Annotated in this window: 43 protein-coding genes and 1 other RNA gene; 19 read left to right on the forward strand and 25 right to left on the reverse strand. The window is 47.2% G+C overall.

The window, feature by feature from the left end; genetic code table 11:
- Window positions 1-238: 238 nt before the first annotated feature.
- The 5 genes from CLV42_RS32365 to CLV42_RS32385 all read left to right on the forward strand — a co-directional run bounded on the left by CLV42_RS32365 (window position 239) and on the right by CLV42_RS32385 (window position 5,650).
- Window positions 239-1,273 (forward strand): LLM class flavin-dependent oxidoreductase, encoded by a 1,035-nt coding sequence (locus CLV42_RS32365; protein WP_245901795.1) that lies wholly within the window; start codon window positions 239-241, stop codon window positions 1,271-1,273.
- Window positions 1,274-1,332: 59 nt separating this feature from the next.
- Complete coding sequence (locus CLV42_RS32370; protein WP_106606096.1) at window positions 1,333-1,731, forward strand: hypothetical protein; 399 nt, start codon at window positions 1,333-1,335, stop codon at window positions 1,729-1,731.
- Between the two features lie 222 nt (window positions 1,732-1,953).
- Entirely contained in the window at window positions 1,954-3,474 is a 1,521-nt protein-coding gene (locus CLV42_RS32375; RefSeq protein WP_106606097.1) for a DUF3732 domain-containing protein, read from the forward strand.
- Entirely contained in the window at window positions 3,458-4,447 is a 990-nt protein-coding gene (gene rplQ / locus CLV42_RS32380; protein ID WP_106606098.1) for a 50S ribosomal protein L17, read from the forward strand. The genes CLV42_RS32375 and rplQ overlap by 17 nt, the downstream gene beginning before the upstream one ends.
- A 3-nt stretch (window positions 4,448-4,450) precedes the next feature.
- Window positions 4,451-5,650: a hypothetical protein gene (locus tag CLV42_RS32385; RefSeq protein ID WP_106606099.1), complete on the forward strand. Its 1,200-nt coding sequence runs from the start codon at window positions 4,451-4,453 to the stop codon at window positions 5,648-5,650.
- A gap of 1 nt (window position 5,651) precedes the next feature.
- Here the strand turns inward: CLV42_RS32385 and CLV42_RS32390 are convergent, their stop codons facing one another.
- Entirely contained in the window at window positions 5,652-8,063 is a 2,412-nt protein-coding gene (locus CLV42_RS32390; protein WP_106606100.1) for an ABC transporter permease, read from the reverse strand.
- Between the two features lie 183 nt (window positions 8,064-8,246).
- Between CLV42_RS32390 and CLV42_RS32395 the strand changes: the two genes are divergently transcribed.
- Complete coding sequence (locus tag CLV42_RS32395) at window positions 8,247-8,888, forward strand: START domain-containing protein (protein ID WP_106606101.1); 642 nt, start codon at window positions 8,247-8,249, stop codon at window positions 8,886-8,888.
- A gap of 11 nt (window positions 8,889-8,899) precedes the next feature.
- On the opposite strand, the gene CLV42_RS32400 is transcribed toward CLV42_RS32395, so the two are convergent.
- The 7 genes from CLV42_RS32400 to CLV42_RS32430 form a co-directional block, all read right to left on the reverse strand.
- Window positions 8,900-9,394, reverse strand: a complete 495-nt coding sequence (locus CLV42_RS32400; RefSeq protein ID WP_106606102.1) for a hypothetical protein — start codon at window positions 9,392-9,394, stop codon at window positions 8,900-8,902.
- A 364-nt stretch (window positions 9,395-9,758) separates the two neighbouring features.
- Complete coding sequence (locus CLV42_RS32405; RefSeq protein ID WP_106606103.1) at window positions 9,759-10,895, reverse strand: tetratricopeptide repeat protein; 1,137 nt, start codon at window positions 10,893-10,895, stop codon at window positions 9,759-9,761.
- A 21-nt stretch (window positions 10,896-10,916) separates the two neighbouring features.
- The gene (gene smpB / locus CLV42_RS32410) at window positions 10,917-11,354 is read right to left on the reverse strand and encodes an SsrA-binding protein SmpB (protein WP_106606104.1); all 438 of its coding nucleotides are present in this window, start codon (window positions 11,352-11,354) and stop codon (window positions 10,917-10,919) included.
- Between the two features lie 110 nt (window positions 11,355-11,464).
- Window positions 11,465-12,313 carry an acetyl-CoA carboxylase, carboxyltransferase subunit beta gene (gene accD / locus CLV42_RS32415; RefSeq protein WP_106606105.1) on the reverse strand — a complete coding sequence of 283 codons (849 nt, stop codon included), beginning with the start codon at window positions 12,311-12,313 and terminating at the stop codon, window positions 11,465-11,467.
- Window positions 12,314-12,523: 210 nt separating this feature from the next.
- Window positions 12,524-13,591, reverse strand: coding sequence for a class II fructose-bisphosphate aldolase (gene fbaA / locus CLV42_RS32420; RefSeq protein ID WP_106606106.1), 1,068 nt, complete (start codon window positions 13,589-13,591; stop codon window positions 12,524-12,526).
- Between the two features lie 259 nt (window positions 13,592-13,850).
- Window positions 13,851-14,657 (reverse strand): ABC transporter substrate-binding protein, encoded by an 807-nt coding sequence (locus tag CLV42_RS32425; RefSeq protein WP_106606107.1) that lies wholly within the window; start codon window positions 14,655-14,657, stop codon window positions 13,851-13,853.
- A 35-nt stretch (window positions 14,658-14,692) separates the two neighbouring features.
- Window positions 14,693-16,051, reverse strand: coding sequence for a pyridoxal-phosphate dependent enzyme (locus CLV42_RS32430; RefSeq protein ID WP_106606108.1), 1,359 nt, complete (start codon window positions 16,049-16,051; stop codon window positions 14,693-14,695).
- A gap of 556 nt (window positions 16,052-16,607) precedes the next feature.
- Between CLV42_RS32430 and bioD the strand changes: the two genes are divergently transcribed.
- The 10 genes from bioD (at window position 16,608) to CLV42_RS32480 (ending at window position 26,369) form a co-directional block, all read left to right on the forward strand.
- Entirely contained in the window at window positions 16,608-17,234 is a 627-nt protein-coding gene (bioD, locus tag CLV42_RS32435; RefSeq protein ID WP_106606109.1) for a dethiobiotin synthase, read from the forward strand.
- A gap of 11 nt (window positions 17,235-17,245) precedes the next feature.
- Window positions 17,246-17,836, forward strand: a complete 591-nt coding sequence (locus CLV42_RS32440; RefSeq protein ID WP_170117734.1) for a 5-formyltetrahydrofolate cyclo-ligase — start codon at window positions 17,246-17,248, stop codon at window positions 17,834-17,836.
- Complete coding sequence (gene lpxK / locus CLV42_RS32445) at window positions 17,830-18,897, forward strand: tetraacyldisaccharide 4'-kinase (protein WP_106606111.1); 1,068 nt, start codon at window positions 17,830-17,832, stop codon at window positions 18,895-18,897. Before CLV42_RS32440 ends, lpxK begins: the two co-directional genes overlap by 7 nt.
- An 11-nt stretch (window positions 18,898-18,908) precedes the next feature.
- Window positions 18,909-21,044 carry a ribonuclease R gene (gene rnr / locus CLV42_RS32450; RefSeq protein ID WP_106606112.1) on the forward strand — a complete coding sequence of 712 codons (2,136 nt, stop codon included), beginning with the start codon at window positions 18,909-18,911 and terminating at the stop codon, window positions 21,042-21,044.
- Between the two features lie 38 nt (window positions 21,045-21,082).
- Window positions 21,083-22,054: a polyprenyl synthetase family protein gene (locus tag CLV42_RS32455; protein WP_106606113.1), complete on the forward strand. Its 972-nt coding sequence runs from the start codon at window positions 21,083-21,085 to the stop codon at window positions 22,052-22,054.
- Between the two features lie 141 nt (window positions 22,055-22,195).
- The gene (locus tag CLV42_RS32460; protein ID WP_245901796.1) at window positions 22,196-23,782 is read left to right on the forward strand and encodes an amino acid permease; all 1,587 of its coding nucleotides are present in this window, start codon (window positions 22,196-22,198) and stop codon (window positions 23,780-23,782) included.
- Window positions 23,783-23,891: 109 nt separating this feature from the next.
- Window positions 23,892-24,344, forward strand: coding sequence for a DoxX family protein (locus CLV42_RS32465; protein WP_106606115.1), 453 nt, complete (start codon window positions 23,892-23,894; stop codon window positions 24,342-24,344).
- Between the two features lie 94 nt (window positions 24,345-24,438).
- Window positions 24,439-25,467 carry a Smr/MutS family protein gene (locus CLV42_RS32470; RefSeq protein ID WP_106606116.1) on the forward strand — a complete coding sequence of 343 codons (1,029 nt, stop codon included), beginning with the start codon at window positions 24,439-24,441 and terminating at the stop codon, window positions 25,465-25,467.
- Between the two features lie 34 nt (window positions 25,468-25,501).
- An RNA gene (gene rnpB / locus CLV42_RS32475) (RNase P RNA component class A) lies at window positions 25,502-25,894 on the forward strand.
- 67 nt (window positions 25,895-25,961) lie between these two features.
- Window positions 25,962-26,369, forward strand: a complete 408-nt coding sequence (locus CLV42_RS32480) for a DUF4870 domain-containing protein (RefSeq protein ID WP_106606117.1) — start codon at window positions 25,962-25,964, stop codon at window positions 26,367-26,369.
- Between the two features lie 241 nt (window positions 26,370-26,610).
- Here CLV42_RS32480 and CLV42_RS32485 read toward each other — a convergent pair whose 3' ends face one another.
- From CLV42_RS32485 to panC, 9 genes are all read right to left on the reverse strand, one after another.
- On the reverse strand, window positions 26,611-28,311 hold the full coding sequence (locus tag CLV42_RS32485) for a S8 family peptidase (protein ID WP_211303572.1): 1,701 nt from the start codon (window positions 28,309-28,311) through the stop codon (window positions 26,611-26,613).
- A 637-nt stretch (window positions 28,312-28,948) separates the two neighbouring features.
- Entirely contained in the window at window positions 28,949-30,478 is a 1,530-nt protein-coding gene (gene amaB / locus CLV42_RS32490) for an L-piperidine-6-carboxylate dehydrogenase (protein WP_106606118.1), read from the reverse strand.
- Window positions 30,479-30,609: 131 nt separating this feature from the next.
- Window positions 30,610-31,497, reverse strand: coding sequence for a DUF1338 domain-containing protein (locus tag CLV42_RS32495; protein WP_106606119.1), 888 nt, complete (start codon window positions 31,495-31,497; stop codon window positions 30,610-30,612).
- 9 nt (window positions 31,498-31,506) lie between these two features.
- Window positions 31,507-32,322 (reverse strand): 3-methyl-2-oxobutanoate hydroxymethyltransferase, encoded by an 816-nt coding sequence (gene panB / locus CLV42_RS32500; protein ID WP_106606120.1) that lies wholly within the window; start codon window positions 32,320-32,322, stop codon window positions 31,507-31,509.
- Window positions 32,323-32,382: 60 nt separating this feature from the next.
- Window positions 32,383-33,264 carry a Ppx/GppA phosphatase family protein gene (locus CLV42_RS32505; RefSeq protein WP_106606121.1) on the reverse strand — a complete coding sequence of 294 codons (882 nt, stop codon included), beginning with the start codon at window positions 33,262-33,264 and terminating at the stop codon, window positions 32,383-32,385.
- Between the two features lie 23 nt (window positions 33,265-33,287).
- Window positions 33,288-35,393 (reverse strand): polyphosphate kinase 1, encoded by a 2,106-nt coding sequence (gene ppk1 / locus CLV42_RS32510; RefSeq protein WP_106606122.1) that lies wholly within the window; start codon window positions 35,391-35,393, stop codon window positions 33,288-33,290.
- Window positions 35,394-35,671: 278 nt separating this feature from the next.
- A complete protein-coding gene (locus CLV42_RS32515; protein WP_106606123.1) occupies window positions 35,672-36,688 on the reverse strand; it encodes a lysylphosphatidylglycerol synthase transmembrane domain-containing protein in 1,017 nt (338 codons plus the stop codon).
- Window positions 36,689-36,715: 27 nt separating this feature from the next.
- A complete protein-coding gene (gene panD / locus CLV42_RS32520; protein ID WP_106606124.1) occupies window positions 36,716-37,060 on the reverse strand; it encodes an aspartate 1-decarboxylase in 345 nt (114 codons plus the stop codon).
- A gap of 215 nt (window positions 37,061-37,275) precedes the next feature.
- The gene (gene panC / locus CLV42_RS32525) at window positions 37,276-38,133 is read right to left on the reverse strand and encodes a pantoate--beta-alanine ligase (RefSeq protein WP_106606125.1); all 858 of its coding nucleotides are present in this window, start codon (window positions 38,131-38,133) and stop codon (window positions 37,276-37,278) included.
- Between the two features lie 109 nt (window positions 38,134-38,242).
- On the opposite strand from panC, the gene CLV42_RS32530 reads away from it, so the two are divergent.
- From CLV42_RS32530 to CLV42_RS32540, 3 genes are all read left to right on the forward strand, one after another.
- Window positions 38,243-39,061 (forward strand): glycogen/starch synthase, encoded by an 819-nt coding sequence (locus CLV42_RS32530; RefSeq protein WP_089836248.1) that lies wholly within the window; start codon window positions 38,243-38,245, stop codon window positions 39,059-39,061.
- 179 nt (window positions 39,062-39,240) lie between these two features.
- Window positions 39,241-40,494: a methionine adenosyltransferase gene (gene metK / locus CLV42_RS32535; RefSeq protein WP_106606126.1), complete on the forward strand. Its 1,254-nt coding sequence runs from the start codon at window positions 39,241-39,243 to the stop codon at window positions 40,492-40,494.
- Window positions 40,495-40,599: 105 nt separating this feature from the next.
- Window positions 40,600-41,037 (forward strand): nucleoside deaminase, encoded by a 438-nt coding sequence (locus tag CLV42_RS32540; RefSeq protein ID WP_106606127.1) that lies wholly within the window; start codon window positions 40,600-40,602, stop codon window positions 41,035-41,037.
- 76 nt (window positions 41,038-41,113) lie between these two features.
- Here CLV42_RS32540 and CLV42_RS32545 read toward each other — a convergent pair whose 3' ends face one another.
- From CLV42_RS32545 to CLV42_RS32580, 8 genes are all read right to left on the reverse strand, one after another.
- The gene (locus CLV42_RS32545) at window positions 41,114-41,896 is read right to left on the reverse strand and encodes a hypothetical protein (RefSeq protein ID WP_106606128.1); all 783 of its coding nucleotides are present in this window, start codon (window positions 41,894-41,896) and stop codon (window positions 41,114-41,116) included.
- A gap of 3 nt (window positions 41,897-41,899) precedes the next feature.
- Window positions 41,900-43,060, reverse strand: a complete 1,161-nt coding sequence (locus tag CLV42_RS32550) for an acyltransferase family protein (RefSeq protein WP_106606129.1) — start codon at window positions 43,058-43,060, stop codon at window positions 41,900-41,902.
- Window positions 43,060-44,706 (reverse strand): hypothetical protein, encoded by a 1,647-nt coding sequence (locus CLV42_RS32555; protein WP_106606130.1) that lies wholly within the window; start codon window positions 44,704-44,706, stop codon window positions 43,060-43,062. The genes CLV42_RS32550 and CLV42_RS32555 overlap by 1 nt, the downstream gene beginning before the upstream one ends.
- Window positions 44,707-44,754: 48 nt before the next feature.
- Window positions 44,755-45,483, reverse strand: a complete 729-nt coding sequence (locus CLV42_RS32560; RefSeq protein ID WP_106606131.1) for a TolC family protein — start codon at window positions 45,481-45,483, stop codon at window positions 44,755-44,757.
- 6 nt (window positions 45,484-45,489) lie between these two features.
- A complete protein-coding gene (locus CLV42_RS32565) occupies window positions 45,490-46,932 on the reverse strand; it encodes an O-antigen ligase family protein (RefSeq protein ID WP_106606132.1) in 1,443 nt (480 codons plus the stop codon).
- 131 nt (window positions 46,933-47,063) lie between these two features.
- Window positions 47,064-48,155 carry an acyltransferase family protein gene (locus tag CLV42_RS32570; protein ID WP_106606133.1) on the reverse strand — a complete coding sequence of 364 codons (1,092 nt, stop codon included), beginning with the start codon at window positions 48,153-48,155 and terminating at the stop codon, window positions 47,064-47,066.
- An 18-nt stretch (window positions 48,156-48,173) separates the two neighbouring features.
- Window positions 48,174-50,363, reverse strand: coding sequence for an exopolysaccharide transport family protein (locus CLV42_RS32575; protein WP_106606134.1), 2,190 nt, complete (start codon window positions 50,361-50,363; stop codon window positions 48,174-48,176).
- Window positions 50,364-50,441: 78 nt separating this feature from the next.
- Window positions 50,442-57,422, reverse strand: a complete 6,981-nt coding sequence (locus tag CLV42_RS32580; RefSeq protein WP_106606135.1) for a fibronectin type III domain-containing protein — start codon at window positions 57,420-57,422, stop codon at window positions 50,442-50,444.
- Window positions 57,423-57,671: the final 249 nt, after the last annotated feature.

A 57,671-nucleotide genomic window follows, 5' to 3' on the forward strand; every position in this document is an offset into this window, starting at 1 on the left:
ACTATTTTGATGTGCCGCCGTATACGGACCCGTACGTACGGTGGCTGGAGGGGACGGCATGCGAAATAATCTCATGCCTCCTACTCACTTGTAGCGCGGGGTGCAACCCCGGGGATCCATGAAACGCGCGGGGTGCAACCCCGGGGATCCATGAAACGCGCGGGGTGCAACCACGGGGATCCGTGAAATGCGCGGGGTGCAACCACGGGGTGGGTGACAACCCCATTGAAAAAATATTATGATAGAAATAGGAATAGACAGTTTTGCAGCCCGGTTTACGGACAACGCTGCAGCAGCATTGAGCGACAAAGACGCTATGTTCCAGCTGCTGGAAAGAATGGAACATGCAGACAGATCAGGCCTGGATGTATTTGGTATTGGCGAACATCACCGGAAAGGCTTCCTGGATGCAGCACCTACGCATATACTGGCAGCAGCTGCCTCCCGCACTAAGCGGATAAAGCTGGCCAGCGCGGTAACCGTATTAAGCGCAATAGACCCGGTAAGGGCATTTCAAAACTTCGCTACCTTAGACCTGATCTCTGGTGGCCGGGCTGAAATGGTAGTGGGAAGAGGCTCTTTTACAGATGCTTTCCCTTTGTTCGGTTATAACCTGGACGATTATGATGAGCTCTTTGCAGAGAAACTGGAACTCTTACTGGCAATAAGAGAGAATGAATTTGTGACCTGGTCTGGTAAGTTCCGTCCTGCATTGAAGAATCAACCGGTATACCCAAGACCTGTTCAGGAACAACTACCCATCTGGCTGGGCGTAGGTGGTACACCACAATCGTTCGTACGTGCAGGTGCATTGGGATTACCCCTGATGGTGGCGATCATCGGTGGCGAAACACATCGTTTCCGTCCGCTGGTTGATCTGTACAGGGAAGCAGGAAGAAGGGCAGGACATGCACCGGAGAAACTAACAGTAGGACTGCACTCCTTAGGATATCTTGCAGAGACTACAGAACAGGCTATTGAAGATTTCTACCCGGGATATGCGGCAAGCATGACGAAGGTAGGGAAAGAGCGTGGCTGGCCTCCGATGACGAAAGAGCGTTTTATGAGTCAGATGGGGCCGACAGGTGCCTTATTGGTCGGTAGCGTGGAAGAGATTGCGGAGAAAGTATTGAGGCACGCTGATGCCCTGGGAGGTATCTCCAGGCTTACTTTCCAGATGGATTCTGCAGAAGTATCGCATGATAAGCTGATGAATGCGATTGAGCTGATAGGAACGAAGCTGAAGCCGTTGGTAAATAATTCATCAAGATGATTTTAGTTCATCAGGTTCAGGAAAAGTATTAGTATATTAGCTAAAACACCCTGAACCTGATGAAACCAAGAAAATTCCTCGATTATGTTATCCCGTTAATTCTTTTACTGGTACAGCTTTACACGTTTTATCTCATTAACACAACGGACTATGCGGTGAATAACGACGGTAAGTTTTACATCGGTATCGGCGCTGTAATAGCAAGCATGGTTGTAATGCGCTTTAATCCCCGGATCGGGAAATTGATGACACTAGGCATATTGGTGGCCGGGCTTTTTGGTTGGATTGTCTTCTCGTCTACACGCAAGATTTTGTCAACAAATATCTTTTTTGGAATAGAATACCGGTTGGAACTTCTCTCGCTTGGACTGCTGATTCTATTTATCGTTTTCAACTTCAGGTCACTAAAGCGATATTTAAAGTGGCTGCTGCAGAGAGAATCTGAACCGCAAGGGTAAATTACCCCATTCAGAATCCTGTTTCCCCCGAAAAAATACAAACTAGTTGGTATTGTTATTTTGAATAGCTTGTCTCACTTTTAATATTTGGCGAACTAATAGCACCTCCATGTCATATAGCATAGGTAGTAATACCCATTGTATCTAAGCCGGCCCCAAGCTAACAGAACATTTCATGGTTCTGTATGTTCATTGCGGGAAGGATTAAACAATTCCACCAAGATGCAACTCTCAAAGATCATTTTATGGCCGGAGAATAAAAGCCTGGATATCAGGATCATTCAATTCGTTGCGGGAAAGGTGAATTACATTATCGGAGATTCTGATACCGGGAAATCCAGTATATGGCCGATCATTGACTATTGCCTTTGCAGTAGTGAACTAAGAGTGCCCATAGGACCGGCAAGGGACTTCACCAGCTGGTTCGGGATTGTTTTATCCAATGGAGAGGAACAGCTCCTTATTGCCCGTCAGAATAGTGCCCTTAAAAATGAGCAGACACAGAAGAACCGGCAGTCGGTGTATATGCTCTTAGAGGGACGTGACCTTGATATTCCTGCCAGTCCACGGAAGAATACAGACGAAGCCTCTGTAGAAAAGCTGGTGGCCGGTAAATTCAATTCTTTCCTGCATGAAATTCCCCGGAAGTTGTGGGATGAACATGAACTGCAGGACAAAAAGATAGGCAAGATCTCCTTCAGGGATACGCTGACCCTCAATCACCAGATGCAGTATGCACTATTGAATCCCTCTTCCTTTATAGCCGATTCTCACTACATTTCTATACTAAAGCTGAAGAAGGTATTACCCCTGTTATTATACAGCAAGGAAACGGCTTATTACAGGTTAAAACGGGGTATCCAGAGTAAGGTACAGAACGAGCAGAAGAACTTTAAGGGACAGTTGTCAAATGTGAATGAGCGAATGGAACTGTTATACAGAGAGGCTTTCTCCCTGGGACTAGTGGACACGTATATGGACCCTGACGTGGTAAAACCGGAGAGTGATGAGCTGCGCCTGTATCTTGAAGGGATCCTATATTCAAAGGAAAGCCTTTTGGTGGCAGATGGCAATATCGGGCAGCACAGAGAGAAACTGCTGGTATTAGGACGAATCATGGAGTGCCTGGAATTTGCCCAGATCATTGATACGATGAACAAGTCTGATTATGAATTACAGCTGGTGACGTCAGATATTCATTCCATTGAATTCAACTCGCAGCATAATGGCACTATAGACGAAGAATTGTCCGGGCTATCGAAATTAATAAAGGCATACGCAAGGAAGTTAAAGCTGGAATACCTTGAATACACTCCCATCTTCGATGAAAAAGCAGCGATATTAAGGTTTCTGACGCCGGTAGATCAGCACGTATACCTTTATCAGCTGGGCAATACACAAAGTTATGTAGGGTACAATATCTCAACCTTTTTAAGCTTTCACGAATTCTTTCTGAAAAGAGACCAGAACCCCATTTTTCCTTTTTTGTTAATAGATCACCCTGGACAGGCTTTCTCTTCGGGTAAGAAAAGTGATGACCTGGACCGTATCCGGATACTGCATGAATGCCTTGATTTCGCCGTAGAGCGATTGAAAGGGGCCTTTCAGATAATAGTGCTGGAACGGGCTGCGCCTGAGAGAATGTTGCCTAATAGTGTGATGGTAGAAAACTGGTCCAATACCTCAAAACAAATGCTTATCCCCGATTCCTGGAAAATCAACAGCAATGAGACACGGAAATAAAATTAATAAACTGGGCAGAACCTCCGCACACAGGAAAGCCCTGTTAAGGAACCTGGCGATCGACCTCTTTGATCATGGATATATTGCTACCACACTGGCAAAGGCTAAAGAACTCAAGCCCTTTGCAGAAAAGATCATCACCAAGGCGGTGAAGGTCCATAAGGCCGAAACATTTGGCCGGAGGATAACGCTAAGCAGGGAGATCGAAAAGAATATCCATCAGTATGAAGTTTATCTGAAGCTGATAAACGTATGGGGAATGTTGTGCCTGAACAGGCAGGGCGGCTATCTGCGGATTATCAAAATGGGAACCAGGAAAGGAGACAATTCCGAAATGGCATATATCGGGATCGTACTGAATGAGGGGTACAGGGATGCAACTACCTATCCCGGTATCGCCTTTAAGTCTATGTTTAATAACCTGAGCACTTCTTTAATTGATAATCATCTGTTGAATAAGAACCTGCTGACCCAGTGGTATCATGCTACCATGCCACAGATAGACATGGATGGAACGCTGACTACGACGACCAACAGGAAGATCATCCGGTTTAAAATACAATTTCACGGGGTTGACCTGGAGGACGTCAACTGGCCGGTTTTTAATAGCCGTTATGTTGACCTGCCTGTCAGCCTGCACTTGTATATGGATGCCGACCAAATGGAAATAGAGAAAAAGGAAGGAGAGGAAAGAGAATCCCCTGGGAAGAACCTCGCGGAAAATAAGCCTGCAGTGAAATATAAATATGAGATCAAATCGGAAGATCACTTCACCATGCTGCCTTCGTACAATGAAAAGAATATCATTAAACTCCTGGTACCTCCGCTAAAGGACTCCCGGACCGTGGAAGGTGAAGTCGTTATTGAGAAAAATGAAGATGGGAGTCTGCCCCGCCTAGACTATTGCTATCTGACCATTAGAGGCCCTATCAGTGACATATACATTTTCAATTTCCTCAAGAAAAAAAAGTAAAAGATGAATAGTCATGATGAATTGCTTGCGATCAAGCAGATGGTCCAGTTTAATTTTTATAAAGTTGTTGAAGATAAGGACCGGATAAGGCTTAAGATCGTATACCGGAATCAGAAGGTCCTTACAGACTGGATATACCTGAATAAAAGTGATTTCGACAGTAAGAGAAATAAGCTGAGTGTACTGCTCGCGAAGTTTATCAAAAGCAGATCAAAAAGAGACCTTTACGAGCTGGCATATATCGGGTATGATATGTTTAAAAAGATCGACGAGGAGCTGGAGAAGCAGGATAAGGATTTCTATGCGCTGGATTGGAATATTGAGATACTGAACAATATAAAGAGCACGAAGAAGCCGATAAGCAAAGTGAAGTATACCAGGGTGCTGGAAGCTAATTTTCCGCCTGATTTTTCATTCTGCCTGGGCCTGATGTTTCCCAGAGAACCCAACAAACAGGAATGGGAAGAGTATTCAACGAGTGAATTGCTGCAGCTTTTCTTTGACTTCCGCTTTAAGATCATTAACAATATAGACCGTGCAGAATTTAAAAAGGGACTTTATCTGCATGAAGGCCCTTTGAAGAATGGCGCTACTATCAAAGCGATACACGCCACCAATTCGGATCTTCATATTTCTGACCTGGAAAAGAATGCGCTGGCACATGATCCCAGTGTGATGAAATATGAAGTGGAGAGTTATAACGATCTGATTGACTTTTGGAAGAATAAGGAACATCCCCGGTTTATCTTGTTTTCGACCCATTATTCAGAAGAAGTGGAAGATCGTTTTCGTTTTACACTGACGCATGATAATTTTACGAATCATCACCTGGTAAGAATTGGCAAGATCCCTCACGATCAGAAGGCGCTCCTCTTCCTGAATTGCTGTAAAACAGGGAATCTGCCGTACGACGGCTTTTCTAACGTACTGACCTACCTGTACCCTGATTATTCACTGGGGTTCATAACAACGGCTTTCAATCTGAGAAGTGCGGATGCTGACGCTTTCCCCGACAGGTTCAACAGGATATTTATGCAGGAAAATATGATGATCCTGGATGCTTTTGTAAAGACGAAAAACTTCCTTGTTTTTCAATCAACCCCTCCACAGTATGCCGCATTCGGTTATATGTTGTGGCAGGTAGCACCGGATCTGACGTATGCTAAAAAGTCCATCAAAAGGATCAACAGGAAAGTGAAGTAGGTTAATCCGCTTTCAGATACTTCACCGGGTTTGTCAGCGCTACTTTCAGCGCCTGATAACTCACCGTCAGTATGGCTACTATCAGCGCAAATACGCCCGCCAGTACAAACATCCATCCGCTGATGGGAATGCGGTAGGCAAAGTTGCTGAGCCATTTCTCCATGGCCCACCAGGCTATCGGGCAGGATAAAAGAATGGCAATGAATACCAGTTTTACGAAATCCCTCGACAGTAATACCGCAATATAGGAAGACGATGCACCCAGCACTTTCCGTATACTCACTTCTTTGATGCGCAATTGCGCTGAATAGGCTGATAATCCGAACAGCCCCATACAGGATATAAATATAGCGAAGGCAGCGAAAGCTTTGAATATACTGCTCATCTGGTTTTCAGACGCATAGAGGTGATTAAGTTTGTCGTCAATGAAGGTATATGTGAATATACCGGATGGTGTGAGCGCCTTTATTTTCTTCTCCATGAAAGCAAGTGCCGCTTGTATATGCCCGGGTTTTATTTTCAGCAGGAGGTAATTGGCCCGATAAGGATCGTACTTAATAACAAGCGGATCTACCGGAGAATGCAGGGACGCAAAGTTGAAGTTTTTCACGACACCCACTACAGTACCGGTATCACCGTCCAGGATGATCTGCTGGCCAAGAGGTGATTTCAGCTGATAGGTTTTCACCGCGGACTCATTGAGAATAAACTCCTTGTTCTTCACCGCCGGCATTTGGTTGAAGAAGTTCCGGCCCTGCAGCAAAGGGATCTGTAAAGTAGATAAAAGCCGCTCATCTGCCCACATGATACGGGTGTTGTTAAACGCCTGGTCGGGGTCTGCAGCTATCGGCCGTAAAGACTGTGAGCTAAACCGGTCGCCCGGAAGGGTAGAAACGATGGAGTAATCAGCGATATCGGGGTTCTGACTAATGTCGTTGATCAATGCGCCAAACCGTTGCCACATGGGCCCGTAGATCGTTATCCCTGCCAGTTGTGCGCGATCAAATCCAAGGTCTTTGTTGTGGAAGAACCTGATCTGCCGATAGATCACAATGGTACTGATGATCATAAATACAGATACCACGAACTGAAAGATGACTAAGCCTTTTCTGACAGCGTTTGTGGAGCTTCCCGGGTTGCCTTTGCCTTTGAGTGCAGTGACAGGATGGAAGCGCGCCACGCTCCAGGCGGGATAGCTGCCGGCAAGCAATCCTATAAATGCCACCAGCAACACAATGATACCCAGGTTGGAGGCGGTCAGGATATTGGACATATACAGTGGCCGGAAAGCGAGCTCGTTGTAGAAAGGAACGGCTGTCTTAAACAGGACCATTGCCACTACGGTGGCGAGCAGGGTGGTGAGTAGTGATTCTCCCAGGAACTGTCTGATCACCTGCTTTTTTGTGGCACCTACCACTTTGCGCATGCCTATTTCCTTCATCCGGCCAAAGGCCTGTGCCGTATATAGATTGATAAAATTGACAGCAGCTACAAGCAGGATGAATAAGGCTGCCAGGGAAAAGATCCTTACATAGGTAATATCGCTGTTAAGCCCCATTTCCTTTTCAAGTTTGGAATGGAGATGGATGTCTTTAACAGGCTGCAATGCGATAAGCCGGTCTGCTATGATATCCTCACGGGTTTCACCGATCGGCAGATAAAATTTTACCGTTAAATCAGTCAGCCGTGACCGTACCTTCGGAAGAGAGCTTGCTTTGTCAAGCACTACATAGGTATAAAAGCCATTCCATGTTCTGTTGGCCAGTGACTGATCGTCTATATAACGGTGAATGGTAGCCATAGACACCAGGTAGTCAAACTGCAAATGAGAAGGGAAGCTATGTTCCCGGATAACGCCCGTGACCCGCAGAGGCACGCCATTTATATCATCCTGCAGCACCTTGCCCATAGCATCTGCGCCATGGAAATATTTCTGCGCCATTTTTTCGGTAATGATGATATTACCGGGTGTTGTCAGCGCTGTTGTCTTATCTCCCGACACAAAATCAAGATCGAAAACATCCGTTACCGTAGGATCAGCAAAAAAGCCGCCTTTCTCCTCAAATTTAGTCAGCGTACCATTGGGCGCTTTATAACTGAATACCTGGCAGGGATAGAGCCTGTGGAAGCGAACCACAGCGGTTACTTCGGGAATTTCTTCCTGCATGACAGTACCGGTCGGAAAAGAGGTGGCAGCCCAGCTCTGGGCATCTTCACCGCGACCTAACATCGTTACACGGAAGATGCGGTCTGCTTTGGAAAAGCCTTTATCATAATCCAGTTCCTGTCTTACGTGAAAGATGATCAACAGGGCGCATGCCAGTCCGAGTGCCAGACCAGCTATATTGATGGTAGTGAAGAGTTTATTCTTCCAGAGGTTGCGTAAGGCTATTTTAAGGTAACTCTGTAACATACAATGATGGAATATACTAAGTATCCACCAAGTAAGTGCCGGATTATTAAGACCTTAATAATCAGCTATGTAATGATAGGGGTCAGGACCAAAATGTCCGTTTTTAGTACAATATCTGTTCACTTTTACAAAGTATCGCCGTAGTTCGGTAGTTTTGTGACGGATTTCAACCTATAGACGAACATGAAACAATTATCGATCATTAGTCTGGCCTTGCTTTTCAGCCTGATAAGTTACGGACAGGAAAACTGGACCTTAAAGACCAACAAGGATGGTATAGCCATCTATACCAAAACTATCGAAAACTCTGCCTATAAGGGCATCAAGGTAAAGTGCTCTTTACAAGCCACCTTGTCACAGTTTGTAGCAGTGATCATGGATGTTAATACCGCCACAGAGTGGTTATACAGCACGAAATCAAGCACTTTACTGAAAGAGATTTCTCCTGCGGAGGTTTACTATTATTCAGAAGTTGGATTGCCATGGCCCCTGAGTAACAGGGATTTTGTTTGTCACCTGACAGCGAAGCAGGACGCCCATACCAGAGTGGTGACGATTGATGGTCCTGTAGTACCGGACTATATGGCTGAAAAGAACGGTATTGTACGTGTGAAACACTCTTCCGGAAAATGGATCATTACGCCGGCAGAGAATAACATGGTAAACATCGAGTATACGCTGGAAGCTGATCCTGGTGGTAGTATTCCTGCATGGCTGGTGAACTTGTTTGCGACCAAAGGCCCTATGGAATCTTTCAGAAAACTGAAAGTCCAGATCAACAAACCGCAGTATAAGAAAGCGCAGTATGCCTTTATAAAGAACTGACGGCTACAGTATTACCATCTCTTCCCTGCAACTTTTCCTATATACGTGCCCTGCATTTGTCGGCCCGCTACGGTAATGTCGTAGTCTATCGTAAAGGTTTCCCCGTTATTGCTGACATTCATGGTACCCGCTGTTACACCTGTTATCTGATATCCGTTGCCATACACGCCACTAGGTGTGTATTTGACTATTGCATTGGAAAAATTCTTCCGCTTGTCATAAGCGGCATTATTGTGGTCCATATAAGTGTACTTACGGGAGAAATACAGACTGTCAACAAAGATCTGTACCGTGTTCTCAACGTATTCGGGCGCCCGGGGAACATTGGTGAGTACCAGTCCCTCTGTGCCCGTCCAGTATGTATAGTCTGAGAGATAAGATTGCCCTTCTATCGTGAAAGTCCCGCCTGTTGGTTGTACGTCACTATCCTTTCCCCCTTGCCCGTCTTTCCTGCATGCACTGGCAAAAATACCTGCCGCCAGCATATACAAAGCGAGTTTTTTCATAGATCTATGGTTTTTATAGATTGGTTCCTTGTGGTAACAAGCTGATGTAGACCTGTTTACGCCTGCAAATATACATATTTATTTATTGGTTATGTTGGTTTCGGGGGAATTGGTTCCCGGGGGAATCACCCGCGTTACAAACATCGGGTTCCCGGGGGGATCTCCCCGCAATCATTTCCATCCCCGGGGTTATCACCCCGCAATCATTTCCGTCCCCGGGGTTATCACCCCGCGCTACAAACAAGGGGACTCCTACGGAGTCCTATTATGTTTTGTTGATAATGTGTTTGTTCCCCCGGATTGTACCCTACAAACAAAAGGACTCCGCTGGGAGTCCTAATTATGTTTTGTTGATGACGTGTTCTTACATGTTGTTATATACACCCTGCATCTCGCGCGTCAGCTGATCGTAGATCGGCTTGGTGAACTGCAGGAATAATTCCTGGGGAGGAGGCGGAGGGATGTCTTCGCCCACCATCAGGGCTTTATCTTCATCGCTGAGCGCACGTTCGTCGCCTTTATAATAGCCGTACTGGTTCATCCAGGTATAGCTACCGGGAAGCCTGTCGGTGCGGATGATATTATTGGTGGCCACATCGATCAGCTGGTAGTCCAGCAGGCCTTTGGAAACAACGGTGGCCTTTACAACATATACTTTCGCTTTTACGGTAGCATAGCGGTTGATAACGGCTTTACCGGTGCTGTCTTTGACGCTACCTACAACGATCTCTTTGGAGACTTCTCTTTCTGAGCGGTCTACGTAGGTTTGTCCTACTACGAAATCGTTGAAACTCATTTCCAGGAACTGGTCGGGTTGTATTTTATTGTTACGGGCGATGCGCTCGTCGGTAAATTGTACAAAACGGTTGATGTTCCGCTGCTGCAGGTTGCGGATCAGTACATCACGGAACTGGTCAGCGCTGAACTGGTAGTAGGAAGAGCGAACGTCTACGTGTCTTACCACTACATTCACGAGGCCTCTCTGGAAGGCTTCGTCCATGAGTTGAGCGGAATTGCGGTAGTTAGGGATCAGGTTCAGGGCAGCCTGGAATTCATCAAAAGCCTGCCTTGCAGCCGCTTTATCGCCCTGATCGAGAAGGGAGGCCCCTCTGTCGTACCGTACCTGGGCAGCGTTCTCCTGCGCCCCGGAAATGGCATTACGATAATCTTTTGGTTTCACAATGGCCAGTGCTGCAGGAGAGGCGTGAATGCCATCGTACAGACGCTGGAGCGCGCGGTATTCCGTGCGGATGTATTCCCATTTCAGCGGGTCGTTGGAGATCATGTACCCATTGACTTTGTCTTCGTGGGCACGTTGGGCCTGTGTATAGGCTTGAGGAAGTAGTTGTAGTGAAACAGTGTTGTCAGGTCTTTTCTGTAATTTTTTTACGAACGCCAGCACCGCTTCATCGTAGCGGCCTTTGTTGTAGAGTTTTTCACCCGATTTACAGGACAGTATCAGTAGGATAGGGGCAATCAGCCACAGGAGACGGTTTTGCATATACTCGAATAATAGATTTTCTTATTTCAGGAATCTTCTGATCTCCCTGTCCGTTTCACGTTGCTTGATGCTTTCGCGTTTATCGTGCAGCTTTTTACCTTTACCCAGACCGATCTCTATCTTAGCCAGGCTTTTGTCGGTAATGAAGATGCGCAGCGGAATGATGCTATAGCCTCGTTCTTTTATTTTACCTTCCAGTTTCCGTAGTTCCCGCTTGGTAAGCAGTAACTTACGTTCACGCAGGGGATCATGATTAGCATATGTACCGTGTGAATATTCGGCGATATGCAGGCTTTTAACAAACAATTCTCCTTTTGAGAAATAGCAGAATGAATCGTTGAAGCTTACCCTGCTTCCGCGGATGGACTTAATCTCCGTGCCTGTCAACACCATGCCGGCAATATACTTATCCTCTATTGCGTACTCGAAATATGCCGATCTGTTCTTGAGTTCTGCCATCTTTTTATTAGATAAGGACTTAAAAATTAGGAACTAAGAATTGAAATCCGGAAGCATCTCCCCATTCCCAATCCTTAATTCCTAATTCTTAAATTCTTCGGTTTTGGTGCTTAGTTTTTAAATAATTCCAATAACACTGCCAGGCGTTGTTTCATCTCCTTACGGTCGATGATCAGGTCCAGGAAGCCATGTTCCAGCAGGAATTCTGCGCTCTGGAAACCTTCCGGCAGGTCTTTTTTGATCGTTTCCTTGATAACACGCGGACCGGCAAAACCGATCAGTGCCTTAGGCTCTGCCACGTTCAGGTCGCCCAGCATCGCGAAGGAGGCCGTCACACCACCGGTGGTAGGGTCTGTCATCAGGGAAATATAAGGCAGCTTTGCTTCTGCCAGCTGTGTCAGTTTTGCGGACGTTTTAGCCATCTGCATCAGGGAGAAGGCACTTTCCATCATACGGGCACCTCCTGATTTGGAGATGATCATCAACGGCATTTTGTTCGCAATGCAATAATCGATGGAACGGGCGATCTTTTCACCTACCACGGAACCCATGGAGCCCCCGATGAAGGCAAAGTCCATACAGGCAATCACCAGGTCATTTTCCTGTACCTTACCTACACCTACCCGCATCGCATCTTTCAGTCCTGACTTTTTCTGTGCATCTACCAGTCTGGCGCCATAAGGCTTCAGGTCCTTGAAACCAAGGAAGTCTTTCGGATAAATGTTGTCAAAAAGCTCTTCGAATTGATTATCGTCAAATAATATTTCGAAATACTCGGCCGAATTGATGCGATTGTGGTAATTACACTTGTCGCATACGTAATAGTGCTCTTTCAGATCTTTTACTGTAGAGGTTTTTTTGCAGTTAGGACATTTGTGCCACAATCCATCCGGCGCCTCTTTCTTTTCACTTGTAGACGTTTGAATGCCTTGTTTAATGCGCTTAAACCAGCTTGACATATTGTGCTATTAGGTTACAAAATAGTTGTGCAAGATACAAATTATATTAACTTCCAAAGTATTCTACCCCTATAATTATACTTAAAGTACCTGGCAACCAATAATTTGATTGGAAAGATATATATATAAGTGGTATAATAAAAACGTGTTGACAAAAAAAATCCTCAGGAATGACTTCCTGAGGATGGATAAATTGTACCCGTTTGCGGATTATGCGTTCCTGCCGATGCAATTCAGGTCAGCAAAAGCTTCTTCAAGGCGTTTTACGAATGTTTCTTCACCTTTACGCAGCCATACGCGTGGGTCGTAGTATTTTTTGTTTGGCTTCTCAGGACCTTCCGGGTTACCCAGCTGTGCCTGCAGATAGTCTTTCTTTGCTTCATAGAAATCATGGATACCTTCCCAGAATGCCCACTGCATATCAGTATCGATGTTCATTTTGATCACACCGTAACCCAGCGCTTCGTTGATCTGGTGTTTAGGTGAACCGGAACCGCCATGGAATACATAGTATACTGGCTTAGCAGCGGTACCATGTTTCTTCTGAATGAACTCCTGGCTGTTCTGCAGGATGATCGGACGCAGTTCTACGTTACCCGGAGAGTAAACGCCGTGTACGTTACCGAAAGCTGCAGCTACAGTGAAACGGCTACCTACTTTAGACAGTGTTTCGTAAGCGTAAGCTACTTCTTCTGGCTGAGTATACAGTTTGTGGTTCTCAACGCCGGAGTTGTCCACGCCATCTTCTTCACCACCAGTTACGCCCAGTTCGATCTCGATGGACATACCCAGTTTGTTCATTCTCTCGAAATATTTCAGGGAAGTTTCTATATTCTCGTGCAGTGGCTCTTCAGAGAGGTCCAGCATGTGGGAGCTGTACAGTGGCTGACCATTCTGTTTCATGAAAGCTTCACCGGCATCCAGCAGACCATCGATCCATGGCAGCCATTTCTTAGCGGCGTGGTCAGTGTGCAGTACTACAGGAACACCGTAGTATTTTGCCACTTCGTGTACGTGTTTTGCACCGGAGATACCACCGGCAATGTTAGCCTGCAGCTTGTCGTTCGGCATTCCTTTACCCGCAAAGAACTGCGCGCCACCATTGGAAAACTGAATAATTACAGGTGAATTTACTTTGGCAGCGGTTTCCAGTACTGCGTTTACGGAATTGGTACCTACTACGTTAACAGCAGGCATTGCCCATGCGTTATTCTTGGCATCATTGTACAGCGCATCCAGCTCTTCGCCGAATAACACGCCAGCTCTGTATTTTCCCATAGCTTTCGGATTGTTTTACATTTAAGGACAGCAAATATAAGTACTAAAGATTAACTATTATAGTAGATTTCTGAATTAGAATTGGATGAATCACGAAATATTTGGTGTTTTTTATAGGAATTCGTCATTTTTTCGGGCGAATTCTTGTTGCTGGACATAGATTTTGTGCCACTGATTCGATATTGTCTCATTAGCCTCCTTTTACGGGGTTGCTTATGGTCGGTTCCCTAACATTGTTCCGCCGGGATAACAGACAAGGTCATTCTCCCAGCCTTTCCCGGAAATCCCGGAAATATGCCGCCGCCTTTTCCAGCCGGCTGCCATACCAGGAGAACATTTCTCCGTCTACCAGTTCAACACGTACTCCCGGAAGTAGTCCCTGTAATTCTGCGATATGTTTCTCCTTAAATGGGTAAGGTTCCGAAGAAAGCAACACCAACTGGCAGTCCCTGGTTCGCAAATGCTCAATGTCAATTGCCGGATACCGGTCAGTGCCAGCAAAAATATTCTCCAGCCGGCAATGTCCTAACATTGTATGGATAAAAGTATCCCCACCTGCTACCATCCATGGTTCCCGCCAGATGAAATAAGCAGTACGTAGCGGCGCCCGGTCCTGCTTACTTGCTTCTATTCGATTGAAACCCTGTGTGATATTGTTGATTATTTCGTCGGCCTGTTCACTTTTACCGGTGATCTCACCAATACTTTCGATCATTTCCAGTGCCTCATCCAGATAATGAATATCGCTCACCCACACAGGTACATGTTGCATCAGGTATTCCACCTGCTCCTGCGTATTTTCTTCCTTGTTGGCAATAACGAGATCAGGTTGCAGGGTAAGGATCTCTTCCAGGTGCAGTGTTTTCGTGCCTCCAATACGTGTCTTGGTCCGGAACCATTCCTCTGGATGGATACAGAATTTTGTAATGCCGATGACTTCTTCGTCCAGTCCCAGGTCGTACAGTAATTCCGTCTGCGAAGGGACCAGTGAAATGATCCGGCGGGGCGGGTAAGGAATGCTCACTTCCCGCCCCAGCTGGTCTTTGTAAATATTTGTTACCGGCATCAGTTGCCCGTTGTCGTTTTATTCATGATGACTGATCAGCTGCCCAGTGCCTGGATGATATCATACTTCGTTACGATATGCGGCTTGCCGCTGTCATCCTTGGTGATCACCGCTCCGTTCTCCTTGTTGATATAAACGGTCAGTTTTTCTATCGGCGTATCCATGCTCACTTCAGGGAAAGCATGCTGCATCACCTGTTTGATCTGTGCATCTTTCAGGTTAGCATCATCGATCAGGCGGTTGAAAAGTCCTCCTTCAGAAATAGCCCCAACGATCTGATTATTATGTAATACCGGCAGATGTTCGATGTCATACTTCTTCATCTTCACAATCGCCTCGCTCACTTTCTCTTCCTGGTTGATCGTTACCAGCGGCTGGTTGCGGCGACCGTTCACCACATCTTTCACCGTCTTCACATCCAGGAATCCGCGTTCCATCATCCACTGGTCATTGTACACCTTTCCTACATAACGGCTGCCATGGTCATGGAAGATCACTACTACCAGGTCGGTCGGTTTCAGTTTGCTTTTCAGCTGCAACAAGCCCGATACTGCCGATCCTGCGGAATAACCTACAAAAATGCCTTCCTCCTTGGAAATGCGGCGGGCCATGACAGCACCGTCCTTGTCAGTCACTTTTTCAAAATGATCGATCACACTCATATCGTAGTTCTGCGGTATGAAGTCCTCGCCGATGCCCTCCGTGATGTAAGGGTATACCTCGGTCATGTCCAGTTCACCAGTCTCGTGGTATTTTTTCAGCAGAGAACCATAACTGTCAATCGCCCATACCTGTATGTTTGGATTCTTTTCTCTCAGGAATTTACCTGCCCCTGTAATGGTGCCTCCGGTACCGGTAGCTACCACCAGGTGAGTGATCTTTCCGTCCGTCTGCTCCCAGATCTCCGGGCCTGTCTGCTCATAATGCGCGTCACGATTAGCCAGGTTGTCGTACTGGTTCACATAAAACGCATTCGGGATCTCCTGGGCCAGTCGGCGGGCTACAGAGTAATAAGAACGCGGATCTTCCGGTTCCACATTCGTAGGGCATACAATCACTTCTGCGCCTACAGCTTTGAGTATATCTACTTTCTCCTTGGATTGCTTATCCGTGGTAGTAAAGATGCATTTATATCCTTTGATCACTGCGGCCAATGCGAGGCCCATACCGGTATTGCCGGAGGTACCCTCGATGATGGTGCCGCCGGGTTTCAACAGTCCCTGTTTTTCGGCCTCTTCGACCATTTTTACGGCCATACGGTCCTTGATAGAGTTGCCGGGGTTAAAGAACTCAACTTTTGCCAGTACCGGACATGGAAGGCCGGCGGTAACGCGGTGTAATTTGACGAGTGGGGTGTTTCCGATTGTTTCGAGTATGCTATTGCAAAATTTCATATGAATCTTGTTGGACTGTGGCGAATGTAAGGAATTTCCGGTTGCGGGGAATGGGGGGGAAGGATGGGGGGATGTTTCTGTCCCGGGGGTGAAAACCCGACTCGGTCCCGGGGGGGTGAAACCCGTTTTTTTGTCCCCGGGGTTGAAAACCCCGGGCTACAAACAATGAGACCCCTACCGGGGTCTATTGGCGCGAATGATCGGGTACGGATAATACGCCTTTACTATGCTTTTGATATGCCTTTGCCATGGCTTTGGGTTGGACCTGTACCCGTACTGAATAGCATCTGATCCCTATATCTCCATATCGCTATGCCGTCATCTGGATATCACTTTACCGTCATTTGTATATCGATTCGATATAGAGATGTCGGTAAAATGATATGGAAATGACGGTAAAGTGATATGGAAGAATCGAATACAGACCCGTACCAGAGCGAGCACAGGCTGATACCAGAGCGAATCCGGAACGGAAACAATGGCTAAAAAGGAGGTTACGGTTTCTTAACAGGAATTGATTATCAAAGTAATTTCTATTATACTATCTTTGCATGTCATGAGTGAAAGGATTTTTATAACCGGGATAGGTACCGGGGTGGGGAAAACAGTCACTTCGGCCTGTGTAGTGGAAGCACTGCAGGCTGATTACTGGAAGCCCGTACAGACAGGACTGAAGGAGGGGACAGACACAGATACGGTAAAAAGTTTAATATCAAATCCGGTGTCGGTATGCCACCGGGAGGCCTACTGCCTGGAAGCGCCAGCCTCGCCACACCTGGCCGCCAGACTGGAGGATGTGAACATAAACGTTAAAAGGATACTTGAGCTGGCACACAGTATTCAGCCATCCAACCGGTCGTTGGTCATAGAAGGGGCCGGGGGACTGATGGTGCCATTAACGGAGCAGGTCTTCACCATCGATTTTATACAGCAACTGGAGGCAAAGGTCATTATTGTGGCCCAGAACTACCTGGGAAGCATCAACCATGCACTATTGACCGCCCGGGTACTGAAACAACACGCTATCCCTGTACTGGGCTGGATCTTCAGCGGAGAATACCATAGCAATGAAACCGAAGTGATAGGATGGAGCGGCTATCCGCTGCTGGGAAGGATACCTCACACAGGCCTGGTTGACAGGGCTTTTGTGAAGGAACAGGCAGAAAAGCTATCTTTGTGGTAATACAGATCCACTTGTTAACAAAAAAGGATATACGAAAGGAATACCTGGAAAAACGTCTAAACCTTCCGGATGATGTGATAGCCACCCTGAACAGGGAGTTATTAAACCAATGCCAGCTGCTGGATTACAGCACTTTCAGAATGGCACACATTTTTCTTCCCATCACTGAAAAGAAAGAAGCGGATACGTATGCACTGGTGCACTGGGCCAGAGAGGCCTATCCTAAATTGCAGTGGGCACTGTCAAAGTCAGACATGCGCAATGCGACGATGGAGCATTACCTGTGGAAACCGGAAACCGTACTGGTCAGGAACGCCTATGGTATACCGGAACCCGCCGGTGGACTACCCTTACTACCCGCAGAGATGGACCTGGTTTTTGTACCTATGCTCGCATTTGACAAAAGCGGCCAGCGGGTAGGATACGGAAAGGGGATGTACGACCGTTTCCTGAAAGAATGCCTGCCAACAGTGACCACCATCGGACTGTCATTGTTTGGACCGGTGGATGCCATTGAAGATGTGAACGCAAACGACGTTCCCCTGCACATGGTCATCACGCCGCAAACAATTTATGATTTCAAAAAAAGCAAGGAATGCTGAAACACCTGAAGATCTTATTATACCCTTTTTCACTGTTGTATGGCCTCGTGATGTGGAGCCGCAACCGTTTCTATGATACCAATATGCTGACTGCCGTGGAGTTTGACCTGCCCGTTATTGCTGTCGGCAACCTGTCAGTAGGAGGTACCGGTAAAACCCCGCACGTAGAACACCTCATCAGGATATTAAAGGATAAATACCGTGTAGCGACCCTCAGCCGGGGATACAACCGGCGTAGCAGCGGCTACCTGCTGGCCAATGAGACCAGCACAGCGGCGCAACTGGGCGATGAACCGATGCAGTTTCATCAGAAATTCCCGGATATAGAGGTCTGTGTAGGGGAGGAACGCATGCTGGCCATACCACAGCTGCTGGGAGAACGCCCCGAAACGGAAGTGATACTGCTGGACGATGCCTTCCAGCACCGCTCCGTAAGACCAGGCATGAATATCCTGATCACGGAGTATAACCGCCGCTTCACCAAGGATCATGTAGTACCTTTCGGCCGCCTGCGCGAAGGCCGTAAAGGCTATGAAAGGGCCAATTGTATCATTGTGTCCAAATGTCCGCCGCAACTGTCGAACGCTGAAAAAGCCGCCATCAGGCAGGAAATAAAGCCCCTGCCACATCAGCAACTGTTTTTTACTTCTCTGAAATATGGCGAACTATATGACATGTTCAGCGGCAACCCGGTTCCCGCGCCCGCAGATACCACTGTACTCCTCGTGTGTGGTATTGCCCGCCCGGAACCGCTTTTACAACAACTGAAGGAAAGCTATAAAAATGTGTTCCTCCTGCCTTTTCCGGATCATTATTACTATTCCGTCCCTGATCTGGAGAAAATAAACAGGGAACTTGGCAACCTTCCCGGCACCCACAAACTGGTGGTAACAACGGAAAAGGACGCGGTAAGACTACAACTGCTCGAAGACCGCCTGCGTCCCATGAACATACCCATAGCCGTTATGCCGGTAGAAATATCTTTCCTCTACGGGGAAGGAGAATCATTTAATAATTATATTTTTACTTACGTGGATCAGTTTGGAAGTAACCATGATTAAACGTTACGAGAATGACTAAAAAGAAAAAACCTCAAAAACACAGCAGCCAGAAGAAAACCTTTCGTGGCACTGTACAGATAACCCGCTCCGGGATGTCCTTTGTTATCATTGAAGGGCAGGAGAAGGACGTTATGGTCCGCCAGAAAAACCTTAATACCGCTCTTGATGGAGATGACGTACTTGTTGATGTGATCAAACAGGGTAAGAACGAAGGACGTATGGAAGGGGTGATAACGGAAATCGTTAAACGCAAAAAGATTGAGTTCACCGGTACCCTGCAGGTCAACAAAGGCTTCGCTTTCCTGGTACCGGAAAAAGGGCTCTTCATGCCCGATATATATATACCCGCCAATTCCATGAAGAATGCGAAGAACGGGGACAAAGCCGTCGTACGCGTAGTCGCCTGGGGCGAAAAGACCCGCAAACCCGTGGGCGAGATCGTGGAAGTACTGGATGCCAGCAATACCAACGACCTGGCCATGAAGGAGATCCTGATAGAAAGCGGATTCCCGCTCAGCTTCCCCGGCGAGGTCATGAAGGAACTGGCGCAGATCACCGAGAACATAGACGCAGAAGAGATAAAGAACAGGAAGGACTTCCGTAAGATCCTCACCTTCACGATCGACCCTGTTGATGCAAAGGATTTTGATGATGCGATCTCTATCCGTAAGCTGCGTGGGAGCTGGTATGAAGTAGGTGTGCATATTGCTGACGTGAGTCACTATGTATTGCCGGATACAGCCCTGGATAAGGAGGCCGACAAACGCGCTACTTCCGTATACCTGCCAGACCGTGTACTGCCTATGCTGCCGGAAAAGATCTCCAATGAGCTGTGCTCCCTGCGTCCGCATGAAGACAAGCTGACCTTCTCTGCCGTTTTTAAAATGAATGATAAGGGTGAGATCAAAGAACACTGGCTGGGCAGGACGGCGATACATTCCAATCACCGTTTCACTTATGAAGATGTGCAGGATATCATAGAATCCGGTGAAGGACCTTACCAGGATGAGGTATTGTTATTGAACAATATTGCACAAACCTTGCGTAAGCAGCGTTTTGAGAATGGCGCTATCAATTTCTCCTCCCAGGAGGTACGCTTCCAGCTGGATGAGAATGCAAAGCCCATAGGTATCGTCGTAAAGGAGAGCAAAGAAGCGCACCAATTGATCGAAGAGCTGATGCTGCTGGCCAACAGGACCGTGGCGGAATATGTATATAATATCCGCATAGGTACCAACCAGCACGTACCATTCCCATACCGTGTGCATGATACGCCGGATGAGGAAAAGTTGAAAGTGTTCTCCGGTTTTGCCCGTAAGTTCGGTCATAAGCTGGAAATAGATAATCCGGATAAACTGGCCCGTTCCTTTAATGAAATGTTGCAGCTGGCCCATGGTAAACCTGAACAGCATGTATTGGAAACCCTGGGTATCCGTACGATGGCGAAAGCGGCTTATACGGTGGATGATATCGGTCACTACGGATTAGGATTTGATCACTACTGTCACTTTACCTCTCCGATACGCCGTTATCCGGATGTACTTGTACATCGTGTTTTGCAGCAATGCCTGACGCACAATATCCATCCTGATAAGCAGATGGAGAAGAAGTGTAAGCATTCCTCTGAAATGGAACGTAAGGCCATGGATGCGGAAAGAGCGGCCAATAAATATAAACAGGTGGAATATATGCAGCAGTACATCGGCGAAGAATTTGACGGTGTAGTGAGCGGTGTGGCCCACTTTGGCTTCTGGGTGGAAACAGTGGATACCAAGTGTGAAGGGCTGGTGAGTATTCATAACATGAGCACCAAAGACGAATTCAAGTATGACGAGAATGAGTATGCCCTGATCGGTATGTTCACCGGCAAAAAGATCCGTATAGGTGATAAAGTAAGGATACAGGTGGTAGCTGCCAACCTGGTGAAACGCCAGCTGGACTATGACCTGATTGAAGAGGATGGAGGTGAGCCTGGACCATTCAGAAAGCCTGCGCGTAAGCCGGCGGCTACTGACAAGCCGGGACGCAAATCAGCGGCTGCTGACAGAAAGGAAACAAAGACCAAAGGAAAAAAGAAGGATACAAGCGATAAGAAGAAACCTGCATCTGCAAAGAGGCAGGCTTCCTCTTCCCGTAAAAAGCCATAATTTATATAACTTACAGCCGCTTATTCGAAAAACATACCATGCATTCATTTAAAGACCTGACTATCCGCTTCGGAGAACATTTCAGTAAAGAACAATTCCCTGCGCAGCCAAAAAAGCTCTATGATGCTGCCAGCCATATCCTCAATATAGGCGGAAAGCGAATCAGACCGGTGCTGAGTATTATGGGCAATGAACTGTTTGACGAGATCCACCCGGATGCGTTCGAAGTGGGTACCGCCGTAGAACTGTTCCATAACTTCACCCTGGTGCATGATGATATCATGGACAAAGCGCCACTACGCCGTAACCAGCCTACCGTACATACCCTGTATGGTGAGACCGCGGCTATACTGGCGGGAGATGTGATGCTGATCAAGGTATATGAATACCTGAACAAGGTACAGCCACATTATAAACAGAAGCTGATCACTGCTTTCAATAAGGCGGCTATAGAAGTGTGCGAAGGACAGCAGATGGATATGGACTTCGAAGAGATGGAGCCGGAGCAGGTTCGTTATGATGACTATGTGACGATGATCGCGCTGAAAACCTCCGTGTTACTGGCAGCCAGCCTGAAAATGGGGGCTATCATCGGTGGTGGCAGCGAATACAATCAGCAGCATATATATGAATTCGGTAAAAATATAGGGATCGCTTTCCAGATCCAGGACGACTTCCTGGACGCATTCGGTGATCCGGAGAAATTTGGCAAACAACAGGGAGGGGATATTCTGGTCAATAAAAAGACCTTCCTGCTGTTAAAAGCGCTGGAACTGTGCAATCCTGCGCAGCAGCAGCAACTGAAGGAACTGCTGGCTACCAGCCCGGATGATAAGGTAAACCAGGTATTGGAGCTGTTCCATGATTGTAAGGTGGATGCCTGGGCGGAAAAGGAGAAAGAACGTTTCCAGCAGATTGCCTTTGAACACCTGGAAAATATTGCGGTAATCTCTACCCGTAAGAAACCGCTGATGGAACTGGCCAACTACCTCTTGAACAGGGAACACTAATCTGCTCCCTCCAAATTTGTGTATCGGTTAATTTATATATATTCGCGCATTAGCTAAACCTGTAACCAAAATACCTGCATGTCCAAATCGCTTTTTCGTAAGAAATCTATTGTCAGTATTCTGCAAGATAATCAAGATGGTTTGACGGATGCACACGGAGGAGGGGAGTTAAATAAAGTGTTACGGGTGCGGGACCTGACTGCCTTGGGTATCGCCGCTGTGATCGGCGCGGGTATCTTTTCTACTATCGGGGAAGCCTCTTATCATGGAGGTCCCGGGGTTTCCTTACTTTTTATTATTACTGCCGTTACCTGCGGGTTTTCTGCACTCTGTTATGCGGAGTTTGCATCCCGTGTACCGGTATCCGGCAGTGCGTATACTTATTCCTACGTGACTTTCGGGGAGCTGGCCGCCTGGGTGATCGGGTGGGCGCTCATCCTGGAATATGCCATCGGGAATATAGCCGTCGCCATTTCCTGGAGCGGGTATTTTAATAACCTGCTGGCTGGTGTTGGCAAAGCGGTTGGGCTCAACCTGTCATTCCCTGACTGGCTGACCAGCAACTACGATAGCGCATCGCCTGCATTGTACGCGGCAGCGCCACATATTGCCGGCATTCCGATCATTCTGAATCTGCCGGCATTTATTATTGTGGTCCTCGTTACTTACCTGGCCTATGTGGGCATCCGGGAAAGTAAAAAGAGCGCCAATTTCATGGTAGGCCTCAAGATACTGGTGATCATCTTTGTGATCGTGGTGGGAGCCTTTTATGTGAACGTAGATAACTGGAGCCCTTTTATGCCTAATGGGTTTTCCGGCGTATTAAAGGGGGTATCTGCCGTATTCTTTGCCTATATCGGGTTTGATGCGATCAGTACTACGGCTGAAGAGTGTTCTAATCCGCAGCGTGATCTTCCCAGGGGTATGATCTATTCGCTGATCATCTGTACGGTATTATATGTGCTCATTGCTTTTGTATTGACAGGGATGGTATCTTACTCTCAACTGAAGGTAGAAGACCCGCTGGCATTCGTATTCAATGCGGTAAACCTGCCTAAGGTGAGTTTCCTGATATCTGTAAGTGCGGTGATAGCCACTACCAGCGTGCTGCTGGTATTCCAGATCGGGCAGCCCCGTATCTGGATGAGTATGAGCCGGGATGGTCTGCTGCCGAAGAAGTTCAGTATCATCCATCCGAGGTTTAAAACGCCTTCATTTGCTACCATTATAACGGGTTTCCTGGTAGGTATTCCGGCCCTGTTCCTGAACCTGACCATTGTGACAGACCTGACCAGTATAGGTACCTTATTCGCCTTTATCCTGGTATGTGGTGGGGTATTGTTACTGCCACCGCAGGAGAAACATCCTCACACCAAACGTTTCAGATTGCCCTACATCAACGGGCAGTTCATCGTACCAGTCATTGTCATCCTATTTGCTTACCTGTTCCGCAATGAGTTGCCTCACCGCTTTTCCTTTGCAGGTGGCTGGGACGAGTGGAAACATAATATTCCCTTCTTCTTTTTCGTGGTGGCGGCGCTGACGTTCACTGTACTTTCCTTCCTTAAAAAGCTATCGCTGATACCTGTATTGGGTTTGCTGAGCTGTTTCTATCTGATGACAGAGATCGGGTTCCGAAACTGGGTGGTATTTTTCATCTGGCTGCTGATTGGTCTGACTATTTACTTCTGTTACGGTTATAAAAGAAGTAAGCTGGCACAAGCGTAAGATAATCATGGTTTTAGGTCGTTTATTGCTTCCGTCAAGTTAAATGTTGCTACGGTCAACTTTATTTCGTATATTCGGATAAGCTCTTTGATCATTAAAATCATGTGTTATGAATCTGCTACAACGAATTGACCGTTGGGGCGAACGCCATCATCCTCGTTGGCTTGATGGTCTCCGTGTCCTGTTAGGTGTATTCTTATTCTACAAAGGAGTGGTTTTCATACAAAATATTGATGTACTAAAATCTGTGATCGACCAAAGTCCATGGCTCACAGTAATGTCTTTCTGGCTTGCTCACTATATCGTCTTTGCTCACTTGCTCGGAGGTATCCTTATTGTTTTCGGTTTACTTACACGTGTGGCTATTCTGGCCCAGATTCCAATCCTTTTAGGCGCCATCTTTATTGTACATACTTCTACGGGGTTACATACTACCGGGTTATTTAATGTACATGCAGAGACCGGCCTTTCTATCCTTGTTCTGCTGCTTCTGGTTTTCTTCCTGGTGGAAGGCAGCGGCCCCATGTCCTTTGATGATTATATGCGCCGCCATCCGGCTTGAGGAATAATTGTCTTACCTTTGCCCTCCGCGATGCGGACTGCTTTGTATTGGCAGTTCACGTTAAAACTGTATTTTCCATCGCGGACCTGCAAGTATGAAGTTTGAGATTGGCGATAAAATATTACTGCTACATTCCAAAGAAGAGGGGACAGTTGTCGACATTATCAATGCCGACATGGTCATGGTAGAAGTGGGCAAGGTCACCTTTCCGGTGTATCTTGACCAGATAGATTTTCCGTATTTTCACCGCTTTACAACGCCTAAACCGACTCCGCCGCCACAGCGGATCCAGGGCTATGATATCAAGCCGGAAAAGAAGAAATACGAAGATAATATCCGGATGAGCCGGGGAATGTTCCTTTCTATATTGCCTGTTTTCAGAATGGACGCTTATGAAGAGCATGTCCAGTCCCTCAAATTCCATCTGCTGAATGAGACCAGCGAAGCCTACCGTTTTAACTTCCAGGTATGGTTGCGGAACAGTATGGAACTGGAGATCCGGAACGAGATCCAGCCTTTCAGTAACTTCTATCTGTCCGATCTGCAGTTTGAATCACTGAACGACAGTCCCAGGCTGGAGTTCGTTTTCTTCCCGAAAGAGAAAAATGATAAACTGGCGCCTTCCTTCCCGAAAACATGGAAGCCGAAGGTAAAACAGCTGTTCCTGCAGCTTTCTGAACTGCAGGCCAGGAGGGATGCTACGCTTAGCCAGGTGCTGTTCGAAAAATACCCGGAAAAAAGCAAAAACGACAAACCTTATTTCGACGCCAGCAGTATAGGCTCACTCTCTGCCGGCAGTACACCGGCGGCCCCTCCGGTACCGGAAGCGCCGGTGCAGCCTAAATATGAGCTGGACCTCCATATAGAAATGCTGGTAAAAGAATGGCGCGGGCTCAAGAATATTGAGATACTGGCCATACAGCTGAATGAATTCGTACACTACCTGGAACTGGCCATTGCGCATCATCAACACAGCATGATCGTTATCCACGGAGTAGGGAAGGGCAAGCTGAAGGATGAGATCCATGCTATCCTGCGGGATACGCCTGAAGTGGAGCGGTTCATCAATGAATATCATCCCCGCTATGGCTATGGCGCTACGGAGATATTTTTCCGGCACTAGTCCATATGCCGTCTTTTCTATTACATTTGCAGAAACTACAAACCGTGCTATCGCTTCTGCCGAAAGGCAGATGAGGAAAGTCCGGACAGCATAGAGCAACGCACCACCTAACGGGTGGGGCTGTTCTTTTCTCCGTTAAAAGAGCGAAGAATGGCACAGACAGTGCCACAGAAAATAACCGCCTTATGCCGCGTAAGCGGTACAGGGTAAGGGTGAAAATGTGGGGTAAGAGCCCACGTCTGGGTATGGCAACAGACCTGGAGGGTAAACCTTGCGTGCTGAAATGCCATGTATACGGTCGCTTAAGGGCTGCTCGTCCAATGACCGAGGGTAGGCAGATACAGGTGTCGTGTGAACGGCATCGAAGATAAATGATAGCATCCTCTTCACGGGGGAACAGAATCCGGCTTATAGGTTTGTAGTTTTATTTTAACTTTTGCTTATCAACCAAAAACAAACCCTGCAAAACATAACCCAAAACCATTTTAATCTCTATGCAACAACAAGAAGAAAGAAACTGGGCGCTCGCCATGCACCTGGGTGGTCTTGCCGGCATGATGTTCATTCCACCGGCAGGCAATATCATTGTTGCACTGGTCCTCTGGCTGGTGAAACGCAATGAATCAGACTTCCTGAATCACAACGGCAAAGAAGCTGTCAACTTCCAGATTACATTGAGTATTGTGAACGTCGTGCTCAACCTGTTCGGTATGATCAACCATTGGGACTGGGCCTGGGGAAGACCTGGCTTTCATTACTGGGATATAACAGATATTTCCGTCTTCCATGGTACACGGGGAATTATCTACCTGGTGAATATTATATTCTCTATTATCGCAGCCACGAAGGCGCATAATGGGGAGTTGTACAGGTATCCGGTGAGCTGGAGACTGGTGAAATGATGGGTTGTCACCGATGATTTACATTCCCGGGTCGCCCCGGATCATTTACGTTCCCCGGGGTTGCACCCCGCGCTACAAACAAATCCCCGGGGTTGCACCCCGCGCTACAAACAAATTCCCGGGGTTGCACCCCGCGCTACAAACAAATTCCCGGGGTTGCACCCCGCGCTACAAACAAAAGGACTCCTAGCGGAGTCCTATTATGTTTTGTTAATTATGTTATGTTTGTTCGTGGTAGATGTTAACCCTTCTTAACAGCTTCCAGCTTTGCTTTCTTCTTTTTCTTCTCTTTCACATCCTTATGCGCATCCATACTATCCGCCAGTTTCAGCGCCTCATATGCATTCACCAATCCTCCTGAAATAGAGAGCTCTGCAAACGGGATCTTCACATCAGGCGTACCCGGTTTAGTCACTTCCGTCGTACCATCAGGTAAAGGCGTCGCTGATTTCATCAGGATATATTTCAACTGCTGTGCGGTAAGATTAGGATGGTAGGAGAGCACCAGTGCTGCGACACCTGCTACTACCGGAGCTGCCATACTGGTACCGCTGGCACTGCCGTATTTATTACCACCCGGAACGGTAGAATAGATCTGTACACCAGGAGCGAAGATGTCTACGTTCTTTTTACCATAGTTGGAGAAGCTGGCTACTTTCCCGTTCTTGCCACTACCGCTGGCGCCTACAGTGATGTAGTTGTTCGCCCTTTCGGAATGATCTGCAAAATCAGGATTAGGGAAGTTGTCTACCTCGTCGTTATCACTGCCATCATTACCTGCGGCATGTACCAGTAATACGCCTTTTTCTTCTGCATATTTTACGGCAGCGTCTACCCATTCTTTATGAGGGGAGAAGCCCTTGCCGAAGCTCATATTCACTACACGGGCGCCATTGTCTACCGCATAACGGATAGCCAGGGCCACGTCTTTATCACGTTCATCACCATCAGGAACGGCTTTCACCATCATGATGCGTACATTGTTGTTGATACCGTCAACACCAACGCCGTTGTTTCTTTCAGCGGCGATGATACCGGAAACGTGTGTGCCGTGGAAACCGAATTGTCCCATCACGTCATTGTTACCGTAGTATTTATCGTTGATGTCGTTCACATTATCCCCGATGATATCGGTACGTTTGTCAACCGGTGCATCATTGTCAGCCTGCTCTGCTTTCTTCTTCAAGTCGGTCAGGTATTCCTCGAACTCTGATTTCAATTCGGAGTAGGTGAGGTTTGCTTCGCCGGTATTTTCGAAGATGCGCAGCAGGAATTTCTTCGCTACCATTACATCCTGGTCGGCTGTTTGTATGCTGTCCAGTTTTGCGGCGTTGAAGTCATTCTGGTGGAGATAGCCGGTAATGAGTGTCTCACATTTACGCAGGCTTTCCTGTAGTTTCAGCATGGTCTTGTAGGTCACCTTGCTTTCACCGGAAGGTCTGGCTACCTTACCCTGCAATTTCTGCCAGTAACTATATTCTTTGGATTGTTTATCGAGTGCGGAGTCAGGATTGCCGTAAAGACTCTTGATACGGTAATATTCGCGGGTGGCTTCGTCACTGTCTTCCTTTACACTACGGCCATCTTTACCACCGAGGAAGTTCCATCCGTGGACGTCGTCGACATAACCGTTTTTATCGTCGTCAATACCGTTGCCGGGAATCTCTTTGGGGTTTACCCAAAGAACGGATTTCAGATCTTCATGAAGCGTGTCAATACCGGAATCTATTACGGCTACCAGTATAGGGCTGCTTTTCCTTCCTTTGAGGAGTTCCGTATATGCTTTTTCAACGCCTGTCCCGAACACACTATCCTTTGCATAGTTCAATAGGTGCCAGTTCCTGGGGGTTACTGAAGATTGGGCATAAGACGGGTTAGTGGTCAAAGCAGTCATCAACACAATACCACCAGCCATGACTGCCATAGCTCTGTTAGATTTCATCAGTCTGTTTTTTTCTCAAAAGCTTTACAAAATCAAAAACCAAATTAAGGTAAAGGTACGCAAAATGCGGGGGAATCACCTGCGTTAAATGATGAGCGAGCTAATACGATATGCCAATAGCTCATTGTGTGGATAGCCGTTCACGTAACAACTGCCGCTGAGATAGGAGTACCTGTAACTTTAATATTCGCTCATGTACTGTTAATTTAACAATTAAATGAATGTGAATGAAATTTCTTTTAGAGGAGAAGAAGGGTGTTGCCACAGAAGTCGCTACTACATTGATATCGGCCTTTGAAAATAACCGTTCGTCAAAAAAAGTTTGCAAATACCACAAAAGTAGAATATGAAATTCCGGAAAAAAGTGTAATATTTAGAGCTGGAAGAGTACTTGATAACTTTCCCAAAAGTTATGATTACTTTTCTCATAAGCATGGTTTCCGTTTAACGAAAAAGCGAGGTTCTCTAACCTCGCTATTCTTTTTTGATCTATATCTATGTTGTTCGCTCACATGCCATGTGAAAGAAAGGTACTGCTCTTACAAGCTAACTATGCATTGCAATTAATATCAGTTTAAAAGTTATCCGCATATTAAACGGACTATTATTCCTGTTATTGTGTAGCCAATAAAAATTTTTACAGATCGAATTTAATACCCTGGGCCAGTGGTAACTGAGTGGAGTAATTGATCGTATTTGTCTGCCTGCGCATGTAGTTCTTCCAGGCATCTGAGCCACTTTCTCTGCCACCGCCGGTTTCCTTTTCTCCACCAAATGCACCACCGATCTCTGCTCCTGAGGTGCCGATATTGACATTGGCAATTCCGCAGTCAGAGCCGGCCTGTGACAGGAACAGTTCTGCTTCCCGCAGGTTCAGCGTCATAATAGCGGAAGACAACCCCTGTGGCACACCATTCTGCATCGCAATGGCATCATCGATATGGCTGTATTTCATCACATACAGGATCGGAGCAAAGGTCTCATGCTGCACAATGGCATAACTGTTCTCTACAGCCGCTATGCAAGGCTTCACATAACAGCCGGAAGCGTATGCATCGCCGCTAAGCACGCCTCCTTCCACGAGGAAGGTACCACCCTGTGCTTTTACTTTTTCGATGGATTCCTGGTACAGACGTACCGCGTCTTTATCGATCAAAGGCCCTACGTGGTTATGTTCATCCAGGGGATTACCGATACGCAGCTGCTGATAGGCTTTCACCAGTTTCTGTGTAAATGCCTCATATACACTTTCGTGAATGATCAGTCTTCTGGTGCTGGTACAACGCTGGCCGGCGGTGCCTACCGCGCCAAATACACAGCCTATGAGAGACATATCGAGGTCTGCATTGGCGGTGATGATGATCGCATTGTTACCGCCCAGTTCCAGCAGGGCGCGTCCCAGACGGGCACCTACCACACTGCCTACAGCCTTCCCCATGCGCGTAGAACCGGTTGCGGAGATCAATGGAACGCGGGCATCGGCAGCCATCCATTCACCTACTTCGCGGCCACCTGCTACCAGGCAACACACGCCTTCCGGCACTTTATTCGCTTTCAGTACGTCCTGTACGATCTGCTGACAGGCAATACCTGATAAAGGTGTCTTTTCTGATGGTTTCCAGACGCATACGTCGCCACAAACCCATGCAAGCATAGCATTCCAGCTCCACACGGCAACGGGGAAATTAAAGGCTGAAATGATACCTGTAACGCCCAGCGGATGCCATTGCTCATACATCCTGTGACCCGGACGTTCAGAGTGCATGCTCAGGCCATGTAACTGGCGCGAGAGACCTACCGCGAAGTCGCAGATGTCAATCATTTCCTGTACCTCTCCATAACCTTCCTGCAGGCTTTTGCCCATTTCATAAGACACCAGTTTACCCAGCGCCTCCTTATTTTTCCGCAGTGCTTCACCCATCTGACGTACCACCTCGCCACGGCGGGGGGCCGGCCATAAGCGCCATTCCTTAAATGCTTCCTGTGCTTTTTTAATCACCGCGTCATAGTCAGCACGGCTGGCTCCTTTAACGGTGGCAATGTCTTTCCCGTCAACCGGTGAAGATGCCTGAATTGTTTCTCCCTTTGCATCCAGCCAGATATTACCTGTGCTGACGCCACTGTTTACGTTGCTGATATGCAGTTGCTGCAGAATGTCCTGGATCATTTTGTGCTATTTGTACCGTGTGGGACACGGCTGTTTTGATGTATGTTTGAGTTAACGGGCGTGTTGTGCCCTTAAAACAACTTGCCGGAATCGCAGGAGGGTCTATTTTCCTGTTGCTCCGGCAAGCGTGATTATTGTTTATTTGTCTGTGAGCTGTAAGTGCTTTCGAAAATGCGGTCTGCATTACCCGCCTCAAAACCCTCCCGGCGATGTGCACGGGTGATCATATCGGCCGGAAGATCTGCAAACTCCGGTAATACCTTCCTTTCTGCAAATTCCACATAGGAACCTGCTATCTTAAACACCTCATTACCGGCAAAAGTAGCCGGGATCATCTTCGCCACCGTACTGCTCTGTAAGAGCAGTCCATCCGGGCTTGTCTTGATCTTGCCGCCGGCATTATTCAATACAAATCCCTGTTTCTCGAGGAAGTTGTTGAAGTCAGCTACCGTATTGTAACCAGCCGGCAGGTTTTGCAGGCTGATGGTAAAATGGTTCAGGTAATATCGGTTGTAGATCACCCAGGCAGCATACTCACTTTCAGCTGCGAGCGTCTGGTAATCCTGCAGGGTCGGCGTACGCCACAATGCACTATGCAGGAAGGCATCTACTGCAGGCCCGTCATTCAGGTCGAGATTGCTAACAGGATCTACCAGCACCTCATTGGTATAACTGGTGATGATCTGCCGGGCCGCAGTACTCAGGTCCTGTACCCTCAGTTCGCTGATGAAAATACGGGGATAGCCGGGCTGTGGTGGCGCATACCAGAAAGCGTCCAGCTTCTTTTCCTTAAAATGATATGCGTCCCTCCGGGTGTAACCATAGTGGAGGAAGATCTTCTCCAGGGACTGTATCCCAAGTTCGGGTACACCTATCGTACGGAAGGCAATATGGTCATTTTCAATGTCTTCCGGAACACTGATCAGATTTTCAGTGATCATGGCGGCAATGATAGCTGCAACGTCAGGAACGCGCTCCTGGTAGCGTTGCATCAGACCGCTAAGAACATAATCTAACATAAAACAATTTTAATATTGTTCGTTATCGTTCGGAAAGTCTTTTGCTTTCACATCGTGGATATATTGCTGCGATGCCTTGTAAATTTCGTCATATAAATTGAGATAGCGGCGCAGGAAACGTGGTTTAAAGTCTTTATTAATGCCCAGCATGTCATGCATCACCAGTACCTGTCCGTCAACATGCTTACCGGCGCCGATGCCTATTGTAGGGATGCGCAGGGTTTCTGCCACCTTTTTGGCCAGCAGGGCAGGGATCTTTTCCAGTACAATGGCAAAACAACCGGCTTCTTCCAGCAGGCGGGCGTCATTGATCAGTTTCTGGGCTTCCGCTTCTTCGGTAGCCCTTACTGTATAGGTACCGAACTTATTGATGGATTGCGGGGTCAGGCCGAGGTGTCCCATTACGGGCACACCGGCAGAGATGATCCGTTTTACAGATTCGATCACCTCTTCACCGCCTTCTATTTTCACGCCATGGGCGCTGGTTTCTTTCATAATACGGATGGTAGATGCCAGTGCTTCCTTGGAGTTGCCCTGGTAAGTACCAAAAGGAAGATCGACCACTACAAAGGCGCGTTTAATAGCCCTTACCACGGAAGCACCGTGATAGATCATCTGGTCGAGCGTTATGGGAAGTGTTGTTTCAAAGCCAGCCATCACATTGGATGCAGAATCGCCCACCAGCAGGATATCCATACCTGCATCGTCAAAAATGCGGGCCATGGAATAGTCATAAGCTGTGATCATGGAGATCCTCTCTCCGTCGTCCTTCATTTTCTGCAAAATATGTGTCGTGATCCGTTTAACTTCTTTGTGCGTAGACATCCTAAGACAGATTATTTGTTGATAAGTAAAAGCGCGCGTAAGGTAACCAATATTTGGAAATTACCGGCTTATCTCAGCATAGAGTGACTGGATGAGGCCATCTGCGAGACCTATCTTGGGTACAAATATCTCTTCGGCATCGGCCCAGCGCATGATGTTGATATAGATCTGAAGGGCAGGTACGATCACATCGGCGCGGTCCTCCCGGAGATTATAGAGGTGGATGCGCTCTTCGACGGTGAAGCTGTTGAATTCCTTGTAGTAGTCTTTGAGTACTTCCAGCGTAAGCGGTTTGCCTTCCTTACGCTTGGAAAGGGAGAAGATCTTGTTGATATTACCGCCGGAACCGATGGCAGTGATATTGTTCACTCCCCGGAGACGGGCTTTAATGGTATCCTTCATATACTGCCACTGGTCATCCCTTACCTGGTTCTGCATCAGGCGGATGGTGCCGATATTGAAGGACTCTTTATATTTCAGGCTGTTATTACTGAAGATGGTGACCTCTGTACTACCACCGCCTACATCAATGTACATGTAAGAGCGGGTCTTGTCGAGGTTTTCTGCTATATGACTTTCATATAGGAAAGAGGCTTCTTCCTGCCCGGAGATGACTTTGATATCGATACCTGTATGCTGCCTGACATTCTGCAGGATCTCTGCGGTATTGGAAGCATCGCGCATGGCCGAGGTAGCGCAGGCTTTCAGATACTTTACTTCATATACTTCCAGTAAAAGTTTATACGCTTTAATCGTATTCAGCAGGTGATCCGCCCTTTTTTCAGAAATAGCGCCTTCTGAGAATACATCAAGACCCAGGCGCAAAGGCACCCGGACCAGGTTTACTTTGGTAAAATCCATCCGACCCTGGCTGTTGGGAGATGCTTCAGAGATGAGCAGCCTGGCAGCGTTGGACCCGATATCAATGGCAGCAAGCTTCATGGGCGCAAATGTATATCTTCCTTTTAACTATTATATTGTTTCTCGTGGAGATATTTGAAAATCTCTATCTGTGACCTGATCTTCTTGCCGTTGTCACGTTTATATTCATTGTTCTGATCGTTGTCGAGGATACGTGCCTTGACGTTGCCACTGAGCTGTATGGCCAGGATGTCTTTCAGTTCCTGCTGTATACCCGGGTCTGTAATCGGTATAGCCACTTCCACGCGATAGTCAAGGTTACGCAGCATCCAGTCGCAGGAGGCAATGAATACCTTTTCCTGCCCTTCCTTACCGAAGGAAAATACACGGGCATGTTCCAGGTATTCGTCCACGATGCTGACTGCCGTAATATCCTTTTTCCATTTCTTATTCTCCGTATAGGCGCAGCAGATACCACGGATGATCATCTTAATGTCCACACCTTCTTTGGCGCCTTCATACAAAAGGTTGATCATTTCAGGATCAGAGAGGGAGTTCATTTTAAGGATCATGGCGCCGCCTTTCTTATGACGGGCATTCTTGATCTCCTTTTCCACCTGGCGTATAAAGAAAGAACGCATGCTGTAAGGACTTACCGGCAGTGTATGACAGGCCTCCAGCATTTTGATATCATGTTTGCTGTTCTCCAGGTAGGCGAAAATACGGTTGATATCTGCCATGATGTTCCTGTTGGCGGTCAGCAGGCAGTGATCACCATATACCCTGGCGGTTTTCTCATTCAGGTTACCGGTGCTCACAAAGCCACATTGAATGGTCTTGGTACCGATACGTTTCTTGATAACACACAATTTGGCATGGACTTTCAGGCCGGGAATACCAATCAGCACTTTTACCCCTTCATCTTCCAGGCGGGTCTTCCATTCCAGGTTGTCGGCCTCATTGAAACGGGCCCTCAACTCCAGTGCTACCGTTACCTGTTTACCATTGCGCACGGCATTTACCAGCGCATTCATGATCTTGGAATTGCGCGCCAGCCTGTAAGCCGTGATCTTGATGCTGGTCACATTAGGATCGATAGCGGCTTCCCTGAGCAGGTCTATGATGGTATCGAAAGAGTGATAAGGGAAATGCAGCATCACATCCTGCATCTGTATCACGTGCATCACGCTGGAAGCGTTGGCAAACAGCGGGTGAATGAAGCTCTTTCGCTGCGAATGGGTCCTTTCTTTGAATACGCTGGTAGGGAAATCCATAAAGTCCTTGAAGTTATGGATACGGGCTCCCGGAATGAGGTTGTCCTTGCTGGACAGCCCCAGGCGGCGCATCAGGTATTCCAGTAGCAGCGGATCAATGTCTTTATCGTATACAAACCGTACCGGTTTTCCTTTACGACGGTCTTTCAGGCCCTTTTCGATCTGGTGTATCAGACTGGTGGAGATATCGTTATCGATATCCAGTTCCGCGTCTCTCGTTACCTTGATGATATGAGCGGTAAACTTGTCAAAACCAAAGTATGAGAAGATATGCGGGAGAGAGTAACGGATCACGTCTTCCAGCAGGATGATGTCTTCTTCACCTTCCTTTGATGGCAGAATGATAAAGCGGGGCAGGATAGAGGTAGGGATCTCTATCAGGGCAAACTTCTGTCTGACAGAGTTATCCTGCCTGGCCAGTACCACCGCCAGATAGATGGATTTATCCCTGAGGAATGGAAAGTGCTGGATACTTTCAATCATCAGGGGGATGATATTGGTACGTACCTCCTCGTTGAAATAGTTGAGTACGAATTTCTGCTGGTCCTTATTCAGGTGTCTTTCTGTACGGATAAAGATCTTCTGTTCTTTGAGCTCGTTTTCAATACCTTCCCAGATACGGTCAAACTCCCGTTGCTGGTCTATTACCATGCTCTGTATCTCGTCCAGGATCTCGTCGGGGTTTTCTTCCATATGCATGCGGGTGGACTTGCCGACCAGTAGCATTCTCTTCAGGGTGGCAACACGTACGCGGAAAAACTCATCGAGGTTGTTAGAGAAAATACCCAGGAAGCGGATACGTTCATGAAGGGGTACAGTATTGTCAGCTGCTTCCTGTAACACTCTTGCGTTAAATGCCAGCCAGCTGATATCCCGGGGGATCATCCTGACTTTTTTCACTGGCACAATCTTTTTGCTATTGCTTTTCTTTTCCATCACCGGAACTTGTATGTTTAGATCTAATGGCTCACTGCTTGACAATCGCATCTGAAGGGTATTTAACGGTTGTGGTTATACTGGTTTAATAGTGTTAATCACAACAATACAGATTTTTGGAATAGATCTTATGTTAAATTTCTGATACGCATTCCTTAAAGATAAGGAATAATGAAGCGATAGTGAATAGCGCTTAGACAATAATCTATAGTATATTTCTTAGATATACTTGTATATATCATTTATAGGGGGATGATCCGGAAGTAATTACACTGGCATCAGACGGTATGCCCGGCTTTTTCTGACGGCGTTTGCGCACGGTTCAGCAGGGGGAGGGCTACCAGACTACCCAGGCCAACGACTAATACCAGGAGGGTCTGGGCTGACCATACGATCCATCCGAAGGCATATGCCGTCGTATCGAGTACCCCATATACCATGAGGGTCCTTTGTACCAGGAACTGGTAAGCGCCGGTACCGCCGGGTGTTACGATCATACCTACACTCCCGATGATGAGCACTGCCAGAGCGGCCTTCAGTCCGAGGTAACGGGTTTCTTCCATACAATAGAAGCCCAGGTACATCATAGCGAAGTACATCGCCCAGATCAGTATTGAGTAGAAGATAAACCAGCCTTTCTTTTCCATCTGACCGATGGAGCGGATACCGTCCCACACGCCGTGAGCCAGTGCACGGATCTTGATGCCGATGGTGGAACGGGCAATGAGGCGGAAAACGATATAAATGAGTAATATAAGTATTACCAGAGCGCCGACAATGATCAGTGAGCGGGAGCTGCCAGCACTACCCAGTTTATTCTCAATAGGATGCCAGATCTCGGCAACGAACAGGCCACCGATCACGTCTATCTGAATAACGACGGTGATGACCATCAGAATGAGGAGGAGCAGCATGTCGACCGCACGTTCTGCGATCATGGTGCCTACCAGTTTGTCTACCGGGATCTTTTCATACCGGGCTACGATACCGCAGCGGGTCACTTCTCCCAGGCGGGGTACCGCAAGGTTGGCAAGGTAGCCTACCATTACGGCAAAGAATGTATTCAATGTACTGGGATGATAGCCCATAGGCTCCATAATGAGCTTCCAGCGGACAGCTCTGTACCAGTGACTGGCAATACCGACTATGATAACGGGGATCAGCAGCCAGTAATTAGCATGCTCCAACGAATTGAAGATATCATCTTTCTCCTTATCGGTAAGATTATGCGTCACAAGCCAAACTAATCCTAGCCCGATGGCTAAAAAGCAGATAAACTTCAAAAATTTGGGCATAGTAATAGTCTTTTTGGGATCCAGCGGTTACATTTTGTTATTTTCCTTCGGGAATATGGCGATGGGAGTATGTTTTTTAGCCTCCTCAAAGTCCATAGTGGCGTAAGAGATGATAATAACAGTATCGCCAACCGCACACAGGCGGGCAGCAGGGCCATTCATACAAACAACACCGGAACCGCGTTTTCCTTTGATGATATAGGTTTCCAGGCGTTCTCCGTTATTGACGTTCACTACCTGTACTTTTTCATATTCTATCAGGTTAGCAGCGTCCATCAGATCTTCGTCGATGGTAATACTTCCTACATAGTGTAAGTTCGCTTCAGTGATAACTGCTCTATGTATCTTACTTTTCAGTACTTCAATGTGCATGATAAAAAATATCCCACTTCCGTGGGTCTGGTGTAAAGGCAAAATTAGGGAAAAAATATAATACGGTTGTTTTTGTCCCGGGGGATCATCCCGCGATTGTTTCCGTTTCACGGGGGGCATTTTCGTTTCCAGGGGTTGTCATCCCTGGCTACAAACAATGCAACCCATAAAGGGGTTGATTGATGTTTTGTTGATGACGATGGGTCTTCAACCGGTCAGTTTACCTGCATGTTGTCGATCAGCCTGACATTACTGCTGATCTCCCTGGCGGCTACCACTGCATATAGCGGATCTTTACCGGGAGTATTGGGAAAATCGATGTTCCCATCTGGCGCTATGGATACCATATCGAGATAATCAACATCGAAGCCATTGCCTTTCAGCTCGTTAATGGCTTTGTCTGCGATTGTCTTCAGCGGGGCCTGGGTGAGGTGATCTTTTATGTAATAAAGCGCCCGGGAAATGTGTAGGGCATTTTGTCTTTCGGTAGCATTGAGCCGCAGGTTGCGGCTGCTCATGGCCAGACCATCCTGTTCACGGAGGGTAGGACAGATAACCAGCTCAACGTTTAAATGTAATAGTTTGATGAGGCGGTTGATTATCAGGCATTGTTGAAAATCTTTCTGTCCCATGAAGAGCTTGTCGGGCTGTACCAGGTTTAACAGTTTATGTACCACCTGACCTACACCCTGGAAGTGTCCGGGGCGGTGGGCGCCTTCGAGTACGGTTTCCAGCTGTCCGAAGTCATAGTGCATCTCGGGTGCCAGGCCTTTAGGATACATTTCCTGCACAGATGGCAGGAACAGTACATCAGTACCGGCGGAGGTCAGCTGGAGGATGTCCTGGTCTATGGTAATGGGATATTTCTCAAAATCGGCCGGATCATTAAACTGGGTCGGGTTGACAAATATGCTGCACACGACGAGGTCGCTGTGTTCTTTTGCTGCTAAGATCAGGGACAAATGGCCCCGATGTAATGCGCCCATAGTTGGCACAAAACCAATACGTTTACCCTCTTTCCGTGCTGTTGATAAGTGCCTTTCGAGATCGTCTTTCTGCTTGAACAGATACATAATTTATTGCTTAAAAGGATGTTAAAAGTGCCAATTTGTCTTTTCTTCCGTTAAAAATCCGTAATTTTGCAAACCAAATTTAAAATTACTGCATTAATATCAGCATTAGATGTCCACAAAGAAACGAATTCTTTTTATTGCTCAGGAAATGTCGCCTTATCTGGAATTAACAGAGTATGCGAATATGGTCAATAAAATGGCAATTAAGTCCAATGAGTCCGGGCTGGAAGTGCGGGTGATCATGCCCCGGTTTGGCATTATCAACGAGAGAAGGCACCGGTTACACGAGGTGGTAAGACTGTCTGGCATTAACATTGTGATAGAGGGTGACGATTATCCGTTGATTATCAAGGTGGCATCACTGCCCAACGCCCGTTTGCAGGTTTATTTCCTGGACAACGAAGATTACTTCAAACGTAAGACGTTGTTCACGGACGAAAACGAGCAATTCTATGACGATAATGCAGCCCGTGCGGTATTTTTCTGTAAAGGAGCACTGGAAACGGTGAAGAAGTTTGGCTGGCCGCCGGACATTATTCACTGTAGCGGATGGATGACTTCACTGATTCCTTTATACCTGAAGACTGCTTACAAGAAAGAACCGGTATTTGCTCATTCCAAAGTGGTATATTCCATGGAGCCTAACTCCTTTAAGGAGAAACTGGGCGCCGGCTTTGTGAAGAAAGCTACTATCAGCACCCAGATCAAAGAGAAAGATCTGGAGTTATATAAAGAGGGTACCAATAGTGCATTGAACAGAGGCGCCGGTAAATATGCCGATGCCGTGGTACTGGCGGGTGAAAAGACAGAAAAGAAAGTAGTAGATGAGCTGAAGGCAGAAAAAGGCAAGATCATTCTCCCTTACAAAAAGGATAATGAAGATCTGGCGGACTATCTGCAACTGTATACACAGCTACTTGGAAAATAATTTATTTCTCTACAGAAAGCCTCGTTCCGAACGAGGCTTTTTTTATTCCCTGAAAAGTTCATTCTCAAACTATTTTCCTATTTTTGCCGCAGTTTACCATGAGGCATACCACCAAAATGCAAAAAGTTGGTAAATTGTACTAATTAAATACTAATCTAAAAGCGAAATTCAATTATTTTATGCCTTATTTATTTACCTCAGAATCTGTTTCCGAAGGCCATCCGGATAAAGTGGCCGATCAGATATCCGACGCACTAATTGATCATTTCCTTGCTTATGATACCACATCAAAAGTGGCTTGTGAAACATTAGTGACAACTGGTCAGGTGGTTCTGGCCGGTGAAGTAAAATCTGAAGCTTACCTGGATGTGCAGGAAATTGCTCGTGAGGTAATCCGTAAGATAGGCTATACAAAGAGCGAATACATGTTCGAAGCGAACTCCTGTGGTATCTTCTCTGCTATTCATGAGCAGTCTCCAGATATCAACCAGGGCGTTGAACGTAAGAACCCTGAAGAACAGGGCGCTGGTGACCAGGGTATGATGTTCGGTTACGCTACCCGCGAAACGGAGAACTATATGCCGTTGGCGCTGGATCTCGCTCACAAACTGCTGATCGAGCTGGCTGCTGTCCGTCGCGAGAATAAAGAGATCGCTTACCTGCGTCCTGATGCCAAGTCACAGGTAACCATCGAATACTCTGACGATAACAAACCTGTTCGTATTGACACCATCGTTATCTCTACACAGCACGATGATTTCGATGCAGAAGATAAGATGCTGGCTAAGATCAAGAGCGACATGATCAATATCCTGATCCCTCGTGTGAAGGCACAGCTGAAACCTGAATTACAGGCACTGTTCAACGACAAGATCACTTATCATATCAACCCTACCGGTAAGTTCGTGATCGGTGGTCCGCACGGTGATACCGGCTTAACCGGTCGTAAGATCATCGTTGATACCTACGGTGGTAAAGGTGCTCACGGTGGTGGTGCATTCTCCGGTAAAGATCCTTCCAAAGTAGACCGTTCAGCGGCTTACGCTACCCGTCACATTGCTAAGAACCTGGTTGCTGCAGGTCTTTGCGATGAAGCGCTGGTACAGGTATCTTACGCTATCGGTGTGGCTAAACCTTGTGGTCTCTTCATCGATACCCGTGGTACAGCGAAGGTAAAACTGACCGATGGTGAGATCGCAAGAAAGGTAGAAGAGATTTTCGACCTGCGTCCTTACGCTATCGAGCAGCGCCTGAAACTGCGTAATCCTATCTACTCTGATACAGCTGCTTATGGTCACATGGGCCGCGACAGCAAAGTAGTGACCAAGGTGTTCAACAAGGGTAAAAAGAACGAGAAGAAAGTAGACGTGGAGCTGTTTACCTGGGAGAAACTGGATTATGTTGAAAAAGTAAAATCAGCTTTCGGATTGTAAGCAGATCCGCTGAGAAATAATTTTTAAGGAACCGTCTCATGCATAATGAGGCGGTTTTTTATTATATTAGGATCTCCCCAATTCCCAACATCAATATATACTCTTATGGATAATTTTATGAAAGCCGCTATAGAAGAGGCATTAAAGGGCCTCAGCGAAGGTGGTATCCCCATCGGATCGGTGCTGGTGCATAAAGGAGAGATCATCGGACGTGGACATAACCGCAGGGTACAGAAAGGCAGCGTGATCCTCCATGGAGAAATGGACGCGCTGGAGAATGCCGGCCGGCTTACGGCAGCTACTTACCGGGAATGCGTATTGTATACCACATTATCTCCCTGCCCGATGTGTACCGGCGCTATACTGTTATATGGTATCCCGAAGGTGGTGATTGGTGAAAATAAAACATTCATGGGCGCAGAAGACCTGCTAAAAGCCAATAAGGTGGAATTAACGGTAGAAAATAACGAGGAATGTATTGAGATGATGCAGACGTTCATTCAGCAACGTCCGGCGCTCTGGAATGAGGACATCGGGGAATAAAGAAAGAAGCTGCCTCAATGCATGAGACAGCCCTTTCATTGTTTGTGGGCGGTTTATCAAAAAGTAGTTAGAGGGATTATTTTTTTCGCTTGTATTGCAGCATCCATTCGTAAATGCTCAGATTATCCGTACTGTCCCTATAGGCAGGGTCATAGAACTCATGCCAGCCGGTGTGTGCTTTTTCGTGTTTTGTGAGCTTTACAAGGCCTTTTTGATAGTGGTTGGTACTATCTATGCACCGCAGGATGTTCTCCAGAAATTGGGGCTCCGCAGTGCCGGCAAAGTACCATGCATGAACGCCCGCATCCGTTACCAGTTTAAACCGGCCATAATTCTCCGGGTACAAAGGCGCCGGCGACATAGGTACGGTTGCTGCCAGGCGGGAAGTAAGATGTTTGCTTTCCGTCATAGACATCAGCGTACACCATCCGCCTGCACTGTATCCCGTCAGGTAGATGCGGTCAGCATCAACCGGGTATTTCTTCAATACATCATCCAGGATAAATTCCAGTTGCGGTGGATTGATACCCCAGCTTTCCGCCAGCGGGGCCAGTACCATGAACTTGTACAGTTTGCCGTCTACTTTGTTGACAGCCTCTATCTTACGGCCTTCCTTGATCTGACGGGGAATGCCTTCCCTGAATAGTTTTGAAATGTCGTGCCCCGCGATGCTTTTGCCATGGAAACAAACGATCAGCGGAAACTTCTCCTTAGGGCTTCCCTGCGGAACGTGTAGTAAAGCTGGCACCTGGTGAAAGGCATCGGTTGGCACAATTATCTGCCTGAATGCTCCCGGTATGCCAGGAGCGCCTGCCAGGCTGGGGATAGTCAGCGCGGCAAGTAGTAATACTTTTTTCATTGTCTAGTTTTTTGTGCTGAGTGTGGTGGCTTTTACCGGTGTGTTGCCGGCAGTGAATTTATCTTTAAGTTGAGTAAATCTTTGTTCAATGAAATGAAAGCTGCATAGTGCGAAAGCATACACAATCGGTACATCTATCAGGAATAACCAGTACTTGTTGCTTTCGCTGACAGGGATCCATCGTTCTACCAGCTGCGTTTGTATGACCCAATGCAAAATGTACATACCGTATGAAACCTTCCCGATAGCTACCAGGATATTGTTCTCAAATATTTTCTTTACAAAATTGCCTAATACACTGCTGTAGGACGAGACCAGCAGCAACACCAGGGAGGCGGTAAACAGGTTCAGCACCGTATAATACCAGACATGCTGATAACTGTTCACATCCCCGAAGTTGTACCCCATAGAGGTAGGCAGCGAATGCCCGTGACTTTCGTAAAAGTAATTGACCATGCCTGCACCCAGCGCCAGTACGACACACAATGCAAATAACCACTGCGGACGTTTGATCCGGTCTTTCAGTCCCAGCAAAGGAATAGCCAGTCCGGTAAAAAAGGCGTCCAGGTGACTGAGCGGAAACCAGTAGATCACATCGAACACTTCAAAGGGCGTCTTACCGTTTTGCGCCAGGTAATTACCAAAAGACCAGCGGAAGAGCGGCCCTGCTATCAATACTATTACGAGCAATCTCCGCAGGGAGGGCCGGGAAAGCAGGAAAACAATAAAAGGGAAGAACAGGTAAAACTGCTCTTCAACACAGAGCGACCAGAAATGTGTGTACACCGGGCTTTCATGCCAGCTGTTACTGATCCTGGTCAGGTTGAAGGTATAGGAGTATAAGTAGGGCAGGTCCCTGAAATAACCGGGAGGGAAAGCCGTAAACAGACAGATGACCACAAATACCGTAAGGTAAATGTAGTACAACGGGAAAATGCGCAGGCTTCTCCTTATCCAGAACTTTTTGAGGCGTTGGGGCAGCGGGGATGGTTTATCCTTTTCCTTCAGCAGTATACTGCTGATAAGAAAACCGGAGAGTACAAAGAAAAGCTGCACCCCCATCCAGCCAAAGCGGATCACGCCGAAATGGAATGCCATTACCAGCAGTATCGCAATGGCACGAACGCCATCCAGGCTTTTTATATAGTTGGTCTGTGTTTGCATTACGGTTGAATTGGATAATAGGTGACCGTTACGCCAGGTGGCAACAATGGTTTGTATGCCGCCAGTTTGTTATACAGGGATGTTGCCTCCGCAGGGTCCACTGCATAAAAGAACACCTCGTCTCCACCGCAGATCACGTTGTTGGCGATCTTCCAGGAAGCGACCTTTTTCCATTGCTGCAGCAGCGTGCTGTCAAACCATGTGTCATATACCACTGCGATCTTCACCTGCTCCCTGTTTGTAAACTGCTGCAGGAACTGCGGAGAATATTGTCCATGGAGTTTTCCGGCAGCTACCACGTTGTTACCCAGCCCCCAGAGATCCAATATCCTGTTTTCAGACAGGTAACTTACGGCGCCCACATCATTTGCGGCTACTGCCGTATGCTGATAGCTGGTTTCCAGGAAACGTCCCATCTGGTACTGCTGCTCATAGATATTACGTGATGCCAGCGGCAGGTTATGAAAGGCGCCCGCAGCTCTCAATGGCAGCGGTGCAAATGCAAAGAGCAAGAGGAAGGCGCCCGCTGCTTTCTCCAGCAGGGAGTAATGCCGTTGACTGCGCTTTAGCTGACGATAGTAGTAATACAACAGTATAGCTACTACCGTTATATCCAGCGCCAGCAGGTAAGCCTCATACCGGAATAACCAGCCCACCGCGGCCAAAGCCATATGCAGGAAGGTGTTGATCAGCGGGATGCAGGCCAGTTGTTTTACCTTACCGATCGTATTGACGTTGTCGTTATCCGGCCGCAGTAATATGATCAACGTAGGGATGATCAGCAGCATTCTTACCACCGTCGTACCTGAAAGCGATGAAGAGCCCTCAGGGTAATATTTGTTGGTAAAGATGTTCACCATGGTATTATTGCCATACAGCAGTTTGTACACAATAATCTCCTGCAGGCTGCTCATTAGCTGTGAGGGGCCGCCTGCCAGTTTGCTGGCTTTCAGTAATACAGAGTTGGGCAGGAAATAACCGCCATGTCGTACAGAGATATAGCCGAATACGATCAGCGGTACCAGCGAGAGTGCCAGTACTACGCTGGTCTGCTGCCAGCGCCTGTTATAAATGCCGGCTACTATTATCCCGGCTAGCAGGAATAAGGATTCGAAGCGGGCCAGGATAGCTAGTCCGGATACCAGCGACAGTAGCAAAACCTGGTTGCGGGTGGTATTGTCTGGTGTCAGAAAAGCAACAGACAGGTATAACATCCACATGGCCAGGAAGGCATGCAACATATGTTCCATACCACTTGCCACCATCACTGGTACCGGTACCAGTATGACAAGCGAAATCAGCGTAATACATCTGATGGCAGCCGGCAGACTGAAGCGCCGTAAGAGCTTATCAGTCATGATCACCAGCAGGAAAGCAAAACACACATTGATATAAAACGGCATCCAGATACTGTTGATACCTGCTTTAAAAAATGTGGCCAGTAGAAGGGTATACAAAGGGGAGGAGCTGGCTGCGCTGAATTCCTGCGCATTGATGCCCCATACACCATGCAATGCGAAGTTTTTTGCAATAGACAGGTGAATGAAGGTGTCATCCAGCGGATAACAGAAATGGCCACCCGTCTGCACCAGTACCTGACGGCAGGCCATGACCAGCAATACTGCCAGCAGCAGTAAAGTGGTCATGACAGGGTAGTTTTTTTGGACGTAATATCTCATCATCCCTTGATTGCACTATTTGTTAAAGGTCCGCGCCTGTGATTGTAATACTGCTTCTTCGAAGCTGATACCGATCAGTTTTTCCAGTTCTATCTTTGCCTGCCTGATATCCCTTTCCAACATTACCTTTCTAACCATCTCCTCATTATAGCTTCTGTAGGCGATGTTCAGGGTTTCTACAGATACTTCCTTATCACCGGCAGAGAACTTCTCTTCAGTTTGTTTGTAGTGGTTGTACACATCTTCCAGCAATGGTACTTCCAGCTCCAGCATTTTTTTATTGGCAGCATACAGTTCATATGCGTTGAGTACATCTGCCTTTATTTTCAACTGCTCTTCCTCTTTCATATTCATGACCACTTTCCGCTCAGTCCTGGCGATCTTCACATCGTTAGGGATGGAAACGAAACTACCAAGAGGTATAGTCAGTGAAAAGTTATACCTGGGGAAGAACGTTGAATTACTACTGCTGTTTTTCAGTGTGTATTCGTTCAGGTTTCCATATGCCTGAAAGAGGTTGGCCCATCCTGCTGCGGCTTTGTTCTGTTGATACTTGGCAATTTTAGCCTTGTTGTCGTACACCTTCAATGCGGGGTTTTGCATAGCAAGTTCTACTAATACGGCTTTCAATTGTGCTACTTCAGGTGGATCGGTGAGAGGGATATAAAGGCTGGATTCCTTTTTCTGTGCCTGCACAGATATACAGAACGCCAAGCCAATAATGAATAAAAGTCCCTTTTTCATACTGTATTATTTAGATGTTGAAAGATTATATCTTACATTAAGGGTGATGCCCAGAATTGCATTAAGGAAAATAGAAGATTCCACCAGCCCTGCCGCTTCCTGTGCGTACTGGGCCACAAGGATAGCATACATCACCGCAGCGATGCCTATCAGCAATAACCTGTTCAGTTCATTTTCCTCGTTGAAATAATTCTTAACGGCGTAATGAATGCCCATATAGGTATAGATACAGGTGATAATCAGCCCTATCCATCCCAGCTCCATTGCCGCACGCAGGTAACCGCTGTCGGGTTGTACTCCTGCCATTGGGTGACCGGGATTATAGGTGACCCCGTCTCCGCCTACCGTCATCACCCCACCACCGATGGGATGTGCGTACAAATAGGGTTGGATATTATGCCTGTTCACATCACGGAGATTGAGCGATTCATCCTGGCTGCCCATAAATGCGGTGCGGATGCGGATGATGGTCGGACTGCTGTAAAAAGGTCCGAACAGGATAGCCAGCATACCGAAAGTAAAAATGGCAGCAGCGATCAGGGTATTCCTGTTATGCAGGTTCACCAGGAAGAATAGTAACAGTCCAACGGGCAACATCACATATGCGGTACGGGTGCCAGAGTAACCGAGCGCCAACAGATGAACTACTATAATAAAAAGCAGCAAAAACTTTTTAGGGAAGCTGATGATCTTCTGGCTGGCGGTAAGCAATATGATACTGATGATAACGCCGCAGGCCATCAGCACACCAAAAGCCGCAGGGTCTGCCATGAAGGAAAAAATCCTCGCACGTCCCTGTATCATCACCGTCTTGAACTTGTCAGGGTTCATGGCCACATAAGCCCTTTCAAAGGGCAGCAGCCCCACCGCCTGTTGCAGACAGCCGTACAGCGCTGCTGCGGTAGATAGTGCCAGCCAGAATTTGAAGAACTTGTTGATCTGTACCCAGTCGCTCAGCACTTTCATGGTGAGGAACAGGAAGATGAAGTTGCGGATATATACCCTGATAAAAATGAACCAACCCTGTATGGACAACATATTGGGATTGAAGAACTGTATCAGCAGGTAGGCCGTATACAGGTACAATACCAGCAGGAGGGGGTCTTTAAAATAGGGCACATTGGACTTCTCCCTGCTTTTCTTGTCGAAGATGGCGCCTGCCAGCATCAGCAGCAGGAAAGCGTCCATGGCAACACCCACAGGCATTGTTGTTCCGGCCATTCTTTCCGGCACGTGGGCGCACATTGAAACAGTGATGTATATGTAATAGCCAAGACGGAAGTTCATGGCACTGATCACTGCGAGTACCAGCCCAATGATGCCGCCGAATACCGCCATACTGAGTTTGGCGTCCATAGACGATACGTAGGCGATAACAGGGACTGCAAGCACCCAAAGCAGGATGAACAGGTATATTACGGTGTTTTTCTTAGCCTGTTGACTGAGCATAATAATCTGGATACTTTAAAAAAACATGATCTTCATAAATAGCATTATCATCGTCAGCGCCACAAAAATCATCAGCATCGTTTGATGGAATGCCTTGCTGATGCCGGGTGTATATTTCCTTTTTACGGGCATTACAAATGTGTTTTTTGGGTGACCATCTCCGTTTGATGAGGATTGTATGGTTTGGCCTTAAAGGGCCCAGTAAACAGGAAGCCCAGCTTCAGCTGCATACATATCCGGTAAACGACGATGGAAAAGAAAATGGCGATAAAGATCAGCAACAGTAACAACAGCACTATATGTTGTTTCATCATAGTCGCGATCAGGAAATACCTGATCACCGCTACAATGGGGACATGCAACAGGTATATATACAAGGAGTAATGCCCGAACGTTTTCAGGAAGGGCAATGCATTATACTTCGCCAGCTGGAAGGATAGCATGATCGTAAACAGGCTGCCTACCAGCGCTATGCCCGCATAGAGGAACAGGTTCATCTGCTGATGATACAGGAAGTAATGCTGGCATACTGCAAATACAGGCAGCAGGATGATCAGTCCATATGCGGAAGAAAGCTTGTCCTGTACCTTTTCAGAAAAGAAGTAAGTTGCCGTCAGGTTGCCGATACAAAAAAAGATGTAGTGTAAGGCCACATCATACAGGGTGCTGATACTGTTCACAAGCGGGGCGATAGCCAGTAGTGCCAGCGACACAAGGACCTGGGCGAATTTATCATAACGGAAAAGCTTTGCTACAAGCAAATACAGCAGGGTTACATTAAACAATGCAAATAAATACCATAACTGGTCAAGATGGCGGGGTTGAATCAAAATGTTCAGGTAATCGGCGCCGGTGCGGCGGGCGTTAACAAATGAAGAGAAGATCATCTGAAGGGTAATCTGAATGAAGGCCCACAGAACGTAGGGGTATAATAAGGTATTGACACGGGTAACAAAAAAGCCCATTTCCCCCTTCCTGGCTATACTTCTTTCGAAGAATAACCCGGAGAGGAGAAAGAACAGGGGCATACGGAAGCTGTAGAACATGTTGTTGCCGTCAATGATCCATTGACTGACAGCCATGCCGCTGCTTTTCAATCCGAATAGCACATGTCGGTATACGACGAGAATGATAGCTATGCCTTTTGCATAGTCTATCCATCCCAGCCGGTTGGCTTGTGGTGGCTTGAAGTTAAACAGTTCTTTGAGTGTTAAGCTTGGCATTGTTAAGTAAACTTTTGATTATAATTCGAGGTATTCTTCCTGGACATTGTTCAGTACTGCTCCCACGAACTTATCACCAAGGGTCTCAAAAAACTGTGTCGATTCACGGTCGACCTGGGTTAACGCTAACTTGGATGAGAAAACTGCTATGACACCATCCACGTATTGCGCCAGCTCTTTACTATCGGTATAGTCATTTAGCGGGGCGCCTTCCAGCAGGACGAAGTCATAGTAATTTGTCAGGAAGGGGAGATAGTTTAAGAGGTTATTCTTCGGTAAGATCTCTGACGGGGTATAGTCGCCACCTTTACAACCGATCACTTCAATGCCAGATACAGGATAGGTGGTTACAATCGCCTTTACTTTGTCAATGCTCAGCTCTGTTGCAGGAACGGAGAATGTTTCCAATGTCGGCGCTGCCTCCATCTGTACGGTGAGGTCATTATTACAGAAATTAGTGTCTATTACCAGCACATTTTTGTTGCTGAGGCTCAGGCTGTATGCCAGCGCCTGTGTAAGGGTGGTTTTACCCTGACGCGCTTCTGTACTGGTCATCAGGAATGACTTTTTACCGCTGCTTTCCACTTCATACCGCAGTTTGCGCAGCAACTCACGGAAGGTGTTCTGACGCTGTTTGGAATGCTTGTCAGAGATCGTTGTTTTCTGCAATACTTCCAGGATGCTGTATTTGTTCAGGTCAGCATGATTTACGCTGCTGATCAGGCGGAGGTCCAGGTGCTTCTCAAACACAGAAGGCGACTTCAGTGAACCGTCCAGGAATTCCATCAGCAGTACAATGAAAGAGGTCATCAGGAAGGTGGAGATACCTGCCATACCCATGATGATCATACGTTTGGAAGACTCCGGTTTGAAGGCGGGCTGTCCTTTCAGGATCTGTTTGAAGTTGACATCCGGAGTGGTCCGGTTGTCCTGTGCCGCATTCAGCTTTTCCTTCAGCTTATTGTATTCTTCCTGTGCCATGTCCACTTCGGCCTGCAGACCGCTTACGGTAGCTTCCTTATTGGCATAAGAACCTACGGAACCTTTCAGTTTGCCGATCTGGGCCTGTAGTGCGCTTATATTCAGGCTGGAGGCGTTCAGCTGTGCTTCGAGATTGGCTTTTTCCTGTATTAAGGCATCTTTGGTGGTAGCAGTCTGTGTACCGGTGTTGGCAGCGCCCAGTTTCTTCTGGAGCTGTGCACGCAGTCCGGCCAGTTTGGTGTTCAGCGCTTCATCATTAGTGCCTTTCCTTGTCAGTTCTGTATTGAGATCATTGATCTCTCTACGTAGATCGATGATCTCACTGTTATTGTTGGTAAAAACGGTTTTGCCCTGGCTGGCGGCAGCAAGACGCTGGGTTACGCTCTGCAGGGAAGAGTTGATGGTATTGTAGTTAGCCCTTTCATCAGAAAGGCCCTTTTCAAACTGTTTGATCAGGTCCAGTTCATTACCGCTGGCGGTTTCTACATTGAGCAGGCCTTCGGATGATTTGTATAAACGAAGTGCTTCTACTTTTTTATCCAGTTCAGCTTTCTTTTGTCTTACCAGTTCATCGAAAGACTCCACGCTTTCTACTGATCTTTCTGTGCGCATACTCCTGTAGTAACGCAGGAACTCGCGGTAAGCCGTATTTACAGTATAAGCGGCCTGCTCAGGATTTTCTGCCATGGCTACGATCTCCAGGTAGTCCGTACGTTGTACGCGGGAGGTATTCAGTCTTTTACGGATAGATTCGTAGTCATATTTAAACAGTTTGAGAAAGGCCAGGATATTCCTTTCAACCGGGTTGTAAGAGGAGAGTACCTGCAGCGAGTCAAGCTTGCCACGCAGTATCTCTACGGCGGCCTGTTTGTCTACCGCTTTATAGGCGTCTGAACTCAGGTCTTTTTCCTGCAGGCGGACGAAGGGTTTAGTGCTGGTCAGGTCATGAATAAGCAGGTCGTAAGACAGCATGCCGATCACCACCGGTGAGTTGATGGTTTCGATCACGTTGTCAAACTTCACGTCTGTTTCAAAGATATTGACATTCTCGTCGCGGAGTTTCACCTGGTCATTGATAGTGAACCCGGTAGCAATCTGGGTTACGGAAGCATACATTCTCGGCTTGCCAAGGGTAAAAAACAGGGCGGCAACAATGGCAATGATGGTACTGATAATGATCCACCATTTCTTTTTCAGCAGGGCCTTTATGAAATATATTATATCCATATTAATTGTAATTATTTAACATCTGTAGCGTGCAAAAAAATCCGGTTGCCCGGACTTTTTGGGAGAAACTGGTAAAGCTTAATGCTTTACCAGTTTAACCATCTTGGATTCCCCATTCTTACCGCTGATGCGGAGCAGGTAGATGCCAGGCGCACTAATCCGTGAACCGGTATTAATACGCAGGGTACTGGCACCCGCCGGAACGGAACCCTTGTAATCTGAATATAACAGCCGTCCTGACATATCAAAGATCTCTACTCTTACAGCTGTTTCGGCTTTCAATACTATGTCTACGTTGAACTGATTTTCATATGGATTCGGATATACCTTCGCATCTCCGAACTCGGCGGCCTTATTGATCAGCGCTACCGGAGGAGCCGCCATTGCTACTGTACCATCGCCTATCCTTGCTGCCTGACCACCCTGAGGATCGATCGGACCGGCATCGTTCTGGGTAGCCGGATCCAGGTGTCCTTTGACGATCATAGCTGCCACCAGTCCATAACGGGATGTTGCCGTACCAGGATCAACATCTACATGGATCCTGCCGTAACCATCTGGTGCTACGTTAGTGATGGTTACCACACCGCTCTTGTTCAGGGATGCGTTCAGTAATGCCATCTTCGTACCGTTCACGGTGTATTTACCGGTGATATCATCCCATTCTACAGAGCTGCCGAAGAATACCAGGTCATATTTCAGCGACTGATTCAGGCCGGTGATGTAGTAGTCTGCGTGGCGGCCTGGGAACAGACCATAGTTTTCTACCATCACGTTGTCAGGGTAGATACCGCTGTTGTTGCCTGTATTGATACCGGCAGAATACATACCATCGAAGTTTTCTAGGATGGTGATACCTACACCGGTTGCATTGTTCTGGCCGTCCTGCATGTTGCTGATCACTACGCCAGATTGTGGACGCATACCAGTATTATTCCATGGAGTCGGAGCCACCAGCAGTTCGCTGAAGTTCACATTTACACTGAATCCGAGGCTGATAGCAGATGCAGCATTACTGTAATCGGAATTGCTCGCACCTCTTACCGCGCGCACCTTGTAATAGTACTTCTGGCTTACGGTCAGGTTATTGTCAGTATAGCTTACTGAGTTGGCCGGGAGACTGGCTACCTGTGCGTAGCTACCGCCGGAAACTGCACGCCATACCTGGTATCCTGTTTCAGTGTTGGACCTGTCTGACCACTGCAGCGCGATTGTCTTGGCGCCGGTTGCGGTTGCACGCAGGTTGATCGGATTCAGGACTGTTGTTGCACTGTCATAAGCTTCCAGTACCATTGCATTCATGTGCATATAGTAACCATTCTGGGTCTTGTTCACCAGGACGTTGATCTCACCATTCGCATTCGGCAGTACGCCGTTGATCTGTTTGGCGATGGAAGTATTATATGCAGGATCTATTACCACGCTGTCTGTATTGATAGTGTATCTTACCTTGGCAGCCACACCGAAGTTCAGACTGCTAAAGAACACAACATTATAACGTTTCGCTTTGTTCAAACCGGATAATTTCACGGTATGGGTAATATTCCTGCTATCATATACTGCAGACTGCATCACGACATCAGGATAGATGCCTGAGTTGTCATAAGTGCTCTGACCTACTGCAGGCTGGTCATTTTCCCATACTTCGTTAAATGTCACGCTGATACCGGTAGGATTACCTGATTCATCCAGTGCATTATTCAGTCTTACACCCTGGTAAGGGAATCCCGCTACATTGTTCCATGGTGCAGGAGCCGGACTGCTGGAAGAGAAGTCGAGGTATACGCTGGTGGTATTCTTATCAGTAACGAACACATTAAAGGTATCGCTGGCGGCTGCATTCTGGTTGTCAGTAGCGGTCAGGACCACAGCGTAGTTACCCAGGTTGTTGGCAGTCGGTGCAAAGTTGAAGGTACCTGTACCATTGCCGTTATCTGTGAAGCTACCGAATGCCGGCAGACCAGTTACGCTGAGCGTTACGGTATTGCCCAGGTCAGGAGTAGCCTGTACATTAAGCTGTGCAGCAGTACCTGCTTTCAGTTTCACGTCAGCAATAGTCGTGATAGCAGGTGGTTTCACCGGTACGATCACACTAGCAATATTGCTGTAGTTAGGAGATACGCCTTCGGAATTGGAAGCACTGATCTTGTAATAGTAATGTGTGTTACCATGTACGGTACTATCCACATAACTGCTCGCCGTTGCGCTGTTCAGACTGCCCAGGAGGCTATAAGTGCCAAGGCTGTCGGTAGCGCGGTGGATCCTGTAGCCGGTAGCGTTGTAAGCAACATTGGTCCAGGCGAGGGATACGTTGCCATTGTTTTGCGTAGCGGTCAGTTCCTTAGGCGGAGCTGGCAGGGTACCATCATCCAGTATAGCGTTCACCTGGAAGGCATTCAGGTAACCTACCTGTGTACCATTGGCTACTGCCATATTGAAGGTGATTTCACCATTGCTGTTTGGACTGATATTGTCAAAGTTTGCCGTATTGCTGGTGTTACCCTGTACGTTCAGCGGTTTGCTGACACCATTTATCGTAAAGACGGTGGTGCCGTTATTGGCCTGTACAGACCATGCACTGCCTGCAAAGAACTTGAAGGAATATTTCCTGGTGGTATCCAGTCCGGTCAGTTTCACGTCGATAGCATTATCGGAAGTGAAGATGCCAGGCCATGATCCGAAGAAGTAGTATTCTTTCAGCACTACGTCAGGATAGATACCGCTGTTGTTGCCGGTTACTGCGCCCTCGTTCCAGGTGTACCAGTTATTGGTCTGTAACTGCAGGCCTACATTTGTAGTTTCACCCTTGTCATTCACCAGGTTGCTGGTAGATACCGAAGTAATGTTATTCCATGGCGCCGGAGCATCTGTCTGATTCTTGAAGCGTACAAAGAATTTATAGTTCGGATCCTTGTCAATGACAGTTACGGTGAATGTTTTGGTGTCAGTACCACCGTTACCATCAACGGTGTTCACTTTCACTGTATAAACGCCCGCGTCGGCATAACCAGGATTGACATTCAGACTGGCAGTACGGTTGCTGCCGGAAAGAGTGATGAATGAGGGCAATGATGCTGCAGACCATGTAAGTACATCTGAAGCATTCTGATCAGTAGCGGAGAGAGAAAGCTGCTGGCCAGCGCCCTCATTCAGGGAAATGTTGGCAATAGAGGCTATGACAGGGCTATAATTATCATTAATTGTCAGGTTGAATGCAACGGTATCCTTACCTCCAAACTGATCTGCCGCATACACTGTCAGGTTGTTGTAGGTACCCTGCAGGCCGATGTTTGGCGTTACCTTCAGGAAGGAACCATTCGCATCGGATGCCAGTGTGACGAAAGAAGGCAGATTAGCTGTAGTCAGGGTGAGCGGATCTTCGTCTACATCATTTGCTACAATAGGAATGTGTGTTTCCACATCATAACGTGCTGACTGGTTGCCGATCGGATCAATTACCGGTGCATTGTTGCCGGTAACAGCAGTGGAATTGGAAGTGTAAGCGGAGTTGCCACCGTTGCCGGTTTCACGTACGCGGTATACATACTGCTGGTTGGAATACAATGCAGTATCTGTATAAGTGCCGGAGGTACCGACCAGGGTATCGGCTTTAATCAGTACGAAAGTATTGCTGTTACCAAAAGCGCGCTGGATCTCATAGCCGGTAGCATTGGCCGGGTTGTTGGTCCAGGTCAGTTTGATAGTAGATGGAGACGTAGTGGTAGCTACCAGGTTGCTTGGTGCAGACGGCGCTGCAGGTAATGCAGGTGTCATTACACTGTAGAATGGCAGTAACTGTCCGGCATCCTGGGTTACTTCAGCCTGTGTCAGCGCTTGTCCTATAATGGCAACTCTGTCCATCATACCATTGTAGAAGGAACCTGTTAAATTAAATACGTTGGTGTTGTTGTTCACGCCGAGCCTTGCATTGTCAGTGGTTGCGCTGATAGTACTGAAGCTGGTAGCTGTCGACGCTGCAAGGTCGCCGTTAATATACAGCTTAAGGGAGCTATTGCCATATACCACTGCCACATGTGTCCATGCTGTACTTGTGAAAGGAACAGATACAGATACACGGGTACCACTGTTTGCTGCGCCGGCTTCCAGTTTATTAGCATTGAGACGTAATCCTAAACCACTGGTGCTACCACCAATATCAACCAACATGCAGGTGTTGCTGGTGATCGTTGGCTTGATCCAGAGAGAAACGGTACGTGCAGAGAATGCGTCGTGCAGGAAGCCACTGGTATTGCCGCCGATGGTCACGTAACTGCTGGTACCATTAAAGACAGCGGCATGTGTGCCTTCTATTTCGTTAGCACTGTTGTAAGTTATTACATTCGCAGCACCGCCATTATTATTGATGCTGACATCTGCAGTGGAATTGTCCAATGGATATACTGCCAGGTATGGATAACCCACAGACTGGGCGGATTCGCCAGAGGTGCCTACTGCGCGGACTTTATACCAGTAGCGGGTATTGGCAGCGACAGTATTGTCCGTTAATGTGGTCGCATTGGCGGCGGCCTTTCCTACTACGGAATAAGCACCATTATAGGTCTGGCTGCGATATAATTCAAATCCTGTTTCGTTGTTACTGTTGTCGCTCCATTTCAGGTTTACCGCGTTGAACGCAGGAGCAAGCGCGCCCAGTATCAGTGGTGCAGTTGGCACTGCTCCCTGAATAGTCATCGTATCACCGATGTACTGATCCGGAATATTGGTGAAGGAGCCTAAAAGACTGGTTTTCCAGCGGAGGTTCATTGCCTGGCCGCCGGTGCCCTGGAAGTAAGCTACCGTGATCGGATAAACACCCGCGTTCAGGAACATGGATGAACTATTTACCTGGGTGGTACCGTGAGCACCATCGTTATTGACAGTAGCTGTACCGCTGTAGGTGTAAGGAGTATTGAACCACAGTTTACTACCATCATCAGAGTTGGTGGCAAAGGTGTAAGTGCCTGCTGTAGGAATGGTCAGTAGACCAGTCCACAGGAAGGCGTAGTTAACATCCCTGTTCCTGACAGAGATGTCTATATTGTTCGTCCTTCCGGCTTCTACCGGTACGATGGTGTTGAAATCAGGTAATTTGGTCCAGGTACCTTCATAATACTTGTAGCCAATACCCTTATTGATAGCCGCAGCAGTCACCTGGTTGCTTGGTGGTGAAGCGTTACCCGCAGCATCCTTTGCTATTACATAGAAGTTATACACCTGTCTTTCAGTCAGACCGTAAGCTACCATATTGAGCTGAGTAGCGGCGACAGTATATGACTTCTGGTTATTTACATAAACTTCATACGTGTTTACGCCTACGTCATCTGTAGCAGCTGTCCAGCTGAGTGAAACAGAGCTGGAGCTGGTGCTGGTAACTGTCAGGGCCTTTGGTGAAGTAGGCGCCTGGGTATCTGCCTGGGTGATACCGCTGGCTTCAGCTGACACTGGAGCTGCACCGTTGGCATTTACCGGACGTATAACGTAATAGTATTTTGTATTGGAAGTTAATCCCTTGTCGGCAAATACCAGTACATCAGCAGGTATCTTGGCTACCAGTTTGTAGCCGCTGCCTGATGTAGTGCTACGGTATATTTCAAAGGCCGTTTCATTGTTCTGAGGATTCGGTTTGTCGTTCCAGTTCAATGTCAGCTGCGTCTCTGAAACAGGAGTTACCGTAATAACACCTACCGCGTCAGGAACATTGGTACCAGCGGCATTTATAACGCTATACGGAGCAGAGAAGCTGCTGGTACAACCGAATTGTTCGGTCACACGTGCTATGTATTGTCCTACACCTGCTGTGAATGTATTGGTGTTACTCAATGAAGTATTACCACCTACGGTGCGCCATTCGTAAGACGCATAGCCGGCAGGCAGTTTCATGGTGACAGTCGTGCTGCCATCAGGAGCAGGCAATACATTTGTTGCAAGACTGTCTATAGCAATAGGAGGAGTGACTGTTGGCGCTTTTGTTTTAACAACAAGCGGGATAGGAGAGAACTCTGACCATGCACCACCTGCAACCCTTCTTACTCTTACGGAGTAAGTACCGAGTGCAGTAATGTTAATGCTGTTAGAAGTAGCGTTGGGAATGGTCACGCCATCTTTTTGCCACTCATAAGCAGCAAATCCCGGAGGGATACCGGCAGTAATGTTCACCGGGTCGCCAGGACAGAATTCAGATCGTCCTCCCAATGGCCATGGGGTCAGAATATTGTTCCTGTTCATAAAAGGAACGAAGTCTGGTTCGGCCCAGGCGGTAGTCCAGGTACCGTGCCCCAGATTGGGGTATAATGTAAAAGTAAGATGAGCTCCGGCAGCCTGATAGGCTGAAACCACCGTATTGGCGGTGTAAGGAGCAGGCGCGTTGTCCAGACCTCCCTGGAAGTACCAGATAGGGGTATACTTAAGATTATTAACATTGGTTGTGGAACCATCGCCGTTGGCAATACCACTCATTGGCATGATGGAAGCAAAATATTGGGGATAACGTTCTGCGAAAAGCCAGGAACCATAACCACCTGCAGAAAGACCATTAACGATAACCCTGTTCAGGTCACCTTTTACCTCCAGGGCCAGACTATCTAATAATTCCTTGATAATGTCAAACTGGCTGTTGCCCCATTCTCCATCTGCGGTTTGTCCGTAAAACAGGAAACCATCGAAGTTGCCGTTGCTTGTCTGGGTGTCAAAATTCTGTCCGCCATGTAATAATTGGTATTCGTTATCATAAACGCTACCACCTTCACCACGTCCGTGAAGGAATACAAAAATTGGATATTTTTTTCCATCAGCCACATTGTGCTGGTAGGTCTTAGGGAATTTGAGGCGGAAGTTAAGTCCCTTGTAAATATAACATTTGAAATTAGATGTGTTCCAGGCAAGGCGATTCGTCTTTACCCATTTCCCAATACGTCCATAAGGTGGTGGTGTAGGGGGGGAACTGGAGTTGTACACAACAATGGGGTCCGCGGGGTTTAAAGCTTGCTGCGCAGAAGCCGTACCTGCAAAAAGCATCAGAATGCTCAGAATGCTGAATAGTAAGTGTACATTTCTTTTCATAAAAGAAAATATGAATTATGGACAATCGGGCATTACCCGGTAATTAGCCAGAAATAATAAACAACAGCCCAAAGTACCCAGGGCGGGCAAATCAGAGGAGATGGTAAAATTAAAATTGAGTAGTTCCGAAAAAAAGAATTACTACCAGATTGGCTTTTATGTAGGATGAGGTTAGGAATTATTTCACACTTGGTAGCTTTCTCATATAATCAGACAAGGAAGAAGCTTAGTGTACTCGGTTCAAGTTCC

This window comes from Chitinophaga ginsengisoli (assembly GCF_003014595.1).
GTDB lineage: Bacteria > Bacteroidota > Bacteroidia > Chitinophagales > Chitinophagaceae > Chitinophaga > Chitinophaga ginsengisoli.

Bases quoted from the DNA above. Each gene is read 5' to 3' on its own strand.
- CLV42_RS32405 (WP_106606103.1), bottom strand. From the start codon at position 10,895: ATGCAAAACCGTCTCCTGTGGCTGATTGCCCCTATCCTACTGATACTG.
- CLV42_RS32465 (WP_106606115.1), top strand. From the start codon at position 23,892: ATGAATCTGCTACAACGAATTGACCGTTGGGGCGAACGCCATCATCCT.
- CLV42_RS32400 (WP_106606102.1), bottom strand. From the start codon at position 9,394: ATGAAAAAACTCGCTTTGTATATGCTGGCGGCAGGTATTTTTGCCAGT.
- panB (WP_106606120.1), bottom strand. From the start codon at position 32,322: ATGTCTACGCACAAAGAAGTTAAACGGATCACGACACATATTTTGCAG.
- CLV42_RS32365 (WP_245901795.1), top strand. From the start codon at position 239: ATGATAGAAATAGGAATAGACAGTTTTGCAGCCCGGTTTACGGACAAC.
- accD (WP_106606105.1), bottom strand. From the start codon at position 12,313: ATGTCAAGCTGGTTTAAGCGCATTAAACAAGGCATTCAAACGTCTACA.
- panD (WP_106606124.1), bottom strand. From the start codon at position 37,060: ATGCACATTGAAGTACTGAAAAGTAAGATACATAGAGCAGTTATCACT.
- CLV42_RS32540 (WP_106606127.1), top strand. From the start codon at position 40,600: ATGGATAATTTTATGAAAGCCGCTATAGAAGAGGCATTAAAGGGCCTC.
- CLV42_RS32395 (WP_106606101.1), top strand. From the start codon at position 8,247: ATGAAACAATTATCGATCATTAGTCTGGCCTTGCTTTTCAGCCTGATA.
- ppk1 (WP_106606122.1), bottom strand. From the start codon at position 35,393: ATGGAAAAGAAAAGCAATAGCAAAAAGATTGTGCCAGTGAAAAAAGTC.
- CLV42_RS32560 (WP_106606131.1), bottom strand. From the start codon at position 45,483: ATGAAAAAGGGACTTTTATTCATTATTGGCTTGGCGTTCTGTATATCT.
- CLV42_RS32370 (WP_106606096.1), top strand. From the start codon at position 1,333: ATGAAACCAAGAAAATTCCTCGATTATGTTATCCCGTTAATTCTTTTA.
- CLV42_RS32570 (WP_106606133.1), bottom strand. From the start codon at position 48,155: ATGCCAAGCTTAACACTCAAAGAACTGTTTAACTTCAAGCCACCACAA.
- smpB (WP_106606104.1), bottom strand. From the start codon at position 11,354: ATGGCAGAACTCAAGAACAGATCGGCATATTTCGAGTACGCAATAGAG.
- fbaA (WP_106606106.1), bottom strand. From the start codon at position 13,591: ATGGGAAAATACAGAGCTGGCGTGTTATTCGGCGAAGAGCTGGATGCG.
- rnr (WP_106606112.1), top strand. From the start codon at position 18,909: ATGACTAAAAAGAAAAAACCTCAAAAACACAGCAGCCAGAAGAAAACC.
- CLV42_RS32545 (WP_106606128.1), bottom strand. From the start codon at position 41,896: ATGAAAAAAGTATTACTACTTGCCGCGCTGACTATCCCCAGCCTGGCA.
- CLV42_RS32425 (WP_106606107.1), bottom strand. From the start codon at position 14,657: ATGCCGGTAACAAATATTTACAAAGACCAGCTGGGGCGGGAAGTGAGC.
- CLV42_RS32550 (WP_106606129.1), bottom strand. From the start codon at position 43,060: ATGCAAACACAGACCAACTATATAAAAAGCCTGGATGGCGTTCGTGCC.
- amaB (WP_106606118.1), bottom strand. From the start codon at position 30,478: ATGATCCAGGACATTCTGCAGCAACTGCATATCAGCAACGTAAACAGT.
- CLV42_RS32480 (WP_106606117.1), top strand. From the start codon at position 25,962: ATGCAACAACAAGAAGAAAGAAACTGGGCGCTCGCCATGCACCTGGGT.
- CLV42_RS32565 (WP_106606132.1), bottom strand. From the start codon at position 46,932: ATGCTCAGTCAACAGGCTAAGAAAAACACCGTAATATACCTGTTCATC.
- panC (WP_106606125.1), bottom strand. From the start codon at position 38,133: ATGTATCTGTTCAAGCAGAAAGACGATCTCGAAAGGCACTTATCAACA.
- CLV42_RS32455 (WP_106606113.1), top strand. From the start codon at position 21,083: ATGCATTCATTTAAAGACCTGACTATCCGCTTCGGAGAACATTTCAGT.
- CLV42_RS32495 (WP_106606119.1), bottom strand. From the start codon at position 31,497: ATGTTAGATTATGTTCTTAGCGGTCTGATGCAACGCTACCAGGAGCGC.
- CLV42_RS32555 (WP_106606130.1), bottom strand. From the start codon at position 44,706: ATGACCACTTTACTGCTGCTGGCAGTATTGCTGGTCATGGCCTGCCGT.
- CLV42_RS32375 (WP_106606097.1), top strand. From the start codon at position 1,954: ATGCAACTCTCAAAGATCATTTTATGGCCGGAGAATAAAAGCCTGGAT.
- CLV42_RS32515 (WP_106606123.1), bottom strand. From the start codon at position 36,688: ATGCCCAAATTTTTGAAGTTTATCTGCTTTTTAGCCATCGGGCTAGGA.
- bioD (WP_106606109.1), top strand. From the start codon at position 16,608: ATGAGTGAAAGGATTTTTATAACCGGGATAGGTACCGGGGTGGGGAAA.
- metK (WP_106606126.1), top strand. From the start codon at position 39,241: ATGCCTTATTTATTTACCTCAGAATCTGTTTCCGAAGGCCATCCGGAT.
- CLV42_RS32530 (WP_089836248.1), top strand. From the start codon at position 38,243: ATGTCCACAAAGAAACGAATTCTTTTTATTGCTCAGGAAATGTCGCCT.
- rplQ (WP_106606098.1), top strand. From the start codon at position 3,458: ATGAGACACGGAAATAAAATTAATAAACTGGGCAGAACCTCCGCACAC.
- CLV42_RS32470 (WP_106606116.1), top strand. From the start codon at position 24,439: ATGAAGTTTGAGATTGGCGATAAAATATTACTGCTACATTCCAAAGAA.
- CLV42_RS32505 (WP_106606121.1), bottom strand. From the start codon at position 33,264: ATGAAGCTTGCTGCCATTGATATCGGGTCCAACGCTGCCAGGCTGCTC.
- CLV42_RS32485 (WP_211303572.1), bottom strand. From the start codon at position 28,311: ATGAAATCTAACAGAGCTATGGCAGTCATGGCTGGTGGTATTGTGTTG.
- lpxK (WP_106606111.1), top strand. From the start codon at position 17,830: ATGCTGAAACACCTGAAGATCTTATTATACCCTTTTTCACTGTTGTAT.
- CLV42_RS32390 (WP_106606100.1), bottom strand. From the start codon at position 8,063: ATGTTACAGAGTTACCTTAAAATAGCCTTACGCAACCTCTGGAAGAAT.
- CLV42_RS32580 (WP_106606135.1), bottom strand. From the start codon at position 57,422: ATGAAAAGAAATGTACACTTACTATTCAGCATTCTGAGCATTCTGATG.
- CLV42_RS32385 (WP_106606099.1), top strand. From the start codon at position 4,451: ATGAATAGTCATGATGAATTGCTTGCGATCAAGCAGATGGTCCAGTTT.
- CLV42_RS32430 (WP_106606108.1), bottom strand. From the start codon at position 16,051: ATGAAATTTTGCAATAGCATACTCGAAACAATCGGAAACACCCCACTC.
- CLV42_RS32575 (WP_106606134.1), bottom strand. From the start codon at position 50,363: ATGGATATAATATATTTCATAAAGGCCCTGCTGAAAAAGAAATGGTGG.